Genomic DNA, 57671 nt, shown 5'->3' on the forward strand with positions numbered 1-57671 from the left:
GACGGGGCGGGCTGGCAATTTCACAGGCAAATCAATGGGACAACAAGCGCAACGGCGGAAAGCGGACCCCACCGCAGGCGCGATCATGAGGCATGGCCGCACCGGATTTGGCAACAAATGGCTAACAAAGGACGGCCTGTCTGCCAAAAACATCACGTCCCCCGCCACCACAAGGCCCCCGATTGTGCCGCGCCCGGACGAGGGCGCTGCCCCGGCAGCACAACACACTCGTTACCATTGGGCCATGTTCAGTTATCGCCACGCCTTCCACGCAGGCAACCATGCCGATGTGCTCAAGCACACCGTTTTGATTGCTGCCTTGCAACACCTTACCGAGAAAGACGCGGCGCTGACCGTGCTGGACACCCATGCAGGCGCAGGCCTGTACCGGCTGGACGGGGACTATGCCAGCACCAGCGGCGAAGCCGCCGACGGCGTGGCCCGGCTGTTTGCACCAACCACGCCCACCCTCACCCCAGCCCTGCAGGCCTATGTGGACATGGTGGGCGACTTCAACCAGGGCAAGGCGCTGCGCGTGTACCCCGGCTCACCCTTCATCACCCAGCGCCTGCTGCGTAGCCACGACAAGCTCAAGCTGTTTGAGCTGCACCCCACCGACCTGCGCGCGCTGGCCGGCAACGTGGCCCAGCTGGAGGCAGGCCGCCAGGTGGCGGTGCTGCACGAAGACGGCTTTGAGGGCATCAAGAAGTTTTTGCCTCCACCGGCCCGTCGCGCACTGGTGCTGTGCGATCCCAGCTATGAAATCAAGAGCGACTACGCCAAGGTGCTCGACATGGCGGCCGATTCGCTCAAGCGTTTTGCCACGGGCACCTATGCGTTCTGGTACCCCATCATCCCGCGCCCCGAAGCCCACGACCTGCCCCGCCGCCTGAAGACACTGGCCACCAAGGCGGGCAAGAGCTGGCTGCACGCCACGCTCACCGTCAAGTCGAGCAAGATCACGGAAACCGTCACGGGCGACACCAAACGCCCCGGCCTGCCGGCCAGCGGCATGTTCCTGATCAACCCGCCCTACACCCTCAAGGCCGCGCTCAAAGACGCCCTGCCCCAGATGGCCGAGCTGCTAGCACAGGACAAACACGCCACCCACACGCTGGAATCGGGCGGCTGACCGCCCCTTCCGGTACTCTGCCTGGCGTCAAGGTGCCGCCGGACAATCCTTGTCGTCGTCCTGCAGGGCGAACAGCTCCACCGGCTTGAGCCCCAGGCCCACCATGCCCAACGCCTCGGCGGCGCCCCGGCTCAGGTCGATCACCCGGTTGCGGGTGTGGGGCCCGCGGTCGTTGATGCGCACGATCACCGTACGCCCCGTGGCCTGACTGCGCACACACACGCGGGAGCCAAAGGGCAGTGTGGGGTGTGCGGCCGTGAGCGCACGCATGTCAAACAGCTCCCCGCTGGCGGTACGCCGCCGGTGGAACTGTGCCCCGTACCACGAGGCCAGCCCCACCTCGTCCGCCTCCAGGCTGAGCGGCGACCCGCCGGGAGTGGTGGGTTCCGGTTTGGCCGGGGGATCGATCAGCATCGCCTCTCCCGGCACGGACAGCAGGTTGGGGGCCAGCGCATCCGGCTCTGCCTGCAGCCCCTGGGCGTGCGCAACCGCAAGGGCGCTGCACAGCAACCACAGACCCACCAGCTGCCGCAGCGGCGCCCACCGGGCCACGCTGCGACAAGAGCCGGGTGGCTGCTCGCCCCCCACCATCAGATCCCCAGCCGGCGACAGATCTCCAGGGTCGCGGCGCTTTGGTTCATGGTGTAGAAGTGCAGCGCGGGCACGCCGGCCGTGCGCAGCTGGTCGCACAGGTCGGTCACCACATCCAGGCCAAACGCCTTGATGCTGGCGGTGTCGTCCCCAAACGACTGCAGGCGCAGACGTATCCAGCGCGGAATCTCGGCACCGCAGGCGTCCGAGAACCGCATCAGCTGCGTGGAGCTGGAAATGGGCATGATGCCCGGCACCACCGGCACGTCAGCGCCCAGGCGGTGCGCGTCTTCCACAAAGCGGAAATACGCATCGCTGTTGTAGAAATACTGGGTGATGGCAGAGTCCGCCCCCGCCCGTACCTTGGTCACGTAGGCCTGCAGGTCCGCATCGGGCGACTTGGCCTGGGGATGCACCTCGGGGTAGGCCGCCACCTCGATGTGGAAGTCCCGGCCCGTTTCGGCCCGGATGAAGGCCACCAGGTCGCTAGCGAACTGGAACTCGCCGCCCGCGCCGTAGCCGCTGGGCAGGTCGCCGCGCAGTGCCACCAGGCGCTTGACGCCCATGGCTTTGAGCGTGGCCAGCTGCTCGCGCACCGACTGGCGCGTGGCCCCGATGCACGAAAAGTGCGACGCAGCGCCCACGCCTTCGGACAGGATCTCGCGCACCGTGCCGAACGTGCCTTCTTGCGTGGAGCCCCCTGCGCCGTAGGTCACCGAGCAGAAGTCTGGATGCAGTGCATACAGCTGCTGGCGCGCCACGCGCAGCTTGTCGGCGCCTTCAGGCGTCTTGGGCGGGAAAAACTCGAAACTCACCGGAAACCCGGTGCCTTGCGCGTGGGCTGCATTCATGCGGCTCTCCTTGCGTGTACAAAAAATTCTCGATTGCCATCACCGCCCTGGATCGGGCTGTCGATCCACGCCCGCACTTCCAGGCCCAGAGTTACGCAGCAATCGCGGATGCGCTGTTCCACCACCGCATACAAGGACTCGTCGCGCACAATGCCGCCTTTGCCCACCTGCCCCGGCTGCAATTCAAACTGGGGCTTGACCAGCATGACCAGGTCGCCCTGCGGCGCGAGCAACGGCACCAGTGCAGGCAGCACCAGAGTGAGCGAGATGAACGACAGGTCGCCCGTCACCAGGTCAAACACGGGCGTGACCTGCACATCCTCTCGCCCCTCTCGGCGCTGGCGCACCACCGGTAAAGTGCCCTCGGCCCGCGCGCGGGCCTTGGCGGCGCGCTCGGCTTTGAAGGCTTCTACGTCTTGCTCTTTGGCATCGTCGCTGTCGTCGTATTCTTCATCGACCAGACCGCCGTTGCGCATCCAGCTGTAAGGAGCGACCGGCTGGGTGTCGTTGTCTTCATGGTCTTGCACCAGCTCTTCGGACAAGGCCGCTTCACAGCCTTCGAGCAGCGACTCGGCTGTCATGGCGCGGGCATTGATCCCTTCCACGCCCACCACGCGCACATCGTCACGCAGGCGCTCATGCAACTGGCCATGCCCCACATCCACACCCACCACCTGGGCCGCGCCATGTTGCAACAGGCAGTCCGTGAAGCCGCCGGTGCTCTGCCCCACATCCAGGCAGCGCAGGCCCTTCACGTCCAGGCCCGTGGCCTGCAAGGCGCCTTCGAGCTTGAGCCCGCCACGCGAGATATATTTGGCCTCGGCATCGTCCAGCAGCCTTACCTCGGCCACGGACGGGATGTCATCCCCGTTCTTGGCCACCTTGTTCCAGGGCGACAAGGGCGTCAAGCGCCACTCCACCCCCGAAGCGATCAGGCGCTGCGCCTGCGAGCGCGTGGCGGCATGGCCACGTTCCACCAAAAACACATCTGCGCGCATCGCGCCCATCCTTTTTGAGTCAAATCGGCTGGTAGCGCTAGTGAATCAAGCGCCAGCAGCTATCAATTTATGAGCAATCAGGCATTGCTCAGCATCACGGCGCCACACCACCGTGCGCGCGCCCCGTCACCAGGGCGCGCAGCACCGGGATCAGTAGCGGTAGGTGTCAGGCTTGTAGGGGCCTTGCTTAGGCACGCCGATGTAGGCGGCCTGTTCGTCGGTCAGCTCGGTCAGCATGGCGCCCACCTTCTTGAGGTGCAGGCGCGCCACCTTTTCGTCCAGGTGCTTGGGCAGCACGTAGACCTTGCCGTTTTCGTAGTAGTCGCTGTGAGTGAACAGCTCGATCTGGGCAATGGTCTGGTTGGCAAAGCTCGACGACATCACGAAGCTGGGGTGGCCCGTGCCGCAGCCCAGGTTCACCAGACGGCCCTTGGCCAGCAGGATGATGCGCTTGCCGTCCGGGAAGATCACGTGGTCCACCTGGGGCTTGATCTCTTCCCACTGGTACTGCTCCAGCGACGCGACCTGGATCTCGTTGTCGAAGTGGCCGATGTTGCAGACGATGGCCTGGTCCTTCATGGCCAGCATGTGCTCGTGGCGGATCACGTCCTTGTTGCCGGTGGTGGTCACGAAGATGTCGGCCTTGTCGGCCGCGTATTCCATGGTCACGACCTTGTAGCCTTCCATTGCGGCCTGCAGGGCGTTGATGGGGTCGATCTCGGTCACCCACACCTGGGCGCTCAGCGCGCGCAGGGCCTGGGCGCTGCCCTTGCCCACGTCGCCGTAGCCAGCGACCACGGCCACCTTGCCGGCGATCATCACGTCGGTGGCGCGCTTGATGCCGTCCACCAGCGACTCACGGCAACCGTACAGGTTGTCGAACTTGCTCTTGGTCACCGAGTCGTTCACGTTGATGGCGCGGAACATCAGCGAGCCCTTGGCCGACATTTCCTTCAGGCGGTGCACGCCCGTGGTGGTTTCTTCGGTCACGCCGATGATCTGGGCGCTCTTGCGGCTGTACCAGGTCGGGTCTTGCGCCAGCTTGGCCTTGATGGAAGCGAACAGGCAGGTTTCTTCTTCGCTGGTGGGGTTGGCGATCAGCGAGGCGTCCTTTTCGGCGCGCTTGCCCAGGTGCATCAGCAGCGTCGCATCGCCACCGTCGTCCAGGATCAGGTTGGGGCCTTCGCCGTCGGTGCCGGCCGCGCCGAAGTCAAAGATGCGGTGGGTGTAGTCCCAGTATTCGGCCAGGGTTTCGCCCTTGATGGCGAACACAGGCGTGCCAGCGGCAGCAATCGCGGCGGCGGCGTGGTCTTGCGTGGAGAAGATGTTGCACGAGGCCCAGCGCACTTGCGCTCCCAGCGCCTGCAGGGTCTCGATCAGCACCGCCGTCTGGATGGTCATGTGCAGCGAGCCGGTAATGCGTGCGCCCTTGAGCGGCTGCTTGGCAGCGAATTCTTCGCGGATGGCCATCAGGCCGGGCATTTCGGTTTCGGCGATGCGGATCTCTTTGCGGCCCCATTCGGCCAGGCCGATGTCGGCAATGATGCAGTCGGTGTTGACCGGGGCGTTGACGCGTGCGTTCATGATGGTGTGCTCCAAAGCATGTTTGAAAAGCCACTGCGCGAGGGGGATGGTCGATACGCCTCACCGCACGCGAAGTGGATGAGCGTCGTTGCTAGATGACTCCGAGCCTCACGCCCCGCCTGTGCTGGGGACGCTGCAACGCTCCTCGGATCGGCGGATTATAAAAGCAAGTGCATTCCCGGCGCCATGCCCGCAGGGGTGAATCCCTCCCGGGCCTTGCACGGAACAGTAAAATCCCGCGACTGCCGCCCCTGCTCCCCTTGCAGGTCCCGGCCCGAAGATTTCTTGCGCAGGGCGCTCTGCCCCGCACCCATCCCATTCAGGAACCCCTGTGTCCTACGCCCCAGAAACCCGGCGCCGCCGCACCTTTGCCATCATTTCCCACCCCGACGCCGGTAAAACGACGCTGACGGAAAAGCTGCTGCTGTTCTCGGGCGCGATCCAGATCGCGGGTGCCGTCAAGGGCCGCAAGGCCAGCCGCCATGCCACCTCCGACTGGATGGAAATCGAAAAGCAGCGCGGCATCTCGGTGGCCAGCTCGGTCATGCAGATGCTGTACCGAGAGCATGTGATCAACCTGCTCGACACGCCCGGCCACAAGGACTTCTCGGAAGACACCTACCGCGTGCTCACCGCCGTGGACTCGGCGCTGATGGTGATCGACGCCGCCAACGGTGTGGAAGCACAAACCCGCCGCCTGATCGAGGTCTGCCGCCAGCGCGACACGCCCATCATCACCTTCGTCAACAAGATGGACCGCGAGGTGCGCGACCCGCTGGACATCATGGACGAGGTCGAGCGCGAGCTGGGCATGCCCTGCTGCCCCATGACCTGGCCCGTGGGCCAGGGCAAGAGCTTTGGCGGCATCATCAACTTGCGCACCAAGACGATGACGGTGTTCGAATCCGGCAGCGAACGTCGCCCGCAGGACTTCGAATCCATCCCACTCACCGATGTGGACACCCTGCGCGCCCGCTTCGGCGCAGAGTTCGACGCCGCCATGGACAGCATGGAGCTGGCTACCGGTGCATCGCCCGCCTGGGACCATGAAGCCTTCCTGGCCGGCAAACTGACCCCCGTGTTCTTCGGCTCCGGCGTGAACAACTTCGGGGTGATGGAAGTGCTGGACGCCCTGGTGGACATGGCCCCGCCGCCCGGCCCGCGCGTGAGCACGCTGGAGGTGAACAAACAGCCCGTCGTCAAGACCATCCAGCCCGAGGACGAAGGTTTCTCCGGCGTGGTGTTCAAGGTGCAGGCCAACATGGACGCCAACCACCGCGACCGCATCGCCTTCGTACGCGTGGCCAGCGGCAAGTACACGCCGGGCATGAAGCTCAAGGTACAGCGCACCGGCAAGGAGCTGCGCCCCACCTCGGTCGTCACCTTCATGTCCCAGCGCCGCGAGGCCGTCGAAGAAGCCTACGCGGGCGACATCATTGGCTTCACCACCCACGGCGGCGTGCAGCTGGGCGACACCATCACCGACGGCGCCAACCTGCAGTTCACCGGCCTGCCGTTCTTTGCGCCCGAGATGTTCATGACCGTGGTGCTCAAGAACCCGCTGCGCACCAAGCAGCTGCAGCAGGGCCTGGCCCAGCTGGGCGAAGAAGGCGCGATCCAGGTCTTCAAGCCCGACGCTGGCGGCAACATGCTGCTGGGCGCCGTGGGCCAGCTGCAGTTTGAAGTGGTGCAGCACCGCCTGAAGGCAGAGTACGACGCCGATGTGCGGCTGGAAGGCTGCCAGTACACGGGTGCGCGCTGGATCACTGCCGACAACGCGGCCGACCTGCGCGCCTTTACCGATGCCTACCCGCTGCGCCTGGCGCACGACGCGGCGGACACGCTGGCGTACCTGTGCACCTCGCCGTACGACGTGCGGTTGGCGCAGGAGCGGTTTCCGAAGATCCACTTCCATCCGCTGCGTGAGCATGCGGGGTTGGCACTGCAGAAGGCCGGTTGAGCCCGCATGCAACCTCTGGATCTCTGGCCAACAGTGGCCCGCCGCGACCTGGTGGGCGTGTTCACCGACATCGACGACACCCTGACCACCGAAGGCGCCATCACGCCCGACGCGCTGCAGGCGCTGGCTGACCTGAAGGCTGCGGGCCTGGTGGTCATTCCCATCACCGGGCGGCCGATTGGCTGGTGCGAACCGTTCATGGCCGGGCCTGCCGGTGCTACCTGGCCGGTGGATGCCATGGTGGCGGAAAACGGGGCCGTGGCTTTTACCCGGTGCTCTGGCGCTCAACCCACGCTGGTCAAGCGCTACCAGCAAGACGCCGCCACGCGCAGCGCCAACCAGGCACGCATGCGTGAGATCGCCGCGCTGGTGGCTTCGGAAGTGCCAGGTGTGGCCCTGAGCCGCGACAGCGCTGGACGAGAGACTGACCTGGCCTTTGACTACGCCGAGTTCGACCGGCACCCGCCCGAGACCGTGCAACAGGTGCTGGACTTGCTACAGCGCGAAGGCATGCAGACCACGGTGAGCAGCATCCACATCCACGGCTGCTTTGGGGACTTCAACAAATGGCAGGGCGCCAACTGGATCGTGCGCGAGCTGCTGGGGCGCGATCTGGCGCAGGAGCTGGACCGCTGGGTGTTTGTGGGCGACTCAGGCAATGACCAGGCGATGTTCCAGCACTTCACCCACAGCGTGGGCGTGGCCAACATCGCGCGGTTTGTGCCTCAGCTCTCACATCTGCCACGGTATGTGACGCAGGGCGAACGGGGCGCGGGGTTTGCGGAAGTGGCTAGGGCAATTCTGGCGCACCGCTAAAGACGAGCAAATCACGCGACAGGGCGCTGTCGCCACAGCCCCTGGCTGATCCACGTAACGAGGCCAGCCCCACCGGGACAGTGCACGCAAGACCTCCAAGAAGCAGTTTTGACTGAAAACGCCAGCTTGCGCTGGTGGAATATGCCGTCACAGCTATTATTTCAATAGCAAACCGATCAAGCCTTGAGAAAGATATCGGTATCCGGCGCAAAACACGCGTGCAGCGGCAGCAGCGCCCCGCCCAGCGCGCGGGCGTCCGAGCCCATGGTGCCCAGCTCCAGCCGGGGCGGCTGGTGCAGGCCCTCCCAGTTGTAGTCGGCCAGCGCGTGGCGCGCGCCCTCGCACAGGGCCTGCAGCAGTTCGGGGGCTGCGGCGCCATCAAAGACCACAGCGTCAAGGTCCAGGAACGCTGTGGCCGAGACGATGCAATGCGCCAAACCCGCTGCCGCGCGCGCGATCCAGCCACGGCTGTGTTCCAGCCACGGGACCTGCAGCACACGCTTGTCGTAGGCGGCCATGGGGTCGAGGCCATGTTCGCGAAAGCGCTGCTCCAGTTCCCACAAAGATGCCTGGCTGATGAGCTGCGCGGGCGCCTGGCCCGGCTGGGCGGGTGACAGCGGCAGCGAGGCCACCGCGCCTGCGTTGCCGTGCAGGCCCCGGTGCAGGTGCGAGTTGATGACCAGCCCGCCGCCCACAAAGGTGTCCATGAACAGGTACAGAAAGCTGGGAATGTCGCGCCCGCGCCCCTGCAGCAGCTCGGCCACGCAGGCGGCGGAGGTGTCTTTGGCAAAGCTCACGGGCAGCTCGGTCATCTGCTGCACCCGCTCGGCCAGGTCGATGTTGTTCCAGGCTTCGGACTGCGCTTCGGTGAGCCCCAGCATACGGTGCCAGCCGCCGAGCTGGAATGGCGCGGCCACGCCCACGCCCACCACGCGCGAGCGCAGCGGGCCCAGGCCGTCGAGCAGCTGGTTGAGGTGCGTGCGGATGGCGGGCAGCAGCACGTCGATGTCGGGGAAGGCGTAGTCGAGCACGATGCGCTCGCGCACATGGCCGGTGAAATCGACCAGCAGCCAGTCGGCACTGCGGCGGCCGATCTTGATGCCGATGGCAAACGCGCCATCAGGGTTCAGGCCGATGGGCACCGATGGCTGGCCCACGCGGCCGCGCACAGGCGCTTCGCGGCGCAGCAGCTGGTCTTCGTCGAGCCGGGCGGTGATGAGGCCGATGGTCTGCGCCGTGAGGCCGGTGACGCGCGCCATCTCGGCCTTGGCCAGGCTGCCGTGGGTGCGCAGGGCCTGCAGCACCACGCGTTCGTTGAACTGGCGCAGCCCTACGTGGTTGGAGCCGCGCTGGCGCAGCAGCGCGGGGCTGGCGGCAGTGTTGTCAACGGCGGGTAGAGATGCGTCGGTGTCCAGCATGGTGATGAAGCGGTCAGGCGTTCAGAGTGTCGCCGATGACGCCCTTGCGCAGCAGGAAGTTACCCCAGGGCTGCAGCTCGCCCGTGACGACGATGGCATAGGCTTTTTTGACGCGCTCGTAGAACGCAAAACGCTCCACGCCCTCGGCCTGCTCGCTGGCTACGCCCTCGCGCGCCAACACGTCCATGGTTTCGCGCTGCAGGGCCGATCGGTACGGCACCTCGGTACCGCCCACCTGCATGTAGGCTACGGGGTGCTGCACGTCTTGCGCCAACGGAAGCACGCTGGCCACCGCTTGCACGGCACGCGCCATGCCAATGCCAGGCAGGCGCAGCACGGGCTTGCCGATTCCCAGGCTCATGGCGGTGAAGTTGGCGTCGGCCAGCACGATGGCGTCGTCATGGCCCATCTCGGCCAGCACCTTGAGCAGGTCGGGGGTCAGCAGGGGATCAATGTTCTTCAGCATGGGGGCGTTTCAGGCAAGGCATTCGGCGGGCAGCTCGGACGCGGCCATGGCGCCCGTCATCACGGCCACGGTGTCGCTCATGCTGATCTTTTTGGGGTTGACCACGGCCGCGCGCTTGCCCAGGCGGGCGATGTGGATGCGGTCGGCAATCTCGAACACATGGGGCATGTTGTGGCTGATGAGGATGACGGGCAGGCCCTTGTCGCGCACGCGGCGGATCAGCTCCAGCACCATGTTGCCCTCCTTCACGCCAAGGGCCGCGGTGGGCTCGTCCATGATGACGACATGCCGTGCAAACGCTGCGGCGCGCGCCACGGCCACGCACTGGCGCTGGCCGCCCGAGAGCGTCTCCACCGCCTGCGTCATGGAGCGGATGCCCACCTTCAGCTCGGCCATGCGGGCCACGCTTTCTTCGAGCATCTTCTTTTTGTCGAGCATGCGCAGCGCGCTGCCCAAGAGGCCTGGGCGGCGCAGCTCACGGCCCAGGAACAGGTTCTCGGCAATGGTCATGGCCGGCGCCACGGCCAGGTCCTGGTAGACGGTTTCGATACCCGCGCGGCGCGCGTCGATGGGGCTTTTGAACTGGATGCGCTGGCCGTCGAGCAGGATCTCGCCTTCGTCGGGCACGGTGGCGCCAGACAGCGCCTTGATGAGGCTGGACTTGCCCGCGCCGTTGTCGCCGATCACGGCCAGGATCTCGCCGGCGCGCAGCTCAAAGTCGGCGCCATCCAACGCGGTGACCTGCCCGTAGCGCTTGACCAGGCCCTTGGCCTGCATGACCAGCGGTGCATTCGTTGCCTGGGTGGTTGTGTGTGGGGAGTTGGTCATGATCAACGCACTCCTTTGCGCGAGAGTTGGTCGGTGGCGACGGCCAGAATCACGAGGATGCCGGTGACCAGGATCTGGTACACCGACGACACGCCCATGAGCGTGAGCCCGTTGCGGAACACGCCCACAATGAGTGCCCCTACCAGCGTGCCCAGGATGACGCCGCGCCCGCCAAACAGGCTGGTGCCGCCCAGCACCACAGCGCTGATGGCGTCGAGGTTTTCGGTTTGGCCCGCGTTCGGGTCGCCCGCGCCGGTGCGGGCCACCGACAGCACCGAGGCGATGCCGTAGAACAGGCCCGCCAGCACATACACGCCCAGCAGCACCTTGTCGGTGGCAATGCCGGTGAGGCGCGTGGCCTCGGGGCTGTTGCCAACGGCGTACACATGGCGGCCCGGCGCGGTCTCGCGCAGCGCAAACCAGGTGACGAGGTACAGCACCAGCATCAGCACCGCGCCCCAGACGATGGCGGTCTGCCCCAGCTGGAAGGTGTTGCCCAGCGCGGTCATGCCCGCAGGGATGTCGGTGATGGTCTGTGCACCCGAGTACAGCTGCGTGGCGGCAAACGCGATGTTGAGCGTGCCCAGCGTGACGATGAAGGGCGGCAGCTTGATCTTGGTGACCAAGAGGCCGTTGACCAAACCAAACAGCATGGTCACCGCCATGCCGCAGGCAATGGCCACCGGGGCTGAGAGGCCGTAGTCCGCCGCCATCTTGGTCATGACGATGCCGCCCAGCGCCATCACCATGCCACACGACAGATCAATGCCCGCCGTGAGGATGACCAGCGTCTGGCCGATGGCAATGACCGCCACGACCATGACCTGCTGCAGGATGAGCGCGAAGTTCTGCGCCGACAGAAAACGCTCGCTCTGCGTGGCAAAGAAGGCGCACGCGAGGATCAGCGCGATGAACGGCCCCAGCGTGGCCAGCGGCGGTAGTTTGGAAGCGGTCGAGGACATGGCGGCTCCGTGCGGGTGGACAAAGGGGGCGCTAAGAAAGCAGTTGACGGTTGGGAGCCGATCGCAAAACTCAGCGAAGCGGTTCTGGCTAGGCGCTGCGTCGCAGGCAGTACGGTAGTACGACAAGACGCAGCAACGACGCCAGAAGAGTTTTGAGAACGGCTCTTACTTGGCGCCCCAGCACAGGTCGGTGCCGGTCTTCACATCCTTGCTGTCCACGCCCGCCATGGGCTTGGCAGCGATCAGCGTCACGCCGGTGTCGGTGTAGCCGCTGACCTTCTTGCCGGTCTTGGCGTATTCCACGCCTGCCGCCACGCCCATGGCGGCCATGCGCAGTGGGTACTGCTGGCTGGTGGCGGCGATCACACCCTTGCCCACATCGGCAATGCCTGCGCAGCCGCCGTCCACCGAGACGATGAGCACGTTCTTCTCCTTGCCTGCGGCCTTGAGCGCGTTGTAGGCACCAGCAGCGGCGGGCTCGTTGATGGTGTAGACGATGTTGATGTCAGGGTTCTTCTGCAGGCAGTTTTCCATGCCGGTCTGGCCCTTGGCGCGGTCGCCAAAGCTGTCGGCCATGCAGACCACCTCGGCGGGGCGTGACAGCTCATTGCTCTTGGCATCGTTGGCCTGCAGGCCAAAGCCCTTCAAGAAGCCGTTGTGCCGCTGCGCGCCCACGGGGTGGCCGGGGAACAGGTCGAGTGTGGCGATCACCGGCTTCCTACCCGCAGCGGCGGCCTTGGCGTACTGGCCGATCAGCTCGCCCGCCTTGTAGTTGTCGGTGGCAAACAGCGCGTCCGTCGCATCCATGGGCTCGGTGGGGCTGTCGAGTGCAATCACCATCACACCGCGCGCCTGCGCCTTCTTGATGGCGGGCACGATGGCCTTGGCGTCGCTGGGGGTGATGAGGATGGTCTTGGCGCCTGCGGCGATCAGGTTCTCCATGGCCGTGACCTGGCCCGCGTTGTCGCCGTCGGTCTTGCCTGCGGCCGACACCAGCTTGGCGCCCAGCTTCTTGGCCTCGGCCGTGGCGCCCTCTTTCATCTTCACGAAGAAGGGGTTGGTCTCGGTCTTGGTGATGAGGCCGATGACGGGCTCGGACGTCTGTGCCTGGGCCAGGCCAGAGGCCAGGGCGCCGGTGAGGGCAAGGGCAGAAAGCGCGAAAGCGGGGGTGCGTTGCATGGCGTTGTCTCCGGGTGTTGGGATGGCAGATTCCTGTCGGCCCCGTGCTGCGCGGCTGGCAGGTGAACCACTCTTGTCGGGTGGATGGGATCGAACTATAGTGGCCGACAAGTTAATAAATCAAGTGGATTTACTTATGGTTTTCCCTATCCAGTCCGCCGGTTCTGCCGCTGTCCACACCGCACCGCCGCTGCGTGTGGCCACGGCGGGCGAGGCCTTGTTCGACCTGATCGAAGAGCCCGATGGCCGCCTGAAACCCTGCGCGGGCGGCGCGGTCTACAACCTCACCCGCGCGCTGGGCCTGCAGGGCGTGGGCACGCAGTACCTCAACCCGCTGTCGGGCGACATGCTGGGGCGGCAATTGGCGCGCGGTCTGCACGAAGCGGGCGTAGCCCTGGCCGCGCCCATGCCGGTGCGTGCACCCAGTGCGCTGGCCCTGGCCGCGCTGGATGCCGAGGGCAAGGCCAGCTACAGCTTTTACCGCGACGGCGTGGCCGACCGCCAGGTGACGGCCGCAGCGCTGACGGCTGCTTGCGCCGCGTTGCCCGACCTGCAGGTGGTGGCCACTGGCTGCCTGGCGCTGGTGGCGCAGGATGCTGCCATCTACCAGCCCTGGCTGGCAGCGCAGCGCGCAGCGGGCCGCGTGGTGGTGGTCGATGCCAACCTGCGCCTGTCGGCCGTGGACGATGCCGACGCCTATCGCGCCAATGTGATGGCCGCCCTGCAGCACGCCCACCTCATCAAGGTGAGCGACGACGACCTGGAAGCGCTGGCCGTGCCGGGCGCCACCGCGCGGGAGCGCGCCCACACTTTGCAGCAGCAAACTCAGGCGCAATGGCTGGCCCTGACCCTGGGGCCAGAAGGCGCCTGGCTGCTGCAGCGCGATGGGCTGGCCGTGCATGCGCGCGAAGAAGCGCCAATCACGGTAGTGGACACCGTAGGGGCGGGCGATTGTTTTCTGGCGGGGCTGATCACCGCCTTGTTGGCCGGACCCGAACGGGGCGAAGACGCGCTGGCCCTGCGCGCGGGGGGTATCACGGCGCCCATCACGGAAGCCCGGCTGCGCACCGTGCTGCACCACGCGCTGGCGAGTGCCAGCCATTGCGTAGAGCGGGCGGGCTGCACGCCCCCCCGTTACGAAGAAGTGCGCGAAAGGCTGGCACTGCGGCGCTCTGCGACTGCCGCAGGCCGGTAGCCTTTACTCGGCGGGCTTGGCGGCCGGTTTGCGGGCCCGGCTGCGGGGACGGGCAGCAGGGGCCTTGGCGGAGGTGGTGCCTTCTGCCTCTGCGGGAGAGTCCTCGGGCGCAGGGGCCGGGGCATCGGCTGCTTCACCCGCAGCACGCGCACTGCGTGCGCGGGGCGTGGCGGCCTTGCGTGGGCTGGCGGCAGGCTTTGCGCTGTCTCCACTGCGCGCACGGCTGCGGCGAGGGGTAGCCGCTTCTGAGCTATCGGCCTCGGTGGATGCACTGACCTCCGGGGTGTCCGCGCCCTCTTCCACTTCAGGGCGCAGCGCTTGTGGCGCGGTGGTATCGATCACCGGCTCTGGCGGCACCGCCTCAAGAGCCACGGGCTGGCTGAAATAGCGGCTGGCTGGGCGCTCAGCGGGAGCATCGGCCTGCTCGGCCTCAAAGTGTTCGTTGCGCGGCGCAGGGCGATTGTCTCCACGGTCTGCGCGGTCTGCACCCTCACCACGACGCCCTCGGCTGCGACCCGGCGCGCCCTGCCCTTCGCCACCTTCAGAACGCAGATCAGGTGCCGTCGCCACCGCATGGAAGTCGTGCCGTGTCGCTCCGCCTTGGCTGGTGCGCTCATTGGTGCGCTCACCGGTGCCTTCAGCCCGTGCGGGCACGACTGGGGCGCTCGACCCACCATGGCTGCGGTACACATACGCACCCGATTTTTCATCCCGCCCAAACTCCAGCAGCCCACGCGCCTGGGCTTCTTCCAGCAGGTTGCCGAAGGTGCGGAAGCCATAACGTCCTTCACTGAAATCCGGCTTGCGGCGCTTGATGGCCTCCTTGAGCACCGAGGCCCAGATCTTGCCCGTGTCGCCCCGCTCCAGCAGCAGGGCCTCGAAGGTTTCGGCGGCCAGCTCCACGCCCTGGGCGCGGCGTGCGTCCTGGCTTTCCTTGCGGCTGCGTTCTTCTTCGGGGCTGCGGCGGGGGGTGGATGGCGGGTTGCTGCCGGGGTTTTGGCGGCGGGCCTGGGCGCGCTGGTTTTCGCGTACCAGATCGTCGTAGAAGATGAATTCGTCGCAGTTGGCGATCAAGAGGTCGGACGTGGACTGCTTCACGCCCACGCCGATCACCTGCTTGTTGTTCTCGCGCAGCTTGGACACGAGCGGAGAGAAGTCCGAGTCGCCGCTGATGATGACGAAGGTGTTGACGTGCGACTTGGTGTAGCAAAGGTCCAGCGCGTCCACCACCAGGCGGATGTCAGCCGAATTTTTGCCCGACTGGCGCACGTGCGGGATTTCGATCAGCTCGAAATTCGCCTCGTGCATGGTCGCCTTGAAGCCCTTGTAGCGCTCCCAGTCGCAATAGGCCTTCTTGACCACGATGGAGCCCTTGAGCAGCAGGCGCTCCAGGATGGGCTTGATGTCGAACTTTTCGTACTGCGCATCGCGCACGCCCAGGGCGACGTTTTCAAAGTCGCAGAACAGGGCCATGCTGATGCTGTCGGAGGGGGATGCCATATCGTGTGTGAGTTCCGTTCAATGCTGCGGATCATCACACGGAACGCATTGCACCCTCCGAAGGGAGTGGCCTCAGGTGGGTTTGGCCAAGCCCAGTTTCTCGACCAGCGCCTTCTCGCGGGTGAAGGTGTCCTGCGCAAACTTCTTGTACGCCGACGTGCTCATGTACATCGGCACCATGTCGTAGCGGGCCAGGGCGGTCTTGTAGCTGTCCTGCTCCATGGCCTGCTTGAAGGCGTCGTGCAGGCGCTTGACCACCGCATCGGGCGTGCCCTTGGGCGCGCCAATGCCAAACGGCGAGTTCTGCACCAGGTTCAGGCCCAGCTCCTTGAGCGTGGGTGCATCGGGGAACTTGGCCAGGCGCTCGGCGCCCCAGGTGTTGAGCACGCGCAGCTTGCCGGCCTCGACCTGCGGCGCAAAGCCGGTGGAGTCGGCTGCTGCCATGATCTGCCCGCCCAGGATGGACTGCATGAGGTCGGCGCTGCCCTTGTAGGGCACGTGCAGCAGCTCGATGCCCAGCTGCTGCGCGATGAGTTCCATGGTCAGGTGCGGGCTGGTCATGGTGCCGGTGGAGCCGTAGCTCAGCTTACCCGGGTTGGCCTTGGCCCAGGCCACGAAGTGGGTCCAGGTCTTGAGTGGCGAGTCGGCGGGCACCACCAGGCCAAACGCGTAGCCGGTGACGTTGAGCACGTAGCTGATGTCCTTGACCGGGTCCCAGTTGATCTTGGTGGTGTAGGGCAGGCGGAACACGCCCAGCGGAATCTGAGCCACCGTGTAGCCGTCGGCTGGAGAAGTTTGCAGCTGCTGTGCGGGCAATGTACCGCCGGCACCAGGCTTGTTCTCCACGATCACGGGCTGGCCCAGGATCTTGCTGGCGTTGTCAGCCAGCGACCGCATGGTGATGTCGGTGGGGCCACCGGCCGGGAAGGCGATGATCAGCTTGATGGGCTTGTTGGGAAAGCTCTGGGCCTGTGCCAGGAATGCGGGGGCGGCCAGGCTGGCGGCTCCCCATTGGATGATCTGGCGACGTTGCATGGCGGGGCTCCTGAAAAGCAAAAACAAGGACGTCGTCATTGGACTGCAGGCCGCGCCGCGAGGGTATGCGGAAACCCCCTAGCCCATGTCGCCAAGGCGCCAGCGCACAGCCCTTGCGCTGGTACACCACCGGGGCTGCATCACGCCTTGTAGGTGGACAGCAGGATGCTGGTCTCGGTGTTGGCAATGCCGGGCGTGAGCCGGATGCGGCCCAGGGCTGCATCAAACGCCTCCAGGCTCTCGGCGCGCACCTCGGCCACGATGTCCCAGCGGCCGTTGGTGGTGTGCAGTGTGCCCACCGTGGGCTCGCCGCGCAGCGCGCGGATCACGGCGGGAGCGGCGTTGCCCTCCACCGCAATGCTCATCCAGGCGCGGATGCGCTGGGGTTCCGAATCGGGCCGCAGGCGCACGGTGTAGCCGGTGATGACGCCGCTCTCCTCCATCTTGTGCAGGCGGTTCTGCACCGTGCCGCGCGACACGCGCAGCTTTTGTGCCAGCGTGGCGACCGGGGTGCGGGCGTCGGCGCGCAGAATGCTGATGATTTCGCGGTCGGTGTCGTCAAGCTTGGTCATGGTGGGCGGGGCAACTGGCAGATCGGCAATTTTCTGCGCATTCTGATGGCTCAGGTGCCACGTCCCACCTGCCCGTGAAGCACGCCGTCGTGCCCTGCCACGCTTTGCACCCAGCGGCGTGCGACCGGTTTGCGCCAGCGCGTCACAGGCCCATTTGGCATAAAAATGCCTGGTAGCGCTAGTAAATATTGCCCTAACAGCTATCAAATTAGGAGTGCATCCTGTCATAGCCCCGGCGGCAGCACCTGCGCGTCCAGCCGCGCATCGCAGCCAATGCCCGACGCGATCCAGCGCCGGGCCAGCGCCGACATTGCACGCACCGCCCACGGGTGCGTCATGCCCGTCACCGCCGCCGGGTCAGCCACCATGCCGCACCAGTAGCGCCGGTCGGCTTCGCTCCAGTGCAGGGCCGCACAGGCGCCCCGGCGGCGCCGCGACACCAACACGCCCAGGGGACAGGGCTCGGCTAGGCAGCACAGACCGCAGCCGTTGCAGGGCGCGCCTTCGGCAGGCTTGGGCGGTGCTTCAGGGTGCAGCCACACCACGGTGGGTGAGCCAGGGGGTTGTATGGACATCGGTTGCGAATGGCGTAGAGCGCAACGGCAACACCGCACACGCTTTGGCCCATTGTGCCGCCAGCTTCGATGTCCCGGCCCCGCGATGACGCCCGCCCAGCGCGGCTGGCCCCTCACCCCATGCCCCAAAAAAAGGCCCCTGCTGCGAGGGCAGCAGGGGCTGAACCGGCCGAAGGACCGGGGAGGGAGACAAGCAATGAGATCGGTAGAACGCGCGGTGCGCGCGACGCTCAGCAGCCCGACGGGCGGTTGGGGCGCATCGGCACGATGCCGCTCACGCGCAGCGTGGCACCCGAGCCGTCGGAGGCCGTCAGCGTCTTGCCGGTGAAGCGCACCTGGTCGCTCTCGCGCACCACAGCGGTATCGGCGGGTTCCCCGCTGCCGTATTCCTTGCCGTCAAAGGTCAAGAACACCTGGTGCAGGCTGGTGGCATCCGGGCGGTAACGGATATCGCCGAACGCGGTGGCGGACGAGCCCACCTTGTTGGCACCGTCAAAGCGGAAGGTGCACAACTCGGGCACCGAGCCGATGGGGTTCTTCTTGTCCACATCGGTGAGGTTGAGCGCGCCGTTGCCGTAGACGCCGTTCAGGCCATCAACGGTGGCGTTGCTCACCGTGAGCACGCCGGGTTCGTTGCTGGGGGATGGATCGTCGTCATTGCCGCCACCGCAGGCCACCAGCAGCACAGAGGTGGCCGCAAGCGCGGTACAGGTCTTGAGGAAATGGAGCGTTTTCATGGCGGTGTGTCCTGGGATGTGGATGGAAGGTGGGGAACCGATCCCCTGGAGCCCATCGTAGGAAAACCAACCCAGGCGCCACGTGCGCCATGTTCCGCGCTGTGCGTAGGACAGAGGCCGACAGGGATGTGTGCCCCTGGTCCTCTGCCCTCCGCCCTCGGCGCCTCAGCGCGCCAGCACCGGCGCCAGCGCCTTGCCCGTGTGCGTGCCTGCCGCCACCACCTCTTCGGGCGTAGCGGCCGCCACGATGCGGCCACCGGCGTTGCCGCCCTCCGGTCCCAGGTCCAGGATCCAGTCGGCCTCGGCGATCACATCCAGGTCGTGCTCGATCACGATCACGCTGTGACCGCCGTCGACCAGGCGGTGCAGCACGCGGATGAGCTTGTCCACGTCAGCCATGTGCAGGCCCACGGTGGGTTCGTCCAGCACATACAGCGTGTGTGGCGCCTTCTGCCCCCGGCGGCCGACCTCGTCGCGCACCTTGGTCAGCTCGGTCACCAGCTTGATGCGCTGCGCCTCGCCACCGGACAGCGTGGGCGACGGCTGGCCCAGCGTGAGGTAGCCCAGGCCCACGTCCTTGAGCAGTTGCAGCGGGTGCGCGATGCTGGGCATGGTGGCGAAGAAATCCACGGCCTCGTCCACCTCCATCTGCAGCACGTCGCCAATGCTCTTGCCGCGCCAGGTCACGGCCAGCGTCTCGGGGTTGAAGCGCGCGCCGTGGCAGGTCTCGCAGGGTACCTTCACATCGGGCAAAAAGCTCATCTCGATGGTGCGCACGCCCGCGCCTTCGCAGCTCGCGCAGCGGCCCTCGCCGGTGTTGAAGCTGAAGCGCCCGGCCGCGTAGCCACGGGCCTTGGCCTCCAGCGTCTCAGCGAACAGCTTGCGGATGGTGTCCCAGAAGCCGATGTAGGTGGCGGGGCAACTGCGCGGTGTTTTGCCGATGGGCGTCTGGTCCACTTCGAGCACACGGTCGATGCTCTCGAAGCCTGACAGACCCGTGCAACCGACCAGCGGCGGCGCCTTGCCCGCGTCCATCGCGTCGCGCCCGGCCTTGGTACTGCGCTGCTGCACCCAGGCCTGCACGTTGGCCAACAGCACATCGCGCGCCAGGGTGGACTTGCCCGAGCCGCTCACGCCCGTCACCGCCACCAGGCGGTGCAACGGCACCGTGGCCGTCACATTCTGCAGGTTGTGCAATTGCGCGCCGTGCACCGTCAGCCAGCGCATGGCAGCGCGCTCCTTCGCTTCGGTGAGCGCATCGGCGGCCAGCGCGGCAGCCTGCGCGGCACGCTTCTTTACGGCGGCGCTTTGGCGGCCGGAGGGCGCTGCGGCTTCAGCCTGCGCAAAGGCCGCCGTGGCTTCGGCGCTCACTTCGCCTGACACCATGCTGCGGCGCAGTTGCAGCGGGTGCTTCATCGCGTGCAGCAGGTAGCGGCCGGTTTGCGAATCTTCTGTGGCCGTGAGGTCGCTCACCGAGCCCTGCGCCACCAGGCGCCCGCCGCGTTTGCCGGCGCTCGGGCCAATGTCGATGATGTGGTCGGCGCGGCGGATGGTGTCTTCGTCGTGCTCCACCACCACCAGCGTGTTGCCCTTGTCGCCCAGCTTGTGCAGGGCGTTGAGCAAGATCTGGTTGTCGCGCGCATGCAGACCGATGGTCGGCTCGTCGAGCACGTAGCACACACCTTGCAGGTTGCTGCCCAGCTGCGCAGCCAGGCGAATCCGCTGCGCCTCGCCACCGCTGAGCGTGGGCGCGCCCCGGTCCAGCGTGAGGTAGCCCAGGCCCACTTCTTCCAAAAACTCTAGGCGGCTCTGGATCTCGGGCACCAGGTCGCGGGCAATGTCGGCCTCGCGGGCTGTCATGCCGCCTTCCACACGCAAGGTCTCCACCCAGCGGCGCACGTCCGTGACGGACAGCGCGGCAATGTCGGTGATGCCCACGCCCGCAAACCGCACAGCGCGGGCCGTGGCGTTCAAACGCGTGCCGCTGCAGGTCGGGCAGGCCGTGTCAGCAAGGTCTTCCACCTCAGGCTCGGCAAAGGTCTGCTCGCGGCCCTTTTCCTTGTCGTCCTGCACCGAGTCGTCAAACACCTTGCGCTGGTCTTTGGTGAGCTTGACGCCGGTGCCCACGCAGTCGGGGCACCAGCCGTGTTTGCTGTTGTATGAAAAAAGGCGCGGGTCCAGCTCGGCATAGCTGGTGGCGCACACAGGGCAGGCGCGCTTGGTGGAGAACGCCTGCAGCGTGCCAATGCCCGCCGTGGGCTGGCCGCTCTCCATGGCCTCACGCAAACCTGCAATGCCACTGAGTACATGCACCACGCCCTTGCCGTGCGTGAGCGCATCGGCCAGCGCGGTGCGCAACTGCGCTTCGTTCTCGGGCGACACATCGAGGCTGGCCACGGGCAGCTCGATGGTGTGCTCCTTGAAGCGGTCGATGCGCGGAAAATTGGTGGTCGGCAGGAAGTTGCCGTCCACGCGCAGGTGCGTGTAGCCGCGCGGGCGGGCCCAGTCGGCCAGCTCGGTGTACACACCCTTGCGGTTCATCACCAGCGGCGCGAGCAGGCCGATATGCTGGCCCCGGAACTGCGTGAGCAGCTGCGCGGCAATGCTCTCGGGCGTCTGCGGCTGCACGGCGGCGCCGTCCTTGACGCAGTGCTGGGTGCCAAGCTTGACGTACAGCAGGCGCAAAAAGTGCCACACCTCGGTGGTCGTGCCCACGGTGGACTTGCGCCCGCCACGCGACAGGCGCTGCTCGATGGCGACGGTGGGTGGAATGCCATAGACCGCATCCACCTCGGGCCGGCCCGCAGGCTGCACGATGGAACGCGCATAGGCGTTGAGCGATTCCAGATAGCGGCGCTGGCCTTCGTTGAAGAGGATGTCGAACGCGAGTGTGGACTTGCCCGAGCCGCTCACGCCCGTGACCACATTGAACTTGCCGCGTGGAATGTCCACGCTCAGGTTCTTGAGGTTGTGTTCCTTCGCGTTGACGATTTCAATGGCGTTTTTGGCCTCAAGCGCTTGATGAATATGCGCAAGGCGCCCTGATTTTCGTAGCACAGCAGCTTTTTCGTGCACCGAATGGCCACCCACGCCCAGCGCCAATTCGTAGTCGCGCAGTGCCTGCCCGGTGTGCGAGGTGGCGTGGGCCCGCACGTCTTCGGGCGTTCCTTCGGCCACGATCAGGCCGCCCGCATCACCGCCTTCGGGCCCCAGGTCGATGAGCCAGTCGCTGGCGCGGATCACGTCCAGGTTGTGCTCGATGACGATGAGCGAGTGCCCCGCATCGATGAGCTTGCGCAGCGCGCGCATGAGCTTGGCAATGTCGTCAAAGTGCAGGCCCGTGGTGGGCTCGTCGAACAGGAACAGCGTGCCTTTGCGCGCCACAGCCTGGCGGGATTTGGCGGCCGTTTTCGCCGCTTCGGCCAGAAAGCCTGCGAGCTTGAGGCGCTGCGCCTCACCGCCGGACAAGGTGGGCACGGGCTGGCCCAGCGCCACATATTCGAGCCCCACGTCCACGATGGGCTGGAGCGCGCGGATCACGTCGCGGTCGTTGGCAAACACCGCCGCCGCCTCGGCCACGGTGAGCGCCAGCACATCGGCCACGTTCAGCGTCTTCCCGCCGCGCTCGATGGTGATCTCCAGGATCTCGGGGCGGTAGCGCTTGCCGTCGCAGTCCGGGCAGCGCAGATACACGTCCGATAGGAACTGCATCTCCACATGCTCAAAACCCGAGCCGCCGCAGGTGGGGCAGCGCCCGTCGCCGCTGTTGAAGCTGAACTTGGCGGCGGTGTAGCTGCGCTGCTTGGACAGCGGCGCCACGGCAAACAGCTCGCGGATGCTGTCCCACGCGCCTACATAGCTCACGGGGTTGGAGCGCGCGGTCTTGCCGATGGGCGACTGGTCCACAAACACCACGTCCGACAAATGGTCCGCGCCCAGCATGCGGTCGTGCGCGCCGGGCGCGTCGGTGGCCTTGCCGAAGTGGCGCAGCAGTGCGGGGGCCAGCACGTCCTGGATCAGGCTGGACTTGCCCGAGCCGCTCACGCCGGTCACGGTGACCAGGCGCTGCAGCGGAAATTCGACCGTCACATCCTTCAGGTTGTGTTCGCGCGCGCCCTCGAGGATGAGGCGCGGCGTCGATTCGGTCACCATGCGCTTGAAGCCAAAGCCCACATGCTTGCGGCCGCCCAGGTAGGCACCGGTGAGGGTGTCGGCCTTGCGCAAATCCGCCGTGGTGCCGTCGAACACGATCTGCCCGCCCAGGCGGCCCGGGCCGGGGCCCATGTCGATCATGCGGTCGGCCGCGAGCATGACGGCCGGGTCGTGCTCCACCACCACCAGCGTGTTGCCCGCATCGCGCAGGCGCAGCATGGCCTCGGTGATGCGGTGCATATCGCGCGGGTGCAGGCCGATGCTGGGCTCGTCCAGCACAAACAGCGTGTTGACCAGGCTGGTGCCCAGGGCCGTGGTCAGGTTGATGCGCTGCACCTCGCCGCCGCTGAGCGTGCGGCTTTGGCGGTCGAGCGTGAGGTAGCCGATGCCCACGTCGCACAGGTACTGCAGGCGCGTGGTGATTTCTTCGTGCAGCAGCTTCAGCGCTTGCGCGTCGCCACCCTTGGCATCGTCGCCCACCGGCAACTGCATGCGCGCAAAGAACTGGCGCAGGCGGTCAATGGGCAGCAGCATCAGGTCGTGCAGGCACAAGCCGGGCAAGGCCTCCAGTTGCTCACGGCTCCATTGCACGCCCTCGGGCAAGAAGCGTTTGGCGGGCTCCAGCACCGCGTCGGCGTCTTCCTTGCGGCCGATGCGCCAGAGCAGGCTTTCGGTCTTGAGGCGCGCCCCCGCGCAGGTGGGGCACGGCGTGTAGCTGCGGTACTTGGACAAGAGCACACGGATGTGCATCTTGTAGGCCTTGCTCTCCAGGTATTCAAAGAAGCGCTTGATGCCGTACCACTGCTTGCTCCACTGGCCGTCTTTGTAGCCTGGCGCGCCGTTGATGACCCATTTCTTCTGGTCGTCGGTCAGCTTGTACCAGGGCGTGTCGCGCGGGATGCCTGCGGCCTCGGCGTGGCGCATGAGGTCGTCCTGTGCCTCTTGCCATGCGGGGGTCTGGATCGTCTTGATGGCGCCCGCGCGCAGCGTGAGCTTGTCGTTGGGGATGACGAGGCCGTAGTCCACCCCGATCACGCGGCCAAAGCCCCGGCAGCTCTCGCACGCGCCCACGGCGGAGTTGAACGAGAACATCGAGGGGATGGGGTCGCTGTAGCGCAAGTCGCTGTCCGGGCAATGCAGGCCTGTCGAAAATCTCCACAACTCGGGCTCGCCCTCATCCACCAGCCGGTACACATTCAGCCGCCCTGTTCCGCGCTTCAGTGCCACCTCAATGGCCTCGATCACCCGCGCCTTCTCGGCGTTGCCCAGGCGGAAGCGGTCGGCCACCACATCCAGCACCTTGCGCGGGCCGGTGGGCGTGGCCACCTCGCGCTCGGCCTGCACCTTGGTGAAACCGCTGGCGGACAGCCATTGCTCGACCTGTTCGGCGGAGGTGCCCCCCGGCAGTTCCACGGGGAATGTCAGCACGATGCGCGGGTCGCCCGCCTCTGCACTGCGCTGCTGCAGCTCGGCATAGATGGTCTCGGGCGAGTCGTGCCGCACAGGCTGCGCGGTCTGCTTGTCAAAGAGCTGGCCCGCACGCGCGAACAGCAGCTTGAGGTGGTCGTTCAGCTCCGTCATCGTGCCCACGGTGGAGCGGCTGGAGCGCACCGGGTTGGTCTGGTCGATGGCGATGGCAGGCGGCACGCCTTCGACCTTGTCCACGGCGGGTTTGTCCATGCGGTCGAGGAACTGTCGCGCGTAGGCGCTGAAGGTCTCCACATAACGGCGCTGGCCTTCGGCATACAGCGTGTCAAACACCAGGCTGGATTTGCCGGAGCCGCTGGGGCCCGTCACCACCGTCAGTTCGCCGGTGCGGATGTCCAGGTCCAGGTTCTTGAGGTTGTGCTGGCGTGCGCCACGGATGCGGATCTGTCCCTGGGTCATGGAGGCGGTCTTTCTGGGGTGAGGCGGGACATTCTAGGGACGCACTCCGGGTTTGCGCGTGCGCCCGCCGATTACCCCCGAGGCGCGCTGCGGTGCTTTGACCGTGGACAAAGCAAAAGCAATGGAGCAGCGGCGGGCGAAAAGCGGGCGTTCCGGCCCGAAACATCGATCTGGACTGCGGCCTCCACACAAAACAAGAGGAGACCGCCATGACAAAACAATGGCAACTGCGGGCGGCGGGCTTGGTCCTGGCGCTGGCGGCCAGTGCAGCCAGCCATGCCCAGATCCTGATCGGCTAGACGGCAGGTTTCAGCGGCCAGGTTTCCGCCGGCGTGAAGAAGACCACCGACGGCGCACTGCTGTACATCGAATGCCATCAACGCTAAAGGCGGTGTCAACGGTCAGAAGATCGAGCTGATCTCCCTTGACGACAAGTTCGACCCCAAGCTGGCCGCGGAAAACGCCCGTACGCTGATCGAGGACAAGAACGTCTTGGCCCTGTTCCTCAACCGGGGCACCCCGCACACCGAGGCCATCCTGCCCCTGCTGGACAAACATGGCGTGGTGCCGGTGGCGCCGTCCAAGGGGGCCATGGTGCTGCACCAGCCGGTGCCCAAATACATCCTCAACGTGCGCGCCACCTACCAGCGCGAGGCCGTAAAGGGGATCACCCACCTGCCTTCCATGGGCATCAGCCGCGTCGCGCTGGTGTAAGCGGACGACAGCTTTGGCGCGGACGGCAACCAGGGCGCAAAAAAGGGCTTGGCAGCCGCCAAGCTGACCGCCGTGGTGTCCGAAAAATTCGACCGCGCCAAGCCCGACTTCGCCCCCATTGCCGCCAAGGTGGCCAAGGTGGCCAAGGCCGATGCGCAGGCGGTGTTGATGGTGGCCTCGGGCTCTGCAGTGGTGGACGCCACCAACGCGCTGCGCACGGCGGGCTCGGCCGCACAGATCGTGACGCTGTCCAACAACGCCTCCAGCGGCTTCATCAAGAGCCTGGGTGCCAACGCACGCGGCGTGATCGTGACCCAAGTGTTCCCCAACGAGCGGGCCGTGACCTACCCGATGGTGAAGGAGGCCCAGGAGATGGCCAAGACCAAGGGGCTCACCGAAATCAGCCCCGCCATGCTCGAAGGCTTTGCCGCCGCCAAGGTGCTGGTCGAAGGCCTCAAGCGCGCAGGTCCCAAGCCCGCCCGCGAGAAGATCCAGACCGCGCTGGAAAGCATCAAGAAGCTGGACCTGGGCGGGCTGGAGGTGAACTTCAGCCCCGAAGACCACACCGGGCTGGACTTTGCCGACCTGTCCATCATCGGCACGGACGGGCGCTTCCGCCGCTGAGCGCGTGGGCACTAGGTCTACGCGTTTTTACAGTTGTCCCGCGCGAGGGCGCCCCTACACTCGGGCGCTCTATATGCAGGAGACAACCCCATGAAGACAACTGGCTTGGCCGGCGCACTCTGCGCCCTGGCCGCCGCCCTTGGCATCGGTTCCGCCCACGCACAGATCCTGATCGGCCAGACGGTGGGCATCACCGGCTCGGCCGCCGCCACGGTGGCCGAATCCATGCAGGGTGCAGCCCTCTATATCGACCACGTCAACGCCAAGGGCGGCGTGGGCGGGCAGAAGGTGGAGGTGCTGTCGCTGGACGACAAGTTCGACCCCAAGCTGACCCTGGACAACACCCGCACGCTGATTGAACAAAAGGGCGTGATTGGCCTGTTCATGACCCGTGGCACGCCCCACACGCAGGGCATCATCCCGGTGCTGGAGCAGCATGGCGTGCCGCTGGTGGGCCCGTCCACCGGAGCGATTGCGCTGCACCAGCCCGTGAGCAAATACGTGTTCAACGTGCGTGCGCCCTACCAGCGCGAGGTGACCAAGGCCATTTCGCACCTGCACACGCTGGGCATCCAGCGCATTGGCGTGGTGCATGTGGACGACACGTTTGGCGCGGACGGCCTGGCAGGTGCGCAGGCCGGCTTCAAGGCCAACAACATCGAGGCGCTGTTCATCGAGAAGTTTGACCGCGCCAAGCCCGACTACAGTGCCATCGCACCCCGCGTGGCCAGCAAGCAGCCCCAGGCCGTGATCTTCATCGGCACGGGCGCGGCGGTGGTCGATGGCATCAAGGCACTGCGCGCTGCGGGCGTTGCCGGCCAGATCGTCACGCTGTCCAACAACGCGTCGGGCGGGTTTGTGAAGGCCCTGGGCGACCAGGCCCGGGGCGTGGTAGTGACGCAGGTGTTCCCGTCGGAGCGCTCGCTCAACTACCCCGTGGTCAAGGAGGCCATGGACTTGGCCAAGGCCAAGAACATCGGCGACCTGACGCCCGCCATGCTGGAGGGTTTTGTGAGCGCCAAGGTACTCGTGGAAGGCCTCAAACGTGCAGGCGCCAAGCCCGACAGCGCCAAACTCCACATGGGGTTGGAAAGTATCAAGAAGTGGGATCTGGGCGGCATGGAGCTGAGCTACAGCCCCACCGACCACAGCGGGCTGGACTTCTCCGACCTGTCCATCATCGGCACGGACGGCCGCTTCAAGCGCTGACACGGCTCAAGCTTCCGAGCCGCAGGACACTACAAAAAAAGGCCCTGCCAGCAATTGCTGGCAGGGCCTTTTTCGTGCCGGGCAATGCACTTATTGCGCGCTGGCGGCCGAGGCAGGAGCCGCGGCGGGTGCAGGTGCGGCAGCAGGTGCCGCAGCGCTGGCCGGGGCCTCCGGCGCGTGCACCGCATCGGCGCCGTGCTTTTCACCGCCCATGTCGGCCTTGTCGCCCGCCGTGATGATCACGTACATCGACAAAGCAGCAAACAAGACGAAGCCAACAACAATCTTCCACATATCAATATCTCCTGGGATGGGTTTGTTCAATCAAGGGGCCTGGCTGAACGCGCGAGGTTGTGGGTTGTACTGGTGCGCGGTACAAGCCCCTTGATGGAACACAGGGCCCGACCCTTGCGGGACGGGCCCTGTACACCGGTCAGTAACGATCAGTCGTTGGCGTAGATGTCAACGTCCTTGGTTTCCTTGATGAACAGCCCACCGATCACCACCGTAGCACCGGCGATGATGATGGGGTACCACAGGCCGTTGTACATGTTGCCGGTCTGGGCCACGATGGCAAACGCCGTGGTGGGCAGCAGGCCGCCGAACCAGCCGTTACCGATGTGGTACGGCAGGGACATGGACGTGTAACGGATGCGGGTGGGGAACATTTCGACCAGCATGGCGGCGATGGGGCCGTACACCATGGTCACCAGCAGCACCAGGTAGGTCAGGATGATGGTGACCATCACCTTGTCGATGCGGGCTGGGTCAGCCTTGGTGGGATAGCCAGCGGCCTTCAGGTCGTCGGCCACGAGCTTCTTGAACTCGGCGTCCTTCTTCTTGGCTTCGTCAGCGCTCAGGCCCTTGCTGGAGTACGAGGGGATCGCGGTTTCGCCAATCTTGATGGTCGCCACCGTGCCGGCGGGAGCCACAGCGTTTTCATAGCTCACCGAAGCGCCAGCCAGCACCTGCTTGGCGATGTCGCACGAGCTGGTGAACTTGGTGGTACCTGTCGGGTTGAACTGGAACGAGCACTCGGCAGGGTCGGCGGTGATCACCACCTTGTTCTTGGCCTGGGCTTCAGCCAGAGCTGGGTTGGCCGCCTTGGTGAGGGCGCCGAACACAGGGAAGTACGTCAGCGCGGCCAGCAGGCAGCCTGCCAGGATGATGGGCTTGCGGCCGATCTTGTCGGACAGGGCACCGAACACGATGAAGAACGGCGTGCCGATCAGCAGCGACACGGCCACAAAGATGTTGGCGGTGGCGCCATCAACCTTCAGTGCTTGCGTCAGGAAGAACAGCGCATAGAACTGGCCCGAATACCACACCACGGCCTGACCGGCGGTCAGACCCACCAGTGCCAGGATCACGATCTTGAGGTTCTTCCACTCACCGAAGGATTCCTTCAGCGGGGCCTTGGAGGTCTTGCCCTCGGCCTTCATTTTTTGGAAGGCAGGCGATTCGTTCATCGACAGGCGGATCCACACCGAGATGGCCAGCAGCAGGATCGACACGATGAACGGGATGCGCCAGCCCCAGTCGGCAAAGGCTTCTTCACCCAGCACGGTACGGGTGCCCAGGATCACCATCAGCGACAGGAACAGACCCAGCGTAGCAGTGGTCTGGATCCAGGCCGTGTAGGCACCGCGCTTGCCGTGTGGAGCGTGCTCGGCCACATAGGTGGCAGCACCGCCGTACTCACCGCCCAGTGCCAGGCCTTGCAGCAGGCGCAGGGCAATCAGGATGACAGGAGCGGCCACACCGATGGACGCGTAAGTCGGCAAGATGCCCACGATGAAGGTGGACAGGCCCATGATCAGGATGGTGACCAGGAACGTGTACTTGCGGCCAATCATGTCGCCCAGGCGGCCGAAGAAGATGGCGCCGAAGGGACGAACAATGAAGCCCGCCGCAAACGCCAGCAGCGCGAAGATGAACGCCGAACCGGCATCCAGACCGCTGAAGAACTGCTTGGCGATGATGGCTGCGAGCGAGCCGTACAGGTAAAAGTCGTACCACTCGAAAACGGTGCCGAGCGACGAGGCGAAGATAACCTTCCTCTCTTCGGGCGACATCGGCCGCGGTGCGGGATGAACAGTTGCCATGGTGTGTGTCTCCTATTGGTGTTACAGACCGCACTGCGGCGGGCTTGGGGAACGTGTTCGCGGTCTTTTCGGGGTCGCGCAAGTGCATTGCCGGTGTGGGATGCAAGGCGCGGTGCGCGGTGGATAGCCTGGCTATCCACAAGCGCCGCAACGCCGCAGACTGCCCGGCAAAACACTTGCCCGAAGGGTTGGAGCGAAATCTGGCGATTGGGCGCCTCGACTGCTTGCATGGGCATGAGCCCATGCGGCGCATCCGAGGCATCCACTCACTCCGATTGCGCTCCAACGCGGCCCCGAAAAGACCGCGAACACGTTCCCTTGCATTCTTGGAGATGGCACTGACCACCCTCTGACGCGAAACCAACAAGAGCTTTCATCAAACTGACCGCTCTCTGACAACTTAGGGTGAAACCCGCAGCACCCCTTTCAGCATCCGGAAATTGCTCAGCGCTTGCCGGGTAAACCCGATGGGAGCTGGCTGACGGCGTCCCAGGCCGGTCCGTCGAACCAGGCGTCGCCGTCGAGGTAGGCACGCAGCATGGGCAGGCCGTCGAGCCCCCAGAACAACTTGCCGTCCACCCCGAACGCGGGCACGCCAAACACACCGGCGGCCTGCGCGGCCTCGGTGTTGGCGCGCAGCAAGGCCTTGGGGCCGTCGCTGTTCACGTCCTGCCCGGGGCGCACTTGCTCCGCCAGCGCCTCGGCCAGCGCGGCCAGCCGCGCGGGGTCGAGCGCGTCGGCGCCGCCCTGCCACACGTGGCGCAGCACCGTGCCCGTCACATAGCGGTTGATGCTGCCGTCGTCGCTGCAGGCCAGGGCCTGGCGCAGCAGGGGCAGCGGGTTGAACGGGTGGCGCGCCGGCATCTGCAGTGGCGTGCCTTGCGCATGGCCCAGCCAGGTCACATGACGGTAGGTCCAGTCGCGCTTGGGGGCAATGCCCGCAGGGCCGGGGTTGCCGTGCTGCTGCAGCAGGGCACCCAGCAGCACGGGCTGGTAGGTCACGCTGTAGGTCAGCCCTTCCAGCACCTCGGGCAAGCGCTCAAACGCGAGCCAGGCATAGGGCGAAATGAAGTCCAGGTAGAACGTGATGCGCTTCATGCTTCGGTCTCCGGCACGGGCCAGGCAATGCCCGCACGCTGCAACAGCTGCGCCCAGATGGCGCGCCGCTGCGGGGCGTCGGCGCGCGACCAGACACGGATTTCATCCAGCGTGCGAAAGCAGCCTTCACAGTGGCTGCGGTCGGGCGTCATGCGGCACACAGAAATGCAGGGTGAAGGTACCGGCTCGGTGCTTTGGGGGTCAAAATGGCCGGTAGCGCTAGTGTCTTTTGCCTTGGCAGCTAGCAAATCAATAGCATTCATGCGGCCACCTGGGGCGCGGGGGTGTCCGCCACAGGCGCTTGCACCACGTCCACCACGGGAGCGCCCGTCAGGCGCTGCAGATCAGTGGGGTGCAGGGGGAACACGCCATGCGGGTGGCCCGCTGCGGCCCACACCACGTCAAAGCGCAGCAGGTCCTGGTCGATGAGTGTGACCGGCGGCGTGGCATGTGCCACGGGCGACACGCCGCCAATCGAAAAGCCGGTGCGCGACTTGACGAACTCGGCATCGGCGCGGCCGATCTTGCCGCCCACATGGGCTTCCACCTTTTTCTCGTCCACGCGGCGGTCGCCCGATGTGACCACCAGCACCGCTGCATCGTCGCTCTTGCGCCGGAAGATGATGCTCTTGGCCACCTGCCCCACCAGGATGCCCAGCGCATCAGCGGCCTGCTGCGCAGTGCGCGCGGCATCGTCCAGCATCTGCGGCAGGTGCGGGTGGCCGAGCCGCTGCAGCTCGGCAGCCACACGCTGTACGCCCTCGGGCAGATTCTTCAGTTCGGCTCCACACATGCGCATCGGTCTCCAGCGGGCCCCAGGGGGGCGTGATTCGGTCGGGTCTCCCTCCATTTTGCCGCGCGCCAGGGCCTGCCTGGCGCCCTGCCCCGCATGTCCCTGCGCTGCGCTCCGGCACCCGGACCAAATCAGGCCACTTTACAAACAGGAAATGTGCGCCCCCCACAATGCGCCGAACTTTCCACCCCCACGCCCCAAGCCCCACGCCCATGAACGATGCCGCGTTGTCCCTGTTGTGCCCGAGCCTGTCTGCGCCGTCCCCTGCCGATCCCGTGTCAGGCCGCGCCGCCCGCCACGCCCTGGGGGCCTTGCCGTCCCGGGGAGCGTTGCTGGGGCTGCTGCTGATCGCAGGCATCCTGGCCGGCTGCAGCAAACCCAACGAGGCCCCCGCACCGGCCAAAGCCGTCCCTGAAGTGGGCGTGGTCACGCTCAAGCAGCAAAGCCAGCAGCTCGAAGCCGCGCTGCCGGGCCGTACCCGCGCCTCGCTCACGGCCGAGGTCCGGCCCCAGGTGTCGGGCATCCTGCAAAAGCGTCTGTTCACCGAAGGCGCGCTGGTGCGCCAGGGTCAGCCGCTGTACCAGATCGACGACGCCTCGCTGCGCGCCACCGAGGCCAGCGCGCAGGCCGCCCTGGCCAAGGCCGAGGCCACCGCGCGCACCCAGGAGGCCACGGCCAAGCGCAATGCGGAGCTGGTGAAGATCGACGCCATCAGCCAGCAGGCGTTTGAAGAAAGCCAGGCCGCCGCCGCCCAGTCGCGCTCCGACGTGGCCGTGGCCCAGGCCAACCTGGCCACTGCGCGCATCAACCTCAAATACAGCCGCATCGAGGCCCCGATCAGTGGGCGCATCAGTCTGTCCAACGTCACGCCGGGGGCGCTGGTCACCGCCAACCAGGCCGACGCACTCACCTCCATCGTCCAGCTCGACCCGATGTACGTGGACTTCACCCAGTCCACCACCGAGCTGATGCAGTTGCAGCGGGACTGGGACGCAGGCCGCTTCCAGAAGGTCGAGGGCGACAAGATCCCGGTGCGCATCCGCCTGGACGACGGCACCGAATACGCGCAGCGCGGCCAGCTGCAGTTTGCGGGCGTGATCGTGAACGCCACCACCGGCACCGTCACGCTGCGTGCCGTGGTGCCCAACCCCAAGGGCACGCTGATGCCCGGTATGTACGTACAGGCGCTGCTGCCCACCGGCCTCGCGCCCGAAGCCCTGCTGGTGCCCCAGCAGGCCGTGACCCGCGACCTCACCGGCAAGCCCAGCGTGCTGGTGGTCAAGGACGGTGATGTGGTGGAAAAGCGCCCGATCAGTATCGACCGTGCCGTGGGCAACCAGTGGCTGCTGCAGGGCGGGCTGGCTGCGGGCGAGCGCGTGGTGGTCGAGGGCTTCCAGCGCGTCAAACCCGGCGACAAGGTGCGCGCGGTAGAGATAGACCCCAAAGCCCCCGCCAAGGGCGGCAAGGGCGCCCCTGTCGCTGACGCACCCGCCGCCGCCGGTGCCGCGCCCGCGTCAGCCCCCGCGTCCAATCCCGCTCCGGCAGCCTCCCGCTGAGCACGAAGGACGCAGCACATGGCTCAGTTCTTCATCAACCGGCCCATCTTTGCGTGGGTCATCGCCATCATCATCATGCTGGGCGGCGCGCTGTCCATCGTCACGCTGCCGCTGGAGCAGTACCCGGACATCGCTCCGCCGCGCGTGACCATCGGCTCGCAATACACCGGCGCCTCGGCCGAGACGGTCGAGAACTCGGTCACGCAGATCATCGAGCAGCAGCTCAAGGGCATCGACAACATGCTCTACATGAGCTCGACCTCTGATGCCTCGGGCCGCTCGCGCACCACCCTCACCTTCGCACCCGGCACCAACATCGACGTGGCGCAGGTGCAGGTGCAGAACAAGCTGCAGGCCGCCACCAACCGCCTGCCCGACGCCGTCAAGAGCCGGGGCGTGTTCGTGAACAAGGGCGGGCAGGACTTCCTCGTCACCTACAGCTTCTTCTCCAAAGACCCGTCGATGAGCGCCGTGGACATCGGCGACTTCCTGACCAGCAGCCTGGTGGACGTGATCGGCCGTATCGACGGCGTGGGTGACGTGACCGTGTTCGGCACCAACTACGCCATGCGCATCTGGATGGACCCGGCCAAGATGGAGAAGTACGCGCTGATGCCGTCGGACCTGGTCAACGCGCTCAACGCCCAGAACGCCCAGGTGTCTGCCGGCCAGCTGGGCGCCCTGCCGGCAGTGTCCGACCAACAGCTCAACGCCACCATCACCGCCCGCACCAAGCTCAAGACCGTGGAGCAGTTCGAAGCCATCGTGCTCAAGTCGGCGCTCGATGGCTCGGTGGTGACCATCAAGGACGTGGCCCGTGTGGAGCTGGGCGCCGAGAACCTGACCGTGAAGGCCAAGCTCAACGGCATGCCCGGCGCAGGCATGGGCATCGTGCTGGCCGACGGCGCCAACGCGATGCAGGTGGCCGACGCCATCGCCGCCAAGCTGGCCGCGCTGAAGCCCTACTTCCCCAACCAGATCGACTACTTCGTCAGCTCGGACTCCACGCCCTTCGTGCGCGCCTCCATCAAGGAAGTGGTCAGCGCGCTGGGCGAGGCCATGATCCTGGTGGTGATCGTGATGTTCGTGTTTTTGCAGAACTTCCGCGCTACGCTGATCCCCGCCATTGCCGTGCCCGTGGTGCTGCTGGGCACCTTTGGGGTGCTGTCGCTCGCGGGCTATTCGATCAACACGCTGACCATGTTTGCCATGGTGCTGGCGATTGGCCTGCTGGTGGACGATGCCATCGTGGTGGTCGAGAACGTCGAGCGGGTGATGCACGAGACCGGCCAATCGGCCAAGGAAGCCACCCGCCAGTCCATGCGCGAGATCACGCCCGCCCTGGTGGGTATCGGGGTCACGCTGTCGGCGGTGTTTGTGCCCATGGCGTTCTTTGGCGGCTCCACCGGCGTGATCTACCGGCAGTTCTCGATCACCATCGTGGCGGCCATGGCGCTGTCGGTGTTTGTGGCGCTGACCCTCACCCCGGCGCTGTGCGCCACGCTGCTCAAGCCCGCAGCCGCATCGGCTGGGCATGACCGGCCCATTCGGCGCGGCCTGCTGGGCCTGAACGACCGGTTCTTCCGCTGGTTCAACCACCACTTCGATGCCACTGCGGCGCGCTACCAGGGCACTGTGGCCTACACCCTGCGCCGCACCAAGCGCATGGCGCTGATCTTTCTGGCCGTGTGTGGCGTGGTCTGGCTGCTCATGGCGCGCCTGCCCACCTCCTTCCTGCCCGACGAAGACCAGGGCTTTCTGTACGTGAACGTGAACCTGCCCTCGGGCGCCGCCGATGCCCGGCTGCAAAGCGTGCTGGACCAGGTGCGCGACTACTTTGCGCAGCAGCCCGATGTGCTGAGCTTCTACCAGGTCTCGGGCATCAACGGCGACCAGGCCTCGGCACGCGGCTTTGTGCGCCTCAAGCCCTGGGAAGACCGCACGCTGCCCAACCAGGCCGCCGCACAGATCGCCTACAAGGCCACGCGCGACCTGGCCTCCATCCGTGATGCGCGGGTGCTGGTCGTCATGCCGCCGGCCGTGCGGGGCCTGGGCTCCAGCTCGGGCTTCAACTTCGTGATCAAGGACATGAACGGGCTGGGCCACCAGGCGCTGCTGGCGGCCACCAACACCTTCCTGACCGAAGCGCGCAAGCGACCCGAGCTGACCAACCTGCGCATGACCAATCTGGAGGACGCCAGCGAGCTGCGCCTGGAGATCGATGACCGCAAGGCCGCTGCGCTGGGGCTGTCGTACAACGACATCAACAGCGTGCTCTCCAGCGCCATTGGCGGCACCTACGTGAACGACTTTTTGAACAACGAGCGGGTCAAGCGCGTGTACATCCAGGGCGACGCGCCAGCACGCATGCTGCCGCAAGACGTGGCGCGCTGGAGCGTGCGCAACAGCAAGGGCGAGATGGTGCCGTTTGGCGCGTTCTCGACCAGCTACTGGGCCTACGGCTCGCCGCAGCTGCTGCGCTACAACGGCAACCCTGCCTACGAGCTGGAAGGCCGCGCGGCACCGGGCGTGAGCTCGGGCGCCGCCATGAAGATCGTGGAAGACATCCTGCGCACGCTGCCGCCCGGCATCGGCTACGAGTGGACGGGCGCCTCGCTGCAAGAGCGCCAGTCTGGCGCCCAGGCGCCCATGCTGTACGCAATCTCGATCCTGTTCGTGTTCCTGTGCCTGGCCGCCCTGTACGAGAGCTGGACCGTGCCGCTGTCGGTGATCCTGGCCGTGCCGCTGGGCGTGGTGGGCGCGCTTGCGGCCACTTACACCCGGGGCCTGACCAACGACGTGTACTTTCAGGTGGGGCTGCTGACCACCGTGGGGCTGGCGTCCAAAAACGCGATCCTGATCGTCGAGTTTGCAGTGCAGCTGCAGGACCAGGGCAAGAACCTGTTCGATGCCATCGTGGCCGCCGTGCGCCTGCGCCTGCGCCCCATCCTGATGACATCGCTGGCCTTTGGTTTCGGGGTGATCCCGCTGGCCATCGGCACCGGCGCGGGTGCCGGAGGGCGGGTGGCCATCGGCACCGCCGTGCTGGGCGGCATGCTGGCGTCCACCGTGCTGGGCATCTTCCTGGTGCCGGTGTTCTTCCTGCTGATCCGCCGCTGGTTCAAGAGCCGGTCGCGCAGCGAGGACAACGCACCGCCACCGCCTGCCACCACCCTACCGCACCCCACTCAGGAGAGCGCAGCATGACGCGCCCACCATTTTCGCCACGCCGCCAGCGCCGGCCTGCCGCCATCGCTGTAGCCCTGGCCACCACCGCACTGATCGCGGGCTGCAACCTGGCCCCCATGCACCAGACCCCCGCCCTGCCGGTGCCTGACACCGTGGGCTCCACCAGCGGACAGCCGGCCGTGGCCAGCGACGCCAGCCTGCAGGCGGCAGCGGCGCTGGGCTGGGTGCAGGCCCAGCCGCTGCGCGATGTCATTGCCCTCGCGCTGTCGAACAACCGCGACCTGCGCGTGGCCGTCGAGACCATCGAACGGGCCCGCGCCCAGTACGGCATCACCCGCGCCGACCTGTTGCCCAGCGTCACCGCGCAGGCGCAGGCCAGCCGCGCGCGCACCGCCGCCGGCATGAGCAGCGCCACAGCCCCTGCGCAGGTGGCCACGCAGTACACGGCACAACTGGGGTTTGCCAGTTACGAGATCGACTTCTGGGGCCGCGTGCGCAACCTCAACGAGGCAGCGCTGCAGCAGTTTCTGCAGAGCCAGCAGAACCAGCGCAACATCCAGACGGGCCTGATTGCCGATGTGGCCAACGCCTGGCTCACCCTGGCCGCCGACGAAGCCCGGCTGCAACTGGCGCGCGACACCCTGGCCAGCCGCGAAAAGGCCTATGCGCTGACCGAACGCATCCACGCCATCGGCTCCACATCGGGACTGGTGCTGGCCCAGGCGCAGACCACGGTGGACGCCGCACGCGGCGATGTGGCGACCTACCTGGCGCAGGTGGAGCGCGACCGCAACGCACTGCAATTGCTGGTGGGCGGCCCGGTGCCTGCGGCCCTGTGGCCCACTGCCAGCACGCTGCGTGCAGACGCGCAGGCCCCGGCGGCCTTGCAGCCCGTGCCGGTGCCGCTGGCGTCCAACGTGCTGCTCGCCCGCCCCGATGTGCAGGCCGCCGAAAATGCCCTGCGCGCCAGCGAAGCGAACATCGGGGCTGCGCGGGCGGCCCTGTTCCCCACCATCAGCCTCACGGCCAATGTAGGCACTGGCAGCCGCGAGCTGGACGGCCTGTTTGGCGCGGGCAGCGGCACCTGGAGCTTTGTGCCGCTGGTCCGCCTGCCCATCTTCGACGCCGGCCGCAACCGCGCCAACGTGCAGGTGGCCGAGGCCAACCAGCGCATCGCGGTGGCCCAGTACGAAAAGGCCGTGCAGACCGCGTTCCGCGAGACCGCCGATGTGCTGGCCGACCGCGCGCAGTGGGACGAGCGCATTGCCGCGCAGACGCGGCTGGTGGCCGCCACCCAGAAAGCGTTCGACCTGTCGGAGGCGCGTTTCAAGGCCGGGGTGGACAACTACCTCACGGTGCTGGATGCGCAGCGCAGCCTGTATGCGGCGCAGCAGACCCTCATCGGCCTGCGCCAGGCCGAGCAGGTCAACCGCGTGACGCTCTGGAAAGTGCTGGGCGGCACCCCGGACGCCGGTTGACGGCGGCCGGGTGCAGATGGATCAATAGTCAGCCCGCGCGCTTGGTCAGCAGAGCGTTGGCCGCGCGTGAGTTGGGCTTGCGACCCAGAAAACCGCTGATGTAGGCGCCTGCGTCGATGAGCAGGTCTAGGTCGATGCCGGTCTCAATGTCCATGCCCTGCAGCATGTAGACCACATCTTCGGTGGCCACATTGCCGGTGGCGCCCTTGGCGTAGGGGCAGCCGCCCAGCCCAGCCACGGACGATTGGAAGTTCCACACACCCAGCTCCAGCGCGGCCAGCGTGTTCGACAGCGCCTGGCCGTAGGTGTCGTGGAAGTGTCCCGAGACTTCATCGATGCCAAAGTGCTGCAGCGTCGCCTCCAGCGCCTTTTGCACCTTGCGCGGCGTGCCCACGCCGATGGTGTCGGCCACATCCACGCGCTGCACGCCAATGCCTTTGAGCAGCCCCGCCAGGTACGCCACGCGTTCGGGCGCAATATCGCCTTCGTACGGGCAGCCCACGGTGCAGCTCATGGCGCCGCGCACGCGGATGCCTGCGGCCAACGCGGCCTCTACCACTGGGGCAAAGCGCTCAATGCTCTCGGCAATGCTGCAGTTGATGTTGCGCTGGCTGAAGGCCTCGCTGGCGGAGCCGAAGACGACGATCTCGTCGGGCTTGTCGAGCACGGCCGCCTCAAAGCCCTTGAGGTTGGGCGTGAGCACCGAATACGCGACGCCGCTCTGGCGCGTGATGCCCGCCATCACCTCGTGGTTGTCGGCCATCTGCGGCACCCACTTGGGGCTGACGTAGCTGGTGACTTCGATCTCTTGCAGGCCCGCCTGCTGCAGGCGGTGCACCAGCTCGATCTTGACGGCGGCAGGCACCGGGGTCTTTTCGTTCTGCAGGCCGTCGCGGGGGCCAACGTCGATGAGGCGGACGCGGGAGGGAATGCTCATGGGGCTACCAAGGGTGGACAAGGAATCTCGCCATTGTCTCGCCAGCGCCGCCGCAAGGCCACCTCATATCGTGCCAGACCACTCGCCGGACGCGCCATCAGCCGCTCTGCGCCTCGGCGTCTTCCACCTCCTGCCGCAGCAAGGCCACCATGGCCTGCGCCGCCAGCGACAGGGACCGCCCGCGCAGCGTGATCAGCCCGATGGGCCGGTGCAGCACAGGCGCCTTGAGCGGACGCGTAACCACCTCGGGCCGACGCACCACCTGGGCGGCCAGCTCGGGCAGCGCGCTCACCCCCAGCCCCGCCGCCACCATGGCCGCAATGGTGGCCAGGTGCTCCACCTCGTAGTGGGGTTCAAAGCGGATGCGGTGCGTCAGCAGGGCCTCTTGTGCGTACTGCCGCACGCTGGTGCCCGCGGGCATGGAGATGTGGGGCAGCTCGGCCACATCGGCCCAGGCAACAGCGCCCCGCCCACGGGCCAGCGGGTGCGTGCGCGGCATCAGCAGCACAAACCGGTCGGACACCAGCGGGGTGTAGTCCAGGTCCGCGTAGGCGGGGTTGGCGGCCGTGAGGGCAAAGTCCACCCGCCCGGCGCGCACCATGTCAAACGCCGGGCCCGCCAGGCTGTCGATCAGCTCCATCTGCACGCCCGGGTGCTGCGCGGCAAACCGGGCAAAGGCCCGTGGCACAGCCCCTGCCGCCAGCGACGGCAACGCCGCCAGCGCCACGCGGCCCACCTGCAGCTGCGCCACCTCCTGCACGCGGCGCACGGTCTCCTCCATCTGATGGCGCAGAAAACGCGCCTGCTCGGCAAACACCTCGCCCGCCAGCGTCAGCTGCACGGTGCGCGTGGTGCGCTCGAACAGGCGCACGTCCAGCATCTCCTCCAGCCGCGCCACCGTGCCAGACACCGCCGATTGCGACAGGTGCATCTGCAAGGCGGTGCGCCGAAAGCTCAGCGTCTCGGCCAGCGACAGGAACACATCCACCTCGCGGGCGGACCAATTGATCTTCATATCCGATCAGTCTATCGAAAAAGACGTCTGGACCGCGCAATGCAGGATACCTAGACTGCATCGCGTAGCAGCATGACAAGCAGAAAAACTGGAGACACGATGGAAACAAGTTCGCCTCGCAATGCACGCACCGTGGTGGTGGGCGGAGGCACCATGGGGGCCGATGTGGCCGTGGTTCTGGCGCGCGGGGGCGCCCACGTCACGGTGGTGGACCCGCACACCGACCGCCGCAACCGGCTGCTGCCCCACATCGCCCAGGAGCTGACCGCCGCCGGCCAAGCCGCCCATGCCGGCCCGGTGCAGGTGTGCGCCTCGCTGCAGGAGGTGGACTGGAGCGGCGTGGTGCTGGTGGTCGAATGCATCACCGAGCAACTGACCGCCAAACAGCAACTTTTTGCCGAGCTGGAAGCAGTAGCCCCCGCCAACGCGGTGCTGGCAAGCAACAGCTCGGGCTTTCCCATCAGCGCCATTGCCCAGGGGCTGGCCACGGCGCAGCGCATGCTGGGCCTGCACTTCTTCATGCCAGCCCACCTGGTGCCATTGGTGGAGGTGGTGCTGGGCGAGCGCAGCGACCCGGCCCTGGGCACCTGGCTGCACGCCTTCATGCGCGGCTGCGGCAGCGTGCCGGTGCTGGTCAAGAAAGACAAGCCGGGCTTTCTGGCCAACCGCATGCAGCACGCGCTGTCGCGCGAGGCCTTTGCCCTCATCGACGAAGGCATTGCCTCGCCCGAAGACGTGGACGCCGCTGTGCGCTTTGGCTTTGGCTTCCGCTTTCTGGCGGCGGGGCCGGTGCTGCAGCGCGACCATGCAGGCATTGAGGTGCACACCGCCGCCGCGGCCACCATGTACCCAACCCTCTCCAACACCGACATACCCGCCCAGGCCCTGCGCGACAAGGTGGCCCAGGGCCAGCTCGGCATGAAGACCGGCAAAGGTTTCTTTGATTGGCCGGAAGACCGCAAGCGGGCCGAGCGCGAACGCTACGACACGCTGCTGCGCCAGGGCCTGGCCCTGCTAGCCAGCGAGCTGCCCACCATCGAGCCCCCTGCCGACGCTGCCCCCGATACCGGAGATCGTTCATGACCGCCTCGCCCGCATCACCCGCCATGACCAGCCCGTGGGCCGACCCGCTGATCGTGACCGTGGCCCCCAACGGCGCGTACAAGCAGCCCGCTGACCACCCCGCCGTGCCCATCACCCCCGCCACGCTGGCCACCACGGCCAAGGCCTGCCTCGATGCGGGCGCGGCCATGCTGCACATGCACATTCGCGACGCACAAGGCCGCCACAGCCTGGATGTGGAAGGCTACCGCGAGGCCCAGCGCGTGGTGCGCCAGGCCGTGGGCGATGCCATGGTTATCCAGATCACGAGCGAAGCCGCAGGCGTCTACCAGGCCCCAGCGCAGATCGCCATGGTGGAGGCATTGCAGCCCGAGGCCGTCTCCATCGGTCTGCGCGAAGTGGACAAGCCCGAGATCGGCGACGCGGGGCTGCAGCGCTTCTTCACCGGCCTGGCCCAGCGCCGCACCATGGTGCAGGTCATCCTGTACGACGTGGCCGACCTGCGCCGCTGGCAGGCCTTGCGAGCCAGCGGCGTGGCGCCGGATGCACCCTGGTTCCTGCTGTTTGTGCTGGGCCGCTACAGCGCGGGCCAGACCTCCAGCCCGCGCGACCTGCTGCCGTTTCTGAACGCCCACGACGGCAACGAACCCTGGGCCGTATGCGCCTTCGGCGCCGCAGAGAACGCCTGCGTGGCCGCCGCTGCCGTATTTGGCGGCCACGCCCGCGTGGGGTTTGAAAACAACCTGCTGTGCAAGGACGGTAGCGTGGCCCCCGACAACACTGCGCTGGTGCGCCAGGCCGTCGAAGCGGCCGCCGCGTTGGGCCGCCCGCTGGCCACCGCCGCCGACATCCGGCAGCGCTTTGGTGCGCCCTGAGAGCCCCTTTCACTTCATCCATTGACATCAACCCGCAGCAGACGGGCCTTATCCATCCCCACAGGAGACTGACATGCACCACCGCCCCATTTCCTCATCCACGCCCCGCACCACCCGCCGCGCCGTGCTGCACGCAGCCCTGGCCGCCCCCCTGGCCCTGGGCCTGGCGGGCCAGACCGCAGCACAGTCGGCCGCTACCGCGTTCCCCAGCAAGACCATCCGCTTTGTGGTGCCCTACCCGCCCGGCGGCCCCACCGACCTGATGGCCCGCATGCTGCAACCCGAGCTGCAAAGCCGCCTGGGCGTGCCTGTGGTGGTGGACAACAAGGGCGGCGCGGGTGGCAACACGGGCAGCGCCGAAGTCGCCAAGCAGGCTCCCGCTGACGGCCACACGCTACTGCTGGCGGCCAGTGGCCCGATGGCGGTGAACCCCTCGCTCTACGCCAGCATGCCGTTCAACCCGCTGACCGATCTGGCGCCAGTAATCCAGCTGTCGGCCTTTCCGCTGGTGCTGGAAGTGCACCCCTCGCTGGGCGTCAAAACCCTGGCCGAATTTCTGGCCCTGGCCAAGGCGGGCAAGCCGGTGCTGAGCTTTGCGTCGGCCGGCAACGGCACACCGCAGCATCTGGCAGGGGAGCTGTTCAACACCATGGCAGGCGTGAAGATGGGGCACATCCCCTACCGGGGCGCAGGCCCGGCGCTCAACGATCTGATCGGTGGGCAGGTGAACGTGATGTTCGACATCGTCGGCAGCTCGCTGCCCCACATCCAGGCGGGCAAGCTGATCCCGCTGGCGGTCACGTCCAGCGAGCGCGCCAAGGTCCTGCCCAACGTGCCCACGATGGCCGAGGCCGGTATTGCGGGCTACCAGATCACGGGCTGGCACGGCATTGCCGTGCGCGCGGGTACCCCGCAAGCCACCATCGACAAGCTCAACGCCACCGTGAACGCGATCTTCAAGGACCCCGCCTTCCGCACCAAATGGGAAGCCATCGGCACGCCGGTGGTGGCGGGCAACGCCGCCGACTTTGGCGCGCTGATCAAAGCCGACGCGCAGCGGCTGGGCAAGCTGGTGCGCGATGCGGGCGTGACGGTGGATTGAGCACCGGGCGGCGGGGACATTGACTCAGTAGCCGCGCCCCGGGTTCACCACCCCGGCCACCGCCTCGCCCCGCTCCAGCGCCACCATCTTGCGCGCGATCTGGGCGATGCTTTCATCGCGCAACGTGCGCGCAGAGGTGTGCGGCGTGACGGTGATGCGGGGGTGCTTCCAGAACGGGTGGCCCGCAGGCAGCGGCTCGGTGCGGAACACATCGAGCGTGGCGCCCGCCACCTGGCCGCTGTCGATCGCGGCCAGCAAATCCCCGTCCACCAGATGCGCTCCGCGCGCCACGTTGATGACATAGGCGCCGGGCTGCAGCCGGGCCAGCGTGTCCTTGTTGATCACGTCGGTGGTGTCGGGTGTGAGGGGCAGCAGATTGACCAGCACACGGCTTGCGGCCAGAAAATCGTTGAACTGATCCGCCCCCGCAAACGCGCGCACACCCTCGATGGCCTTGGGGCTGCGGCTCCAGCCGTTGATCGGAAAGTCAAACTGCGCCAGCGCCTTGGCCACACGCTCGCCCAGAACACCCAGGCCCATCACGCCGATGGGGTAGTCGCTGCGCAGGCGCGGCTTGCGGTAGCCCCAGCGCCCAGCGGCCGTGTCGGCCTCGTAGCCGTCCAACTCGCGGAAGTGACGGATGACGGCGTGGCACACATATTCGGCCATCTGCACGGCCATGCCCGCATCGTCCAGCCGCACCACCAGGGCCTGGGGCGGCAGGCGCAGCTTGAGCATGGCATCCACCCCCGCACCGATGTTGAACAGTGCCTTGAGCGCGGGCTGCTCGTCCATGAACTGCTGGGGCGGGGCCCAGACGACGGCGTAGTCGGCCTGGGGAGCGCCGGGCTGCCACACAGAAATCTCAGCGCCGGGCAGCGCGGCGGAAAAGCCCTGGAGCCAGGGCTCGGGCTTGGCGTCAGTACAGCAAAAGGTGATTTTCATGGGCCCCGAGCGTAGCCGCATTGCGCACCCCGCGCTGTCACGCACGGGGTGCCCTGATGGGGCTTACGCCTTCTCGGCCACCACGAGCTTGAGCAGCTCGGCCCCTTCGGTCACCTGGTCGCCGGGTGCGTACAGCAACTCCTGCACCACGCCATCAGCGGGCGCTGCAATCGTGTGCTCCATCTTCATGGCTTCCATCACTGCCAGCGGCTGGCCCTTGGTCACGGCATCGCCCGCCTTCACGGCAAACGACACGACCTTGCCAGGCATGGGGGCCGTCAGGCGACCGCCTTCGGCAGCCGACTCGCCCGAATGGGCCAGCAGGTCGATGGACGTGATCTGCGTGGCGCCCAGCGGGGTGAAGACATGGTCCACCTCACCCTGTGCATACACAGCGGCGCGCGTGCGCTGGCCGGCAAACTGCAGCTCGATGCCGTCGGGAATGGCCGCAAACACCAGCGGACCGGCCAAGGCAGTGTCGCCCTCGCCGACGGCAAGATGCAGGCTACCGCCGCGTTCGTACGTCAGCCAGGCCTTGGCATGTGCACCACCAAAATCGAACTCGAACCGGCGCTGCACCACACCATGGGTGTGGAAGCCATCGCGGCGGCTGAACGGGTCGGCGCCTTCGCTGGCACGCTCTTGCAACAGGGTCTGTGCAATGGCGGCAGCCGCAGCCAGCGGCAGACCCACGGGTTCCTGGTGGAACAGCACAGCCTGCTCGCGTTGGATCAGCGCGGTGTCGAGCTGGGCCTGCGCGAATGCCGCCGTCTTCGCCACGCGGCGCAGAAACTGTACGTTGGTCGCCAAGCCCACGATGTGGGTCTGCGCCAGCGCTTCATCGAGCCGCGCCAGCGCCTGCTCGCGCGTGTCGCCGTGCACGATGAGCTTGGCCACCATGGAGTCGTAGAACGGGCTGATTGCATCGCCCTGGCGCACGCCGGAATCAACGCGTACTGCACCTCTTTCAAACGTCACGCATTCCGGCAAGGCGTACACATTCAGCGCGCCGGTGGCGGGCAGGAAGTTGTTGTCGGGGTTCTCGGCGCAGATGCGCGCCTCGATGGCGTGGCCGGTGATGCGCAGGTCTTCCTGCTTCAGCGGCAAGGGCTCGCCCGACGCCACGCGCAGCTGCCACTCCACCAGATCCAGGCCGGTGATGGCCTCGGTCACGGGGTGCTCCACCTGCAGGCGGGTGTTCATCTCCATGAAGTAGAACTTCATCTGCTCTGGCGCGTCGTAGCCGCCGGGCTGTTCGACGATGAACTCCACCGTGCCCGCGCCCACATAGTTCACGGCCTTGGCGGCGGCCACAGCGGCCTCGCCCATGCGAGCGCGCAGCTCGGGCGTCATGCCCGGGGCAGGCGCTTCTTCCAACACCTTCTGGTGGCGGCGCTGCACCGAGCAGTCGCGCTCGAACAGGTACACGCAGTTGCCGTGCGTGTCGCCAAACACCTGGATCTCGATGTGGCGCGGGCGCTGCACGTACTTTTCGACCAGCACTGCGTCATCACCAAAGCTGTTGATGGCCTCGCGCTTGCAGGAGTCGAGCGCAGCGGCGAAGTCCTCGGCCTTGTCCACCGCGCGCATGCCCTTGCCACCGCCACCAGCGCTGGCCTTGATGAGCACGGGGTAGCCAATGCGGTCGGCCTCACGTTGCAACATGGCCGGGTCCTGGTCCGCACCGTGGTAGCCGGGCACCAGGGGCACCTGGGCCTGCTCCATCAGGCGCTTGGACTCGGCCTTGAGCCCCATGGCGTTGATCGCGCTGGCGGGCGGGCCGATGAAGACCAGGCCCGCATCGGCACAGGCCTTGGCGAAGTCTTCGTTCTCGCTCAGAAAACCGTAGCCCGGGTGGATGGCCTGCGCGCCCGTGGCCTTGGCGGCGTCAATGATGCGCTCCCAGCGCAGATAGCTGTCCTTGGGCGCGCTGCCGCCAATGTGCACGGCCTCATCGCACACGGCCACGTGTTTGGCGTTGGCGTCGGCGTCGGAATACACGGCGACAGTCTTCACGCCCAGACGCTTGGCCGTGGCGGCCACTCGGCAAGCGATCTCACCGCGATTGGCAATCAAAATTTTCGTAAACATCTAAGCCACCTTGGCAGAACCAGAAAAGAAAGAAGACAAGCGCCGCACCACGGCGCGCAGAAACTTGAACAGCACCACCAGCAGCAGCACCGACACCGCCACCATCACCACCAACGCGATGCCAAAGGCCACCGGGTGCTGCGTGGCCAGCCACACCACGGCCACCACCAGGCCATCCTCAAAGAACGACAGCCCCCAGTTGGAAAAGGGCTCGGGCGAGGTGTTCACCGCCGCCCGTGTGGTCATCTTGGTCGCCAGCGCCGTGGCAGACAGCGAGCCCCCCAGCAGCCCCGCCACAACCGCCATCGTGGCGTTGTCGGCCCCAAACACGCCATAGGCCAGCGCAGCCCCTGCGGGCACGCGGATGAAGGCGTGCACCGCATCCCAGGCGCTGTCCACCCAGGGCACCTTGTCGGCAAAAAACTCCACCATCAACATGCAGCCGCTGACCATCAGCACCAGAGGGTGCTGCAGCATGGCCAGGCCGGGAGGCAGCGGCATCCAGCCCAGCACACCCATCATGCCGACGATGAACACCACGGCATACAAGCGAAAGCCGCTGGCCCAGCCCAGCGCGGCGGCCAAAGCCAGCAGGCTGGGCATGTCGAGCTTCGCGGTTGCCGTGGCCGCCGCGTCGCCCACGGCGCGCGCAGTGCCGCCATCGACATGCAGCCCCACGGTGTGGAGCCACTGCACGATGTGAAGCCAGAGGGTGTCCATGACCGTTATGTAGCGATCAACCCAACCAGTTGGGCTTGCGCTTGTTCAGGAAGGACTGCACGCCCTCCTTGCCTTCGTCGCTGGCGCGGATGTCGGCAATGCCCTGCACGGTAGCGGCAATCAGCCCCGCGTTGATTTCGCGCTCGGCCACATCCATCACCAGCTTCTTGCACACACGCACGGCGTTGGGGCTGGCGGTGGTCAGGGCCTTGAGCAGTTCGTCCACCTTGGCGTCGAGCTGGTCGGCAGCCACCACCTCGTGCACAAAGCCGATGCGCAGCGCCTCGGCCGCGCCAAATCGCTCGGCCGTCAGAAAGTAACGGTGCGCAGCGCGCGCACCCATGGCACGGATCACATAAGGGCTAATGGTGGCGGGGATGAGCCCCAACTTCACTTCGCTGAGGCAGAAGCCCGCCGTGTCCACTGCCACTGCCATGTCGCACGCGGCCACCAGGCCCATGCCGCCGGCGTACACATCGCCCTGCACGCGGGCAATCGTAGGCTTGGGGCATTCGTAGATCACGCGCAGCATCTCGGCCAGCTTGCCCGCGTCGGCGATGTTTTCGTCCCGCGTGTAGTCGGCCATTCGGCGCATCCAGTTGAGGTTGGCACCGGCGCAAAAGGCCGGGCCTTCGGCCGCCAGCACCACGGCGCGCACATCGGCGCGACCACCCACCTCGATGAAGGCGGCGGTGATCTCGGCAATGACTTCGTCACTGAACGCGTTGCGAATCTCCGGCTGCGTGAGCGTGATGCGCGCCACGGCGCCGGTCTGGGTGATGGAAAGGTTCTGGCTGCTCATGGCTTGGACGGGTTTTGCAGAAAGTAGACAAGGTCCAGCTCGGGGCAAGGCTGGCCCAGTGCGGTCAATGCAGCAGTGATCTGGCCCCGGTGGTGCGTGCCGTGGTTGAACACATGCGCCAGCGTGGCGGCAAAAGGCAGCGATGCCGCCGTGCCGCGCATGGTGGTGTAGTCGAGCGTGCCGGTCCAGCGCTCGGGCGAGAACGACGCAATCAGCGGCACCCAACGGTCCGCGCCTTCGCGCAGCCGGGCATCGAGCTGCGCGCGGTCACTCTCCAGCTCGGCGTCCAGGGCCACCTTGGGCGAGATTCCTTGGGCAAAGCGCACAAACCACAGATGGTGCTCGCCCACCAGCAGGTGGTTGAGCGTGCCATGGATGCTTTTGAAGAACAGGCCCACATCGCGCCGGTAGGCCTCCTCCGGCAGCGCCCGCACGGCATCGAGCACGCGCGCCGTGGCCCACACGTTGTAGCGTGCCAGCTGGGTGAAGTGGGCAACAGCGTCCATCGCAGCTCTCGGTTCCGGCTTTGGTGGGGTTACATCCGGAACAGGCCGAACTTGGTGTCTTCGATGGGCGCGTTGCGCGTGGCGGCCAGGCCCAGCGCCAGCACGCGGCGCGTGTCGGCGGGGTCGATCACGCCATCGTCCCACAGGCGCGCGGTGGCGTAGTAGGGGTGGCCCTGGTCTTCGTACTGGCGGCGGATGGGGGCCTTGAAGGCTTCTTCTTCCTCCATGCTCCACTGCCCGCCCTTGGCCTCGATACCGTCGCGTTTCACCGTGGCCAGCACGCCCGCGGCCTGCTCTCCGCCCATCACGCTGATGCGTGCGTTGGGCCACATCCACAGGAAGCGGGGGCTGTACGCGCGGCCGCACATGCCGTAGTTGCCTGCGCCAAAGCTGCCGCCGATGATGATGGTGAACTTGGGAACACTCGCAGTGGCCACGGCCGTGACCATCTTGGCGCCGTTGCGGGCAATGCCTTCGTTTTCGTACTTGCGGCCCACCATGAAGCCGGTGATGTTCTGCAGGAACACCAGCGGGATCTTGCGCTGGCAGCACAGCTCGATGAAATGCGCGCCCTTGAGGGCCGACTCGCTGAACAAGATACCGTTGTTGGCGATGATGCCGACCATCATCCCCTCGATGCGCGCAAAGCCCGTGACCAGCGTGGTGCCGTAGCGCGCCTTGAACTCGTCGAACTCGCTGCCGTCCACAATGCGGGCAATGATCTCGCGCACATCAAAGGGCTTGCGCGTGTCCACCGGGATCACGCCATAGAGTTCTTCTGCTGCAAATTTAGGAGCTACCGGCGCATGATCCACTAGCGCCTGTGGCTTGTTTTTATTCAAATTGCGCACCGCATTGCGTGCCAGCTGCAGCGCATGCAGGTCGTTTTGCGCCAGGTGGTCGGCCACGCCCGACAGGCGCGTGTGCACATCGCCACCGCCCAGGTCTTCGGCGCTCACCACCTCGCCCGTGGCGGCCTTCACCAGCGGTGGGCCACCCAAAAAGATCGTGCCCTGGTTCTTGACGATGATGGATTCATCGCTCATCGCTGGCACATACGCGCCGCCGGCCGTGCACGATCCCATCACCACCGCGATCTGGCTGATGCCCATGGCGCTCATGTTGGCCTGGTTGAAGAAGATGCGGCCGAAGTGGTCGCGGTCGGGGAAGACCTCGTCCTGGTTGGGCAGGTTGGCGCCACCCGAGTCCACCAGATAGATGCAGGGCAGGTGGTTCTGCTGCGCCACCTCTTGGGCACGCAGGTGCTTCTTGACGGTGAGCGGGTAGTAGGTGCCGCCCTTTACCGTGGCGTCGTTGCACACGATCATGCAGTCCACGCCGCTCACGCGGCCAATGCCCGCGATGAGCCCCGCACAGGGCGCGTCGTTGTTGTACATGTTCAGTGCGGCCAGCGGCGCGAGTTCAAGGAACGGCGTGCCGGGGTCCAGCAGCATCTGCACGCGCTCGCGCGGCAGCAGCTTGCCGCGCGCGGTGTGCTTGGCACGCGCGGCTTCGCCGCCGCCCTGGGCCACCTTGTCGAGCTGGGCGCGCAGGTCATCCACCAGCGTGCGCATGGCGGCGGCATTGGCCAGAAAGTCCGCCGAGCGGGCGTTGAGTTGGGTGTCGAGAATGGTCATACGGTCTTGCTCTTTCAAGCGGTTTTCTGTTCTTCCAGGCCCAGCTGGTCCTTCATCTCGTCGCGGATCTTGAACTTCTGGATCTTGCCCGTCACCGTCATCGGGAAGCTGTTGACAAAGCGGATGTAGCGCGGCACCTTGTAGTGCGCAATCTGGCCCTTGCAGAAGGCGCGGATGTCGTCTTCGGTCGGCTTCGTTCCGGGCTTGGCGATGATCCAGGCGCAGAGTTCTTCACCGTACTTCTGGTCGGGCACGCCCACCACCTGCACGTCCTGCACCTGGGGGTGGCGGTACAAAAATTCTTCGATCTCGCGCGGGTAGATGTTCTCGCCGCCACGGATCACCATGTCCTTGATGCGGCCCACGATGTTCACATAGCCCTCGGCGTCCATGGTGGCCAGGTCGCCGGTGTGCATCCAGCCACCTTCGTCAATCGCCTCGCGGGTCTTGGCCTCGTCGCCCCAGTAGCCGTGCATGACCGAGTAGCCCTTGGTGCAGAACTCGCCGCGCTGGCCGACGGGCACCACCACGCCGGTGTCTGGGTCCACGATCCTCACCTCCAGGTGCGGCTGCACCTGGCCCACGGTCGATACGCGCTTGTCCAGCGGCGTGTCGGTGCTGCTCTGGCAGCTCACGGGGCTGGTCTCGGTCATGCCGTAGGCAATGGTGATCTCGCGCAGGTGCATCTGCTCCACCACCCGCTTCATCACCTCGGTGGGGCAAGGCGATCCGGCCATGATGCCGGTGCGCAGCGTGCTCAGGTTGAACTCGGCAAAGCGCGGGTGATCCAGCTCAGCAATGAACATGGTGGGCACGCCATGCAGGCCGGTGCAGCGTTCGTCCTGCACCGTCTGCAGCACGGTGAGCGGGTCGAACCCGTCGTTGGGGTACACGATGGTGGCACCGTGCGTGAAGCACGCCAGGTTGCCCAGCACCATGCCAAAGCAGTGGTACAGCGGCACGGGGATGCACAACCGGTCTTCTGGCGTGAGCTTCATGCACTCGCCAATGAAGAAGCCGTTGTTCAGGATGTTGCGGTGCGTGAGCGTGGCGCCCTTGGGAAAGCCCGTGGTGCCGCTGGTGAACTGGATGTTGATGGGGTCGGTGGCCTTCAGCGTCGCTGCGATGGGCACCAGGCGCGGGTCGGCCGCGTTGCCGCGTGCCAGCAGATCGGTAAAGCGCATCAGGCCCGGCTCGTCGGCGCCCTGCCCCGCCTCATCGATCCAGACCACCGTGTTCAGGTGGGGGAGCTTCACGGAGCCCAGTTGCCCCTGCTGCTGGTGGCGCCACTCGGGCGCCAGCTCGCGCAGCATGCCCAGGTAGTCGCTGGTCTTGAAGCGCGCCATGGTCACCAGCAGCTTGCAGCCCACCTTGTTCAGCGCGTATTCCACCTCGGCCGTGCGGTAGGCAGGATTGATGTTGACCAGCACCAGGCCCACCTGCGCCGTGGCCAGTTGCATCAGCACCCATTCGGCGTTGTTGTGCGACCAGATGCCCACGCGATCACCCGGCACCAGCCCCAGGCCCAGCAGCGCACTGGCCAGGCGGTGGGCTTCGGTCTGCAACTGGGCGTAGGTGTAGCGGCGGCCCTGGTGCACGCTGACCAGCGCCTCGCGGCCAGGCTGGCGGGCCACCATGTCGGCAAAAAAGGCGCCGATGGTCTGCTCGATCAGGGGCACATCGGTGGCGCCACGGGCGTAGCTGTCCACCAGCGGTGCGGATTGTGTTGCGGCTGCAGTCGTCACGGGTTTGTCTCCTCGGTCATCCGTCCAGCGCAGGCAGGGCGCGCATGGCGGGCAATTCACAAGCTTTGGCAAGCATAGAAGCCCACGCCCCAGCCAGGTTGCCACAATGGTTGCAAATCGTGCCACGGCTGGCACACTCTCTGACGTGAAGCCAACTGCCCCAACCACCCACCGTTTGTCCACCCCCACCACAGCCCCTGCTGCCACACCCATCGCACCGGCAGCCACGCCGATAGCGTTCGTGCGAGCCATTGCGCTCGCCTACGAACGGCGTGGCATGAGCCCCAAACGCGCCCTGGCCCAGGCACAGATTGCGCCGCAGCTGCTGCAAGACGACAGCGCGCGCATCACCGCGTGGCAGATGGAACAGATCTCCGACGCCGCCATGCAGGAGCTGGACGACGAAGCCCTGGGCTGGTTCAGCCGCCGCCTGCCCTGGGGCAGTTACGGCATGCTGGCCCGCGCCAGCATCAGCTCGCCCACGCTGCAAGTGGCCCTGGCCCGCTGGTGCCGCCACCACGGCCTGCTGGCGGACGACATTGCACTGCAGCTCACCACCACCGGCGACACCGCCACCCTGGCCATCACCGAGGCCCGCGACCTGGGCGCGCTGCGCGAGTTCTGCCTGGTCTCCGTACTGCGCAATGCCCACGGCCTGGCCTGCTGGATGGTGGACTCGCGCATCCCCCTCATCGCTGCCGAATTTGCATTCGATGCGCCGCCGCACGCCGATGCGTATGCCGTGCTGTTCCGTGGCCCGTCCACCTTTAGTGCCCCGCGCACCGCCATCCACTTCGACGCCCGCTACCTGCACCTGCCCCTGCGCCGCGACGAACAGGCCCTGCGCCAGATGCTGCAGCACGCCCTGCCCCTGACCGTGCTGCACTACCGCCGCGACCGCCTGCTGGTGCAGCGCGTGCGCCAGCTGCTGGCCGCGCCCCTGCCATGGCAACCGGCCCACGCCCTGCCCCAGCACAGCGCCGAATCACTGGCCGCGCTGCTGCATGTGTCGCCCCGCACGCTGCACCGGCAGCTGAAGGAAGAAGGCGCCACGCTGCAGGGCCTGAAAGACGAGGTGCGCCGCACACGCGCGGTGGAGCTGCTGCACCGCACGCAGCGCCCCATCAAGCAGGTGGCGGAGGCGGCGGGGTTTGAGAACGAGAAGAGTTTTATCCGCGCGTTTCGGGGGTGGACGGGGCAGTCGCCGGCGGAGTTTCGGAGGGCGCAAGCGAAAATTCCGTGATGACCGAATCCCGCAATCACCACTTTGTCCCGCAGGGCTATCTGCGTGGCTTCGGATGGAAGCGAGGGAAACATCACATGGTGATAGTCCACGACTTCAAAGAGCAGAAGACCTACGAAGCCAACACTCGCAACGTCTGTGCTCAACGTGACTTTATGCGCTTTGATTTCAATGACCGCGCGCCAGACTGGCTTGAGAATGAGCTTGGAAAACTCGAATCGAACGCCATTACTGCAATACGGGACGTCGCCTCGTCAGGCGACTTTCGTGGCGGCAATAGAAATCACATACTCAACTTGATGGCCGTGCTCGCAGTTCGCTCACCAGAGCAACGCGAGAGCATGCGTGACTTTCACGCGCGGGTGGCAGAGCGCATGTTGGATTTGCTGCTGGAGAACAAGGAAGACTGGGAAAAGCACAAAAGGGATATGGAGCAGGAAACCGTTACTCATTTTGGGCGGCTTCGTGGGCCACTTCAGATGGCCCCGCCTTGCATTCGACTGCTTGCGACCAAATGCGTGCCGTCAAGACATTCCCTCAGTTGCCCGATTGAGGCTGATTGCCGTCACTCGATTCTGTAATATGGAGGTCGGCTATCGGCCACAAGCTGCCATGCACACGCGGCTCTTGACGGCAGTACCGTCAACACTGGCAATGGCGTAATCTCTCAGCATCCACTGCAAAGCTATGGCAAAGCGACCCGTCACCCACCGCATGATAGAGGCGTTCAGAGCAGCGATGCTGCATGGCGGCATCAGCGCTGGCGCCGATGCGTTGGGGATTCCCCAACCTTCGATGAGCCGACTCATCGCTGACTTGCAAAAGGTCGTCGGCTTTCCACTCTTCCAGAAGAGCGGGCGAAGCGTCAAGCCTACCGACGAAGCCATTGTTCTTATGACGAAGGTCCAGCAGTCGTTCGTCGGCCTCGAAGAAATCACTAGCTTCTCGACACAGCTGCAAAAGCAAATGACTGGGAGGCTATCGATCTGTACCATCCCTTCGATTGGACACTCGGTGATGCCGGAGATCATCGAGCACCTGCGCGCCAAGTTCCCGGATGTCGTCGTAAGTCTCACGGTGTCTTCGTACCTCGAGGTGGCGCGCAACGTCCGGAACAGGCAGGCTGACATTGGTCTCACGGCGGACAAGCTGTCCATCGGCAACCTCGAGACCGTCGCGGAGTTCACGTCCGATTGTGTCTGCATCGGCACGAGCAAGTGGCTTACTGCTTCCGCGAAGCAAGTCGATGTCAAGGAGTTCGCAGGAAAGCCATTCGTGGCGTTAACCGGCACATTCCAACGGCAATTGGATGCGCTGCTGTCGGCCAACGGCGTGACGGTCGACGCAATGATCGAAGTGTCGCTCTTCCAGACAGTCAGTGAGTTGGTCCTGCGTGGAATGGGTGTGTCGGTCGTAGACCCGCTGACCGGTGCCAAGCACCGCCAGCGTGGAGGCATCACGTTGCCGCTTCGGCCTGCATGCACCTACACCGTATACGCGACCGCGATGAGTGACACGCGGTTGGGAGCGCCTGCGCGGGAGCTGCTCCAGCTGCTCAAGTCGGCCACCGACGCGGCTCGAACACATACCACGCGCGAATAGGTTGTTGCTTCAGGCGGCATGGATGCAGGTCACCGATTTGCCTAGGATCCAGTACACCATCAATCAACCGTAGAGGTCGCCTTGAAGTACCGAATTCCCAGCTTTGCTGCAGCGCTCATGATCGGCGTCCTCGCCCCCCTGCAGGCTGCCCGTGCGGAGTATCCCGAAAAACCCGTCCGACTGATCGTCCCTGCGGCGCCAGGCGGCGCAGCGGACAACCACGCACGCGCACTGGCCATCGAGCTCCACAAGCGGCTGGGGCAGCCGTTCGTCATTGAAAACAAGCCCGGTGCATCCGGCGCGATTGGTATGGACGTGGTTGCAAAGGCAGCGCCTGATGGCTACACCATCGGCAGCAACAACCTCGCCACGTTCATCGTGGGTACGCTCACTGCGAAGCAGCTGCCGTATCGCATCGAGAGCGACTTCACGCCAATTGCCTCGCTGTTTACGCAGCCGAATCTCGTTGGCGTTACGCCGAGCCTACCGGTGAAGACGCTCGTTGAACTGATCGCATATGCGAAGGCGAACCCGAACATGATCTCCTTCGGCTCGACGGGTCAAGGTACGTCTCTTCACGTCCTGACAGAAATGCTGCGTATGAACGCAGGCATCGAGATGGTCCATGCGCCATACAAGAGCGCGCCGGCAGCCGAAGGCGATCTTGCCGCTGGCCATATCCAGCTGATGATCAGCAATTTCACTTCGATGGAGCCACAGGTCAAGGCGGGCCGTATTCGTGCGTTGGCCATCACAAGCTCAACGCGCTCGCCGCGGTTGCCCGACGTACCGACCGTCGCTCAGGCGGGAGCGCCTTACCTCGAGATGGTGACCTGGGCGGGGATCGTCGGTCCGAAGGGCATGCCTCCCGCGATCGTGAAGAGGCTAAATACGACCATCAATGAGATCCTGTCGGATCCCAACTTCAAGAAGCAGTACGAGGCCATGGGCTCCGAAACCGACATCAAGACGCCCGAGCAGTTCGCGGCGATGATCAAGTCGGATCTCGCAAAGTGGGGTGAAGTCATCCGCAAGGGCCGGATCACGGCCGACTAATTTCCCCTAGACCGTACAGAACGTATCCGGTTTTCACCCGGCAATCGGGACAACAGCCCGGATTCGGATGTTTGTTGCAGCCGCAAGCGGTGCGGCACGAATTCATTCACGCACCCTTCATGCGAACGGTGCATTCATAACCTTGCATGAAAGAAACATACCCCATGGGAAAAATTGCAATTGTCGGCGCTGGAAACGTTGGCCAAGCCATCGCTGGCCACATGACTCTGCTCGGCCACGATGTCCGACTGTACTCACGGTGGGAACGCGATTTCGAAGCGATCAACTCGACCGGCGGCATCGAGCTATCAGGCGATGTGGAAGGCCGTGCGGCGAAACCTCTGCTAACCACTGATATCGAGAGGGCGGTCAAAGGCGCAGACACCGTCATCGTCGCAGCACCAGCGTTCGCCCATGCATACTTGTCGCAGCAGCTTGCTGCATTGCTGGAGCCGGAGCAATTGGTGGTTTTCCAGCCCAGTGTGCTGGGGAGTTCGCTGGAACTCGCGAGGCATTTTGCGTCGGCTCGGCGTCCTCCCTGCCTGATCGCGGAAACGCCAACCAGCCTCTATACCTGCCGCCTGCGCGGTCCTGCCAAGGTCTACATCGGAGCCATCAAGCAAGCCGTGCAACTGGCAACCATACCGCACATGGCCTGTGACAAGGCACTCAACCGACTCAGCCAGTACTTCGGCAATCGCTACGTGGCCGGCACCGACACGCTTTCGGTAGGCCTTGGAAACTGCAACGCGATCTATCACGTTCCCCCCGCAGTATTGAACATCAAAACGGTGGAGGACTCGGACAAGCTCCCTCAGCACACGCTGGTCACTCCCAGAATTGCAGAAGTCATCAACGCCCTGGATGAAGAGCGCCTGTCTCTAGCGGCAGCTCTTGACGTAAAGACACACAGCTTCTGGCAGTTTCTCGAAGCCGCCTACGGCGTCACCGACGGCACTTATGTGGAGCGGATTGTCCAGGGCTACGGACGCCAGGCGTTCCCCGAACCCGACTCGTTGACCCACCGTTACTTCACGGAGGACATCCCCTTCGGTCTGGTCACCTGGAGTTCGTTGGCCAAACAAATAGGACTGCCGCTTCCGCTTACGGATGCTTTCATCAGGATTAGCGGGATCCTCTGCGATACCGACTTCGAAGCCACGGGTCGCACGGCACGCGTGCTGGGCCTGGAAGAAAACGACCCGGTGTCCATCAAAGCTGCATTTCTCAACGGTGTGCCACGTTGACCTTCGTAACTGGCATCAGCGAGTCTGCGTGACCACGGGAGAAATATGCTTGAGCTTTCGAAGATCGAGGATGCCGCGAGGCGCCTGAAGGGGAAAATTGCCCGAACCCCTTGCGTGGAGTCCCAACTACTCTCGACCTGGCAGGTTGTCGCATCCACCTGAAGTTCGAGAACCTCCAGTACACCGCTTCGTTTAAGGAGCGGGGGGCTTGCAACAAGCTGCTCCTGCTGACAGAGGAAGAACGCGCTCGTGGCGTCATTGCCACGAGCGCCGGCAACCATGCGCAAGGCGTCGCCTATCACGCACAGCGCATGGGCATTCACGCGGAGATCGTCATGCCGCGCTTCACTCCCATGGTGAAGGTGGATCGCACGCGCGCTTGGTGCCGAAGTGGTTCTCTATGGCGCGCTATTGGAAGAGGCGCGCTCACACGCTGTTGAGCTGGCGAGAGGGTGTGCAGAATTTTGTGTAAACGGACAATCCACCGCCAGCGCAAGCCGGCCTGTCCGTATGTACCATGAGCACCAAGAAACACGACGTACCCGAAGAACTGCTGTGCGGCCTGCTGGCCAACTACAAGAAGCCTGAAGACCTCATCGGCGAGAACGGACTGCTCAAGCAGTTGACCAAGCTGCTGGTCGAGCGAGCTTTGGACGCTGAGCTGACTGAGCACCTGGGCCATGAACGCAATGAGGCGGTGGCCAACCCCGCTGGCAACACCCGCAACGGCAAGAGCAAGAAGACCCTCAAGGGCGAGTTCGGCGAATTGCCCATCGAAGTGCCACGCGACCGCCATGGCAGCTTCGAGCCTCAGCTCATCCCCAAGCACCAGACCCGCTGGGCCGGCTTCGACGACAAAATCATCTCGCTGTACGCCCGTGGCATGACGGTGCGCGAGATACAGGCCCATCTCGAAGAGATGTATGGCACCGAGGTCTCACCCAGCTTGATTTCCTCGGTGACCGATGCCGTGGCCGATGAGGTCAAGGCTTGGCAGGCCAGACCGCTGGAGCCGATTTACCCCATCGTCTATCTGGACTGAATCCACGTGAAGGTGCGCGAGGGCGCGGTGCGGGTCAAGGCGGTGTACCTGGCCATCGGCATCACCATGACGGGCGAGAAGGAGGTGCTGGGTCTGTGGCTGGCGCAGACCGAGGGTGCCAAGTTCTGGCTGCAGGTGGTCACCGAGTTGCGCAACCGGGGCGTGCAGGACATCTTCATTGCCTGTGTCGATGGGCTCAAGGGCTTCCCTGACGCCATTGAGGCCGTCTTTCCCAAGGCGGTGCAGAAGATGTTGCCCAGTTCAAGCAAACTCATGGAGTTCTTTGAGTCTGCGTATGCTAGGTTGAAACGTCCAGATTCGCGTTGCAACATCTGCTTCCCAATCGCTGCACCGTCATCTACAGCACTGTGACCAGAACCCACTCTTTCCCCATGCTCCACCTCCACCACTGCGTCAGCGCCCGCTCCTTCCGCCCCCTGTGGATGCTCGAAGAGCTGCAACTGCCCTACCAGCTCCACATGCTGCCCTTCCCGCCACGCGCCAAGGCGCGGTGGTTTCTGGACGAGAACCCGCTGGGCACGGTGCCGCTGCTGGTGCAGGGCGCCGCGCCGAACGAGGTGCGTATGACCGAATCGGCCGCGATGTGCCAGTACCTCGCTGCCACGCACCCCGACGCGGGGCTGGATGTGGCGCCCACACACCCGGCGTATGGCGCGTACCTGAACTGGCTGCACATGAGCGATGCCACGCTGACCTTTCCGCAGACGCTGGTGCTGCGCTATGGGCGGTTTGAACCGACAGAGCGCAAGCAACCGCAGGTGGTGGAGGACTACAGCCGCTGGTTTCTGGCACGGCTGCGCGCCGTGGAGACGGCGCTGA

General features: G+C 65.8%; 46 protein-coding genes, 3 pseudogenes and 1 riboswitch (1 of these 50 only partly in view). Of the genes and pseudogenes, 20 read left to right on the top strand and 29 right to left on the bottom strand.

Annotated features, from left to right (window positions below; all coding sequences use genetic code 11):
• The first annotated feature begins 244 nt into the window (after window positions 1-244).
• Window positions 245-1132 (top strand): 23S rRNA (adenine(2030)-N(6))-methyltransferase RlmJ, encoded by an 888-nt coding sequence (locus ACODSM_RS11675; protein ID WP_343733655.1) that lies wholly within the window; start codon window positions 245-247, stop codon window positions 1130-1132.
• A gap of 27 nt (window positions 1133-1159) precedes the next feature.
• On the opposite strand, the gene ACODSM_RS11680 is transcribed toward ACODSM_RS11675, so the two are convergent.
• The 4 genes from ACODSM_RS11680 to ahcY form a co-directional block, all read right to left on the bottom strand.
• Window positions 1160-1684: a septal ring lytic transglycosylase RlpA family protein gene (locus tag ACODSM_RS11680; protein ID WP_488805373.1), complete on the bottom strand. Its 525-nt coding sequence runs from the start codon at window positions 1682-1684 to the stop codon at window positions 1160-1162.
• Window positions 1685-1722: 38 nt separating this feature from the next.
• Window positions 1723-2574, bottom strand: coding sequence for a methylenetetrahydrofolate reductase [NAD(P)H] (metF, locus tag ACODSM_RS11685; RefSeq protein WP_488805374.1), 852 nt, complete (start codon window positions 2572-2574; stop codon window positions 1723-1725).
• Window positions 2571-3572 (bottom strand): TlyA family RNA methyltransferase, encoded by a 1002-nt coding sequence (locus tag ACODSM_RS11690; RefSeq protein ID WP_488805375.1) that lies wholly within the window; start codon window positions 3570-3572, stop codon window positions 2571-2573. The genes metF and ACODSM_RS11690 overlap by 4 nt, the downstream gene beginning before the upstream one ends.
• Window positions 3573-3722: 150 nt before the next feature.
• A complete protein-coding gene (gene ahcY, locus ACODSM_RS11695; RefSeq protein WP_343733658.1) occupies window positions 3723-5156 on the bottom strand; it encodes an adenosylhomocysteinase in 1434 nt (477 codons plus the stop codon).
• A 73-nt stretch (window positions 5157-5229) separates the two neighbouring features.
• Window positions 5230-5309, bottom strand: a riboswitch (S-adenosyl-L-homocysteine riboswitch).
• A 178-nt stretch (window positions 5310-5487) separates the two neighbouring features.
• On the opposite strand from ahcY, the gene ACODSM_RS11700 reads away from it, so the two are divergent.
• Together ACODSM_RS11700 and ACODSM_RS11705 are read left to right on the top strand one after the other, a co-directional pair.
• On the top strand, window positions 5488-7116 hold the full coding sequence (locus ACODSM_RS11700) for a peptide chain release factor 3 (RefSeq protein WP_015015727.1): 1629 nt from the start codon (window positions 5488-5490) through the stop codon (window positions 7114-7116).
• 6 nt (window positions 7117-7122) lie between these two features.
• Window positions 7123-7932, top strand: a complete 810-nt coding sequence (locus ACODSM_RS11705; RefSeq protein WP_488805376.1) for an HAD-IIB family hydrolase — start codon at window positions 7123-7125, stop codon at window positions 7930-7932.
• A gap of 176 nt (window positions 7933-8108) precedes the next feature.
• On the opposite strand, the gene ACODSM_RS11710 is transcribed toward ACODSM_RS11705, so the two are convergent.
• The 5 genes from ACODSM_RS11710 to ACODSM_RS11730 all read right to left on the bottom strand — a co-directional run bounded on the left by ACODSM_RS11710 (window position 8109) and on the right by ACODSM_RS11730 (window position 12785).
• The gene (locus ACODSM_RS11710) at window positions 8109-9350 is read right to left on the bottom strand and encodes an ROK family transcriptional regulator (protein WP_488805377.1); all 1242 of its coding nucleotides are present in this window, start codon (window positions 9348-9350) and stop codon (window positions 8109-8111) included.
• Between the two features lie 13 nt (window positions 9351-9363).
• Window positions 9364-9816 carry an RbsD/FucU family protein gene (locus ACODSM_RS11715; RefSeq protein WP_488805378.1) on the bottom strand — a complete coding sequence of 151 codons (453 nt, stop codon included), beginning with the start codon at window positions 9814-9816 and terminating at the stop codon, window positions 9364-9366.
• Window positions 9817-9825: 9 nt separating this feature from the next.
• Window positions 9826-10644 carry an ATP-binding cassette domain-containing protein gene (locus tag ACODSM_RS11720; protein WP_488805379.1) on the bottom strand — a complete coding sequence of 273 codons (819 nt, stop codon included), beginning with the start codon at window positions 10642-10644 and terminating at the stop codon, window positions 9826-9828.
• A gap of 2 nt (window positions 10645-10646) precedes the next feature.
• Complete coding sequence (locus tag ACODSM_RS11725) at window positions 10647-11606, bottom strand: ABC transporter permease (protein ID WP_137747758.1); 960 nt, start codon at window positions 11604-11606, stop codon at window positions 10647-10649.
• A 165-nt stretch (window positions 11607-11771) separates the two neighbouring features.
• Complete coding sequence (locus ACODSM_RS11730; protein ID WP_488805380.1) at window positions 11772-12785, bottom strand: sugar ABC transporter substrate-binding protein; 1014 nt, start codon at window positions 12783-12785, stop codon at window positions 11772-11774.
• Between the two features lie 136 nt (window positions 12786-12921).
• Here ACODSM_RS11730 and ACODSM_RS11735 point away from each other — a divergent pair, with 136 nt between their 5' ends.
• The gene (locus tag ACODSM_RS11735) at window positions 12922-13980 is read left to right on the top strand and encodes a PfkB family carbohydrate kinase (protein WP_488805381.1); all 1059 of its coding nucleotides are present in this window, start codon (window positions 12922-12924) and stop codon (window positions 13978-13980) included.
• A 3-nt stretch (window positions 13981-13983) separates the two neighbouring features.
• On the opposite strand, the gene ACODSM_RS11740 is transcribed toward ACODSM_RS11735, so the two are convergent.
• The 6 genes from ACODSM_RS11740 to uvrA form a co-directional block, all read right to left on the bottom strand.
• The gene (locus ACODSM_RS11740) at window positions 13984-15480 is read right to left on the bottom strand and encodes an NYN domain-containing protein (RefSeq protein WP_488805382.1); all 1497 of its coding nucleotides are present in this window, start codon (window positions 15478-15480) and stop codon (window positions 13984-13986) included.
• A gap of 72 nt (window positions 15481-15552) precedes the next feature.
• The gene (locus ACODSM_RS11745) at window positions 15553-16515 is read right to left on the bottom strand and encodes a Bug family tripartite tricarboxylate transporter substrate binding protein (RefSeq protein WP_015015736.1); all 963 of its coding nucleotides are present in this window, start codon (window positions 16513-16515) and stop codon (window positions 15553-15555) included.
• A 140-nt stretch (window positions 16516-16655) separates the two neighbouring features.
• Window positions 16656-17087, bottom strand: a complete 432-nt coding sequence (locus tag ACODSM_RS11750) for an Lrp/AsnC family transcriptional regulator (RefSeq protein ID WP_015015737.1) — start codon at window positions 17085-17087, stop codon at window positions 16656-16658.
• A 224-nt stretch (window positions 17088-17311) separates the two neighbouring features.
• On the bottom strand, window positions 17312-17662 hold the full coding sequence (locus ACODSM_RS11755; RefSeq protein WP_488805383.1) for a hypothetical protein: 351 nt from the start codon (window positions 17660-17662) through the stop codon (window positions 17312-17314).
• Between the two features lie 230 nt (window positions 17663-17892).
• Entirely contained in the window at window positions 17893-18399 is a 507-nt protein-coding gene (locus ACODSM_RS11760; RefSeq protein WP_309821863.1) for a hypothetical protein, read from the bottom strand.
• A 165-nt stretch (window positions 18400-18564) separates the two neighbouring features.
• Complete coding sequence (uvrA, locus tag ACODSM_RS11765) at window positions 18565-24438, bottom strand: excinuclease ABC subunit UvrA (RefSeq protein WP_488805384.1); 5874 nt, start codon at window positions 24436-24438, stop codon at window positions 18565-18567.
• A gap of 209 nt (window positions 24439-24647) precedes the next feature.
• Between uvrA and ACODSM_RS11770 the strand changes: the two are divergent.
• Window positions 24648-25776: pseudogene (locus tag ACODSM_RS11770) on the top strand (ABC transporter substrate-binding protein).
• 90 nt (window positions 25777-25866) lie between these two features.
• Complete coding sequence (locus ACODSM_RS11775; protein WP_488805385.1) at window positions 25867-26985, top strand: ABC transporter substrate-binding protein; 1119 nt, start codon at window positions 25867-25869, stop codon at window positions 26983-26985.
• Window positions 26986-27075: 90 nt separating this feature from the next.
• Here ACODSM_RS11775 and ACODSM_RS11780 read toward each other — a convergent pair whose 3' ends face one another.
• The 5 genes from ACODSM_RS11780 to ACODSM_RS11800 form a co-directional block, all read right to left on the bottom strand.
• Window positions 27076-27279: a hypothetical protein gene (locus ACODSM_RS11780; protein ID WP_015015743.1), complete on the bottom strand. Its 204-nt coding sequence runs from the start codon at window positions 27277-27279 to the stop codon at window positions 27076-27078.
• Window positions 27280-27428: 149 nt separating this feature from the next.
• Window positions 27429-29090 carry an MFS transporter gene (locus ACODSM_RS11785; protein ID WP_110960330.1) on the bottom strand — a complete coding sequence of 554 codons (1662 nt, stop codon included), beginning with the start codon at window positions 29088-29090 and terminating at the stop codon, window positions 27429-27431.
• Window positions 29091-29534: 444 nt separating this feature from the next.
• Window positions 29535-30188, bottom strand: a complete 654-nt coding sequence (locus ACODSM_RS11790; protein ID WP_488805386.1) for a 2-hydroxychromene-2-carboxylate isomerase — start codon at window positions 30186-30188, stop codon at window positions 29535-29537.
• Window positions 30185-30451, bottom strand: a complete 267-nt coding sequence (locus tag ACODSM_RS11795; protein WP_060985846.1) for a DUF1289 domain-containing protein — start codon at window positions 30449-30451, stop codon at window positions 30185-30187. The genes ACODSM_RS11790 and ACODSM_RS11795 overlap by 4 nt, the downstream gene beginning before the upstream one ends.
• On the bottom strand, window positions 30448-30981 hold the full coding sequence (locus ACODSM_RS11800; protein WP_488805387.1) for a YbaK/EbsC family protein: 534 nt from the start codon (window positions 30979-30981) through the stop codon (window positions 30448-30450). The genes ACODSM_RS11795 and ACODSM_RS11800 overlap by 4 nt, the downstream gene beginning before the upstream one ends.
• 212 nt (window positions 30982-31193) lie before the next feature.
• On the opposite strand from ACODSM_RS11800, the gene ACODSM_RS11805 reads away from it, so the two are divergent.
• The 3 genes from ACODSM_RS11805 to ACODSM_RS11815 are packed head-to-tail and all read left to right on the top strand — an operon-like array spanning window position 31194 to window position 37204.
• On the top strand, window positions 31194-32537 hold the full coding sequence (locus tag ACODSM_RS11805; protein ID WP_488805388.1) for an efflux RND transporter periplasmic adaptor subunit: 1344 nt from the start codon (window positions 31194-31196) through the stop codon (window positions 32535-32537).
• Between the two features lie 18 nt (window positions 32538-32555).
• Complete coding sequence (locus ACODSM_RS11810; RefSeq protein ID WP_488805389.1) at window positions 32556-35744, top strand: efflux RND transporter permease subunit; 3189 nt, start codon at window positions 32556-32558, stop codon at window positions 35742-35744.
• Entirely contained in the window at window positions 35741-37204 is a 1464-nt protein-coding gene (locus tag ACODSM_RS11815) for an efflux transporter outer membrane subunit (protein WP_488805390.1), read from the top strand. Before ACODSM_RS11810 ends, ACODSM_RS11815 begins: the two co-directional genes overlap by 4 nt.
• A gap of 28 nt (window positions 37205-37232) precedes the next feature.
• On the opposite strand, the gene ACODSM_RS11820 is transcribed toward ACODSM_RS11815, so the two are convergent.
• Window positions 37233-38141 (bottom strand): hydroxymethylglutaryl-CoA lyase, encoded by a 909-nt coding sequence (locus ACODSM_RS11820; protein ID WP_488805391.1) that lies wholly within the window; start codon window positions 38139-38141, stop codon window positions 37233-37235.
• Between the two features lie 97 nt (window positions 38142-38238).
• Window positions 38239-39156, bottom strand: coding sequence for a LysR family transcriptional regulator (locus tag ACODSM_RS11825; RefSeq protein WP_209817905.1), 918 nt, complete (start codon window positions 39154-39156; stop codon window positions 38239-38241).
• Between the two features lie 99 nt (window positions 39157-39255).
• Between ACODSM_RS11825 and ACODSM_RS11830 the strand changes: the two genes are divergently transcribed.
• The 3 genes from ACODSM_RS11830 (at window position 39256) to ACODSM_RS11840 (ending at window position 42195) form a co-directional block, all read left to right on the top strand.
• Window positions 39256-40239, top strand: coding sequence for a 3-hydroxyacyl-CoA dehydrogenase family protein (locus tag ACODSM_RS11830; RefSeq protein ID WP_488805392.1), 984 nt, complete (start codon window positions 39256-39258; stop codon window positions 40237-40239).
• Complete coding sequence (locus tag ACODSM_RS11835; protein WP_488805393.1) at window positions 40236-41093, top strand: beta-keto acid cleavage family enzyme; 858 nt, start codon at window positions 40236-40238, stop codon at window positions 41091-41093. The genes ACODSM_RS11830 and ACODSM_RS11835 overlap by 4 nt, the downstream gene beginning before the upstream one ends.
• Before the next feature lie 73 nt (window positions 41094-41166).
• Window positions 41167-42195: a Bug family tripartite tricarboxylate transporter substrate binding protein gene (locus tag ACODSM_RS11840; RefSeq protein ID WP_291446991.1), complete on the top strand. Its 1029-nt coding sequence runs from the start codon at window positions 41167-41169 to the stop codon at window positions 42193-42195.
• Window positions 42196-42219: 24 nt separating this feature from the next.
• On the opposite strand, the gene ACODSM_RS11845 is transcribed toward ACODSM_RS11840, so the two are convergent.
• From ACODSM_RS11845 to ACODSM_RS11875, 7 genes are all read right to left on the bottom strand, one after another.
• Window positions 42220-43140, bottom strand: coding sequence for a 2-hydroxyacid dehydrogenase (locus tag ACODSM_RS11845; RefSeq protein WP_488805394.1), 921 nt, complete (start codon window positions 43138-43140; stop codon window positions 42220-42222).
• A 63-nt stretch (window positions 43141-43203) separates the two neighbouring features.
• Entirely contained in the window at window positions 43204-45231 is a 2028-nt protein-coding gene (locus ACODSM_RS11850; RefSeq protein ID WP_488805395.1) for an acetyl/propionyl/methylcrotonyl-CoA carboxylase subunit alpha, read from the bottom strand.
• Window positions 45232-45951, bottom strand: coding sequence for a DUF4126 domain-containing protein (locus ACODSM_RS11855; protein WP_422847814.1), 720 nt, complete (start codon window positions 45949-45951; stop codon window positions 45232-45234).
• A gap of 16 nt (window positions 45952-45967) precedes the next feature.
• Complete coding sequence (locus ACODSM_RS11860) at window positions 45968-46753, bottom strand: enoyl-CoA hydratase/isomerase family protein (protein WP_488805396.1); 786 nt, start codon at window positions 46751-46753, stop codon at window positions 45968-45970.
• A complete protein-coding gene (locus ACODSM_RS11865; protein ID WP_488805397.1) occupies window positions 46750-47259 on the bottom strand; it encodes a DinB family protein in 510 nt (169 codons plus the stop codon). Before ACODSM_RS11865 ends, ACODSM_RS11860 begins: the two co-directional genes overlap by 4 nt.
• Window positions 47260-47288: 29 nt before the next feature.
• On the bottom strand, window positions 47289-48896 hold the full coding sequence (locus ACODSM_RS11870) for a carboxyl transferase domain-containing protein (protein WP_110960347.1): 1608 nt from the start codon (window positions 48894-48896) through the stop codon (window positions 47289-47291).
• A 14-nt stretch (window positions 48897-48910) separates the two neighbouring features.
• Entirely contained in the window at window positions 48911-50641 is a 1731-nt protein-coding gene (locus ACODSM_RS11875) for an AMP-binding protein (protein ID WP_488805398.1), read from the bottom strand.
• Between the two features lie 106 nt (window positions 50642-50747).
• Here ACODSM_RS11875 and ACODSM_RS11880 point away from each other — a divergent pair, with 106 nt between their 5' ends.
• From ACODSM_RS11880 to ACODSM_RS11915, 8 genes and pseudogenes are all read left to right on the top strand, one after another.
• Window positions 50748-51884: an AraC family transcriptional regulator gene (locus ACODSM_RS11880; protein ID WP_488805399.1), complete on the top strand. Its 1137-nt coding sequence runs from the start codon at window positions 50748-50750 to the stop codon at window positions 51882-51884.
• Window positions 51884-52465, top strand: a complete 582-nt coding sequence (locus ACODSM_RS11885) for a DUF4238 domain-containing protein (protein WP_488805400.1) — start codon at window positions 51884-51886, stop codon at window positions 52463-52465. The genes ACODSM_RS11880 and ACODSM_RS11885 overlap by 1 nt, the downstream gene beginning before the upstream one ends.
• A gap of 106 nt (window positions 52466-52571) precedes the next feature.
• Entirely contained in the window at window positions 52572-53486 is a 915-nt protein-coding gene (locus ACODSM_RS11890; RefSeq protein WP_015015765.1) for a LysR family transcriptional regulator, read from the top strand.
• Between the two features lie 81 nt (window positions 53487-53567).
• Window positions 53568-54542, top strand: coding sequence for a Bug family tripartite tricarboxylate transporter substrate binding protein (locus tag ACODSM_RS11895; protein WP_240485260.1), 975 nt, complete (start codon window positions 53568-53570; stop codon window positions 54540-54542).
• A gap of 146 nt (window positions 54543-54688) precedes the next feature.
• Window positions 54689-55789: an NAD/NADP-dependent octopine/nopaline dehydrogenase family protein gene (locus ACODSM_RS11900; RefSeq protein ID WP_083871635.1), complete on the top strand. Its 1101-nt coding sequence runs from the start codon at window positions 54689-54691 to the stop codon at window positions 55787-55789.
• Between the two features lie 45 nt (window positions 55790-55834).
• Window positions 55835-56236 (top strand): annotated as a pseudogene (locus ACODSM_RS11905) (pyridoxal-phosphate dependent enzyme); the annotation flags it as partial.
• 70 nt (window positions 56237-56306) lie between these two features.
• A pseudogene (locus ACODSM_RS11910) lies at window positions 56307-57068 on the top strand (IS256 family transposase); the annotation flags it as partial.
• A 155-nt stretch (window positions 57069-57223) separates the two neighbouring features.
• Window positions 57224-57671: the 5' portion of a glutathione S-transferase family protein gene (locus ACODSM_RS11915; RefSeq protein WP_488805401.1), read on the top strand. The gene runs 239 nt beyond the window's last position; 448 of the gene's 687 nt are visible here — the first part of the coding sequence; its start codon is at window positions 57224-57226; its stop codon lies beyond the right edge, outside the window.

The organism is Acidovorax sp. FG42, from assembly GCF_057809195.1.

Bases quoted from the DNA above. Each gene is read 5' to 3' on its own strand.
- ACODSM_RS11815 (WP_488805390.1), top strand. From the start codon at position 35,741: ATGACGCGCCCACCATTTTCGCCACGCCGCCAGCGCCGGCCTGCCGCC.
- metF (WP_488805374.1), bottom strand. From the start codon at position 2,574: ATGAATGCAGCCCACGCGCAAGGCACCGGGTTTCCGGTGAGTTTCGAG.
- ACODSM_RS11890 (WP_015015765.1), top strand. From the start codon at position 52,572: ATGGCAAAGCGACCCGTCACCCACCGCATGATAGAGGCGTTCAGAGCA.
- ACODSM_RS11870 (WP_110960347.1), bottom strand. From the start codon at position 48,896: ATGACCATTCTCGACACCCAACTCAACGCCCGCTCGGCGGACTTTCTG.
- ACODSM_RS11775 (WP_488805385.1), top strand. From the start codon at position 25,867: ATGAAGACAACTGGCTTGGCCGGCGCACTCTGCGCCCTGGCCGCCGCC.
- ACODSM_RS11705 (WP_488805376.1), top strand. From the start codon at position 7,123: ATGCAACCTCTGGATCTCTGGCCAACAGTGGCCCGCCGCGACCTGGTG.
- ACODSM_RS11745 (WP_015015736.1), bottom strand. From the start codon at position 16,515: ATGCAACGTCGCCAGATCATCCAATGGGGAGCCGCCAGCCTGGCCGCC.
- ACODSM_RS11790 (WP_488805386.1), bottom strand. From the start codon at position 30,188: ATGAAGCGCATCACGTTCTACCTGGACTTCATTTCGCCCTATGCCTGG.
- ACODSM_RS11860 (WP_488805396.1), bottom strand. From the start codon at position 46,753: ATGAGCAGCCAGAACCTTTCCATCACCCAGACCGGCGCCGTGGCGCGC.
- ACODSM_RS11855 (WP_422847814.1), bottom strand. From the start codon at position 45,951: ATGGACACCCTCTGGCTTCACATCGTGCAGTGGCTCCACACCGTGGGG.
- ACODSM_RS11795 (WP_060985846.1), bottom strand. From the start codon at position 30,451: ATGAATGCTATTGATTTGCTAGCTGCCAAGGCAAAAGACACTAGCGCT.
- ACODSM_RS11820 (WP_488805391.1), bottom strand. From the start codon at position 38,141: ATGAGCATTCCCTCCCGCGTCCGCCTCATCGACGTTGGCCCCCGCGAC.
- ACODSM_RS11785 (WP_110960330.1), bottom strand. From the start codon at position 29,090: ATGGCAACTGTTCATCCCGCACCGCGGCCGATGTCGCCCGAAGAGAGG.
- ACODSM_RS11735 (WP_488805381.1), top strand. From the start codon at position 12,922: ATGGTTTTCCCTATCCAGTCCGCCGGTTCTGCCGCTGTCCACACCGCA.
- ACODSM_RS11805 (WP_488805388.1), top strand. From the start codon at position 31,194: ATGAACGATGCCGCGTTGTCCCTGTTGTGCCCGAGCCTGTCTGCGCCG.
- ACODSM_RS11880 (WP_488805399.1), top strand. From the start codon at position 50,748: ATGGTTGCAAATCGTGCCACGGCTGGCACACTCTCTGACGTGAAGCCA.
- ACODSM_RS11730 (WP_488805380.1), bottom strand. From the start codon at position 12,785: ATGCAACGCACCCCCGCTTTCGCGCTTTCTGCCCTTGCCCTCACCGGC.
- ACODSM_RS11760 (WP_309821863.1), bottom strand. From the start codon at position 18,399: ATGAAAACGCTCCATTTCCTCAAGACCTGTACCGCGCTTGCGGCCACC.
- ACODSM_RS11740 (WP_488805382.1), bottom strand. From the start codon at position 15,480: ATGGCATCCCCCTCCGACAGCATCAGCATGGCCCTGTTCTGCGACTTT.
- ACODSM_RS11750 (WP_015015737.1), bottom strand. From the start codon at position 17,087: ATGACCAAGCTTGACGACACCGACCGCGAAATCATCAGCATTCTGCGC.
- ACODSM_RS11845 (WP_488805394.1), bottom strand. From the start codon at position 43,140: ATGAAAATCACCTTTTGCTGTACTGACGCCAAGCCCGAGCCCTGGCTC.
- ACODSM_RS11825 (WP_209817905.1), bottom strand. From the start codon at position 39,156: ATGAAGATCAATTGGTCCGCCCGCGAGGTGGATGTGTTCCTGTCGCTG.
- ACODSM_RS11900 (WP_083871635.1), top strand. From the start codon at position 54,689: ATGAAAGAAACATACCCCATGGGAAAAATTGCAATTGTCGGCGCTGGA.
- ACODSM_RS11835 (WP_488805393.1), top strand. From the start codon at position 40,236: ATGACCGCCTCGCCCGCATCACCCGCCATGACCAGCCCGTGGGCCGAC.
- ACODSM_RS11720 (WP_488805379.1), bottom strand. From the start codon at position 10,644: ATGACCAACTCCCCACACACAACCACCCAGGCAACGAATGCACCGCTG.
- ACODSM_RS11830 (WP_488805392.1), top strand. From the start codon at position 39,256: ATGGAAACAAGTTCGCCTCGCAATGCACGCACCGTGGTGGTGGGCGGA.
- ACODSM_RS11675 (WP_343733655.1), top strand. From the start codon at position 245: ATGTTCAGTTATCGCCACGCCTTCCACGCAGGCAACCATGCCGATGTG.
- ACODSM_RS11800 (WP_488805387.1), bottom strand. From the start codon at position 30,981: ATGTGTGGAGCCGAACTGAAGAATCTGCCCGAGGGCGTACAGCGTGTG.
- ACODSM_RS11755 (WP_488805383.1), bottom strand. From the start codon at position 17,662: ATGTCCATACAACCCCCTGGCTCACCCACCGTGGTGTGGCTGCACCCT.
- ACODSM_RS11885 (WP_488805400.1), top strand. From the start codon at position 51,884: ATGACCGAATCCCGCAATCACCACTTTGTCCCGCAGGGCTATCTGCGT.
- ACODSM_RS11710 (WP_488805377.1), bottom strand. From the start codon at position 9,350: ATGCTGGACACCGACGCATCTCTACCCGCCGTTGACAACACTGCCGCC.
- uvrA (WP_488805384.1), bottom strand. From the start codon at position 24,438: ATGACCCAGGGACAGATCCGCATCCGTGGCGCACGCCAGCACAACCTC.
- ACODSM_RS11840 (WP_291446991.1), top strand. From the start codon at position 41,167: ATGCACCACCGCCCCATTTCCTCATCCACGCCCCGCACCACCCGCCGC.
- ACODSM_RS11715 (WP_488805378.1), bottom strand. From the start codon at position 9,816: ATGCTGAAGAACATTGATCCCCTGCTGACCCCCGACCTGCTCAAGGTG.
- ACODSM_RS11850 (WP_488805395.1), bottom strand. From the start codon at position 45,231: ATGTTTACGAAAATTTTGATTGCCAATCGCGGTGAGATCGCTTGCCGA.
- ahcY (WP_343733658.1), bottom strand. From the start codon at position 5,156: ATGAACGCACGCGTCAACGCCCCGGTCAACACCGACTGCATCATTGCC.
- ACODSM_RS11690 (WP_488805375.1), bottom strand. From the start codon at position 3,572: ATGCGCGCAGATGTGTTTTTGGTGGAACGTGGCCATGCCGCCACGCGC.
- ACODSM_RS11780 (WP_015015743.1), bottom strand. From the start codon at position 27,279: ATGTGGAAGATTGTTGTTGGCTTCGTCTTGTTTGCTGCTTTGTCGATG.
- ACODSM_RS11810 (WP_488805389.1), top strand. From the start codon at position 32,556: ATGGCTCAGTTCTTCATCAACCGGCCCATCTTTGCGTGGGTCATCGCC.
- ACODSM_RS11725 (WP_137747758.1), bottom strand. From the start codon at position 11,606: ATGTCCTCGACCGCTTCCAAACTACCGCCGCTGGCCACGCTGGGGCCG.
- ACODSM_RS11865 (WP_488805397.1), bottom strand. From the start codon at position 47,259: ATGGACGCTGTTGCCCACTTCACCCAGCTGGCACGCTACAACGTGTGG.